This is a genomic window from Pantoea rwandensis, assembly GCF_002095475.1.
Taxonomy (GTDB): Bacteria; Pseudomonadota; Gammaproteobacteria; order Enterobacterales; family Enterobacteriaceae; genus Pantoea; species Pantoea rwandensis.
In genome coordinates, this window is record NZ_MLFR01000022.1 from 1 (window position 1) to 57,671 (window position 57,671).

The 57,671-nt window shown below is 53.7% G+C and carries 44 protein-coding genes and 2 pseudogenes (1 of these 46 running past the window's edge); 14 read left to right on the plus strand and 32 right to left on the minus strand.

The window, feature by feature from the left end; translation table 11 throughout:
- The first annotated feature begins 220 nt into the window (after window positions 1-220).
- Both abgT and HA51_RS18490 read left to right on the plus strand, forming a co-directional pair.
- Window positions 221-1,740 (plus strand): annotated as a pseudogene (abgT, locus tag HA51_RS18485) (p-aminobenzoyl-glutamate transporter).
- Between the two features lie 188 nt (window positions 1,741-1,928).
- Window positions 1,929-3,338 carry an MFS transporter gene (locus tag HA51_RS18490; RefSeq protein ID WP_084936061.1) on the plus strand — a complete coding sequence of 470 codons (1,410 nt, stop codon included), beginning with the start codon at window positions 1,929-1,931 and terminating at the stop codon, window positions 3,336-3,338.
- Window positions 3,339-3,376: 38 nt separating this feature from the next.
- Here the strand turns inward: HA51_RS18490 and HA51_RS18495 are convergent, their stop codons facing one another.
- The 5 genes from HA51_RS18495 to HA51_RS18515 form a co-directional block, all read right to left on the minus strand.
- Window positions 3,377-3,862: a PIN domain-containing protein gene (locus HA51_RS18495; protein WP_084936062.1), complete on the minus strand. Its 486-nt coding sequence runs from the start codon at window positions 3,860-3,862 to the stop codon at window positions 3,377-3,379.
- On the minus strand, window positions 3,843-4,910 hold the full coding sequence (locus HA51_RS18500) for a helix-turn-helix domain-containing protein (protein ID WP_084936063.1): 1,068 nt from the start codon (window positions 4,908-4,910) through the stop codon (window positions 3,843-3,845). The genes HA51_RS18495 and HA51_RS18500 overlap by 20 nt, the downstream gene beginning before the upstream one ends.
- Before the next feature lie 396 nt (window positions 4,911-5,306).
- Window positions 5,307-6,626: a c-type cytochrome gene (locus HA51_RS18505; protein ID WP_084936064.1), complete on the minus strand. Its 1,320-nt coding sequence runs from the start codon at window positions 6,624-6,626 to the stop codon at window positions 5,307-5,309.
- 11 nt (window positions 6,627-6,637) lie between these two features.
- On the minus strand, window positions 6,638-8,422 hold the full coding sequence (locus HA51_RS18510) for a GMC family oxidoreductase (RefSeq protein WP_084936065.1): 1,785 nt from the start codon (window positions 8,420-8,422) through the stop codon (window positions 6,638-6,640).
- Window positions 8,423-8,424: 2 nt separating this feature from the next.
- Window positions 8,425-9,159 carry a gluconate 2-dehydrogenase subunit 3 family protein gene (locus HA51_RS18515; RefSeq protein WP_084936066.1) on the minus strand — a complete coding sequence of 245 codons (735 nt, stop codon included), beginning with the start codon at window positions 9,157-9,159 and terminating at the stop codon, window positions 8,425-8,427.
- A gap of 296 nt (window positions 9,160-9,455) precedes the next feature.
- On the opposite strand from HA51_RS18515, the gene sbmA reads away from it, so the two are divergent.
- Window positions 9,456-10,691 (plus strand): peptide antibiotic transporter SbmA, encoded by a 1,236-nt coding sequence (gene sbmA / locus HA51_RS18520; protein WP_084936067.1) that lies wholly within the window; start codon window positions 9,456-9,458, stop codon window positions 10,689-10,691.
- 168 nt (window positions 10,692-10,859) lie between these two features.
- Here sbmA and HA51_RS18525 read toward each other — a convergent pair whose 3' ends face one another.
- From HA51_RS18525 to HA51_RS18540, 4 genes are all read right to left on the minus strand, one after another.
- Complete coding sequence (locus HA51_RS18525) at window positions 10,860-12,500, minus strand: dihydroxyacetone kinase subunit DhaK (RefSeq protein WP_084936068.1); 1,641 nt, start codon at window positions 12,498-12,500, stop codon at window positions 10,860-10,862.
- A 123-nt stretch (window positions 12,501-12,623) separates the two neighbouring features.
- Window positions 12,624-13,673: a 7-bladed beta-propeller protein YncE gene (gene yncE / locus HA51_RS18530; protein WP_084936069.1), complete on the minus strand. Its 1,050-nt coding sequence runs from the start codon at window positions 13,671-13,673 to the stop codon at window positions 12,624-12,626.
- A gap of 215 nt (window positions 13,674-13,888) precedes the next feature.
- Window positions 13,889-14,098, minus strand: coding sequence for a DUF1471 domain-containing protein (locus HA51_RS18535; RefSeq protein WP_084936070.1), 210 nt, complete (start codon window positions 14,096-14,098; stop codon window positions 13,889-13,891).
- 293 nt (window positions 14,099-14,391) lie between these two features.
- Window positions 14,392-15,579, minus strand: coding sequence for an MFS transporter (locus HA51_RS18540; RefSeq protein ID WP_084936071.1), 1,188 nt, complete (start codon window positions 15,577-15,579; stop codon window positions 14,392-14,394).
- A gap of 103 nt (window positions 15,580-15,682) precedes the next feature.
- Here HA51_RS18540 and HA51_RS18545 point away from each other — a divergent pair, with 103 nt between their 5' ends.
- The gene (locus HA51_RS18545; protein WP_084936072.1) at window positions 15,683-16,633 is read left to right on the plus strand and encodes an AraC family transcriptional regulator; all 951 of its coding nucleotides are present in this window, start codon (window positions 15,683-15,685) and stop codon (window positions 16,631-16,633) included.
- Here the strand turns inward: HA51_RS18545 and HA51_RS18550 are convergent.
- The 7 genes from HA51_RS18550 to gltP all read right to left on the minus strand — a co-directional run bounded on the left by HA51_RS18550 (window position 16,630) and on the right by gltP (window position 29,869).
- Window positions 16,630-18,174, minus strand: a complete 1,545-nt coding sequence (locus HA51_RS18550; RefSeq protein ID WP_084936073.1) for a methyl-accepting chemotaxis protein — start codon at window positions 18,172-18,174, stop codon at window positions 16,630-16,632. The genes HA51_RS18545 and HA51_RS18550 overlap by 4 nt on opposite strands.
- A 347-nt stretch (window positions 18,175-18,521) precedes the next feature.
- Window positions 18,522-24,599 (minus strand): autotransporter outer membrane beta-barrel domain-containing protein, encoded by a 6,078-nt coding sequence (locus HA51_RS18555; RefSeq protein WP_084936074.1) that lies wholly within the window; start codon window positions 24,597-24,599, stop codon window positions 18,522-18,524.
- Between the two features lie 565 nt (window positions 24,600-25,164).
- On the minus strand, window positions 25,165-26,604 hold the full coding sequence (gene murP, locus HA51_RS18560) for a PTS N-acetylmuramic acid transporter subunit IIBC (RefSeq protein WP_084936075.1): 1,440 nt from the start codon (window positions 26,602-26,604) through the stop codon (window positions 25,165-25,167).
- Window positions 26,604-27,515, minus strand: coding sequence for an N-acetylmuramic acid 6-phosphate etherase (gene murQ / locus HA51_RS18565; protein ID WP_084936076.1), 912 nt, complete (start codon window positions 27,513-27,515; stop codon window positions 26,604-26,606). The genes murP and murQ overlap by 1 nt, the downstream gene beginning before the upstream one ends.
- Window positions 27,516-27,665: 150 nt before the next feature.
- Window positions 27,666-28,070: a type II toxin-antitoxin system HicB family antitoxin gene (locus HA51_RS18570; RefSeq protein ID WP_169718793.1), complete on the minus strand. Its 405-nt coding sequence runs from the start codon at window positions 28,068-28,070 to the stop codon at window positions 27,666-27,668.
- Between the two features lie 107 nt (window positions 28,071-28,177).
- Complete coding sequence (locus HA51_RS18575) at window positions 28,178-28,354, minus strand: type II toxin-antitoxin system HicA family toxin (protein ID WP_072050587.1); 177 nt, start codon at window positions 28,352-28,354, stop codon at window positions 28,178-28,180.
- A 213-nt stretch (window positions 28,355-28,567) separates the two neighbouring features.
- Window positions 28,568-29,869, minus strand: coding sequence for a glutamate/aspartate:proton symporter GltP (gene gltP / locus HA51_RS18580; RefSeq protein WP_084936077.1), 1,302 nt, complete (start codon window positions 29,867-29,869; stop codon window positions 28,568-28,570).
- Between the two features lie 581 nt (window positions 29,870-30,450).
- Here gltP and acs point away from each other — a divergent pair.
- The 3 genes and pseudogenes from acs (at window position 30,451) to HA51_RS18595 (ending at window position 34,683) form a co-directional block, all read left to right on the plus strand.
- A pseudogene (acs, locus tag HA51_RS18585) lies at window positions 30,451-32,407 on the plus strand (acetate--CoA ligase).
- A 297-nt stretch (window positions 32,408-32,704) separates the two neighbouring features.
- Window positions 32,705-33,034, plus strand: a complete 330-nt coding sequence (locus HA51_RS18590) for a DUF485 domain-containing protein (RefSeq protein ID WP_084936078.1) — start codon at window positions 32,705-32,707, stop codon at window positions 33,032-33,034.
- Complete coding sequence (locus tag HA51_RS18595; protein WP_084936079.1) at window positions 33,031-34,683, plus strand: cation acetate symporter; 1,653 nt, start codon at window positions 33,031-33,033, stop codon at window positions 34,681-34,683. Before HA51_RS18590 ends, HA51_RS18595 begins: the two co-directional genes overlap by 4 nt.
- 82 nt (window positions 34,684-34,765) lie before the next feature.
- On the opposite strand, the gene HA51_RS18600 is transcribed toward HA51_RS18595, so the two are convergent.
- From HA51_RS18600 to HA51_RS18610, 3 genes are all read right to left on the minus strand, one after another.
- The gene (locus HA51_RS18600) at window positions 34,766-35,311 is read right to left on the minus strand and encodes a YfaZ family outer membrane protein (RefSeq protein ID WP_084936080.1); all 546 of its coding nucleotides are present in this window, start codon (window positions 35,309-35,311) and stop codon (window positions 34,766-34,768) included.
- A gap of 121 nt (window positions 35,312-35,432) precedes the next feature.
- Window positions 35,433-36,128 carry an LrgB family protein gene (locus tag HA51_RS18605; RefSeq protein WP_084936081.1) on the minus strand — a complete coding sequence of 232 codons (696 nt, stop codon included), beginning with the start codon at window positions 36,126-36,128 and terminating at the stop codon, window positions 35,433-35,435.
- Window positions 36,121-36,546, minus strand: a complete 426-nt coding sequence (locus HA51_RS18610; protein WP_084936082.1) for a CidA/LrgA family protein — start codon at window positions 36,544-36,546, stop codon at window positions 36,121-36,123. The genes HA51_RS18605 and HA51_RS18610 overlap by 8 nt, the downstream gene beginning before the upstream one ends.
- 105 nt (window positions 36,547-36,651) lie before the next feature.
- Between HA51_RS18610 and HA51_RS18615 the strand changes: the two genes are divergently transcribed.
- Window positions 36,652-37,554 (plus strand): LysR family transcriptional regulator, encoded by a 903-nt coding sequence (locus HA51_RS18615; protein WP_084936083.1) that lies wholly within the window; start codon window positions 36,652-36,654, stop codon window positions 37,552-37,554.
- Between the two features lie 397 nt (window positions 37,555-37,951).
- On the opposite strand, the gene HA51_RS18620 is transcribed toward HA51_RS18615, so the two are convergent.
- The 5 genes from HA51_RS18620 to soxR all read right to left on the minus strand — a co-directional run bounded on the left by HA51_RS18620 (window position 37,952) and on the right by soxR (window position 42,864).
- Window positions 37,952-39,601 carry a Na+/H+ antiporter gene (locus HA51_RS18620; protein ID WP_084936084.1) on the minus strand — a complete coding sequence of 550 codons (1,650 nt, stop codon included), beginning with the start codon at window positions 39,599-39,601 and terminating at the stop codon, window positions 37,952-37,954.
- Window positions 39,602-39,740: 139 nt separating this feature from the next.
- Window positions 39,741-41,090, minus strand: a complete 1,350-nt coding sequence (locus tag HA51_RS18625) for an NCS2 family permease (protein WP_084936085.1) — start codon at window positions 41,088-41,090, stop codon at window positions 39,741-39,743.
- Window positions 41,091-41,243: 153 nt separating this feature from the next.
- Window positions 41,244-41,654 (minus strand): hypothetical protein, encoded by a 411-nt coding sequence (locus tag HA51_RS27130; RefSeq protein ID WP_158087380.1) that lies wholly within the window; start codon window positions 41,652-41,654, stop codon window positions 41,244-41,246.
- Window positions 41,655-41,680: 26 nt separating this feature from the next.
- On the minus strand, window positions 41,681-42,343 hold the full coding sequence (locus tag HA51_RS18635; protein WP_084936087.1) for a glutathione S-transferase family protein: 663 nt from the start codon (window positions 42,341-42,343) through the stop codon (window positions 41,681-41,683).
- Window positions 42,344-42,387: 44 nt separating this feature from the next.
- Complete coding sequence (gene soxR / locus HA51_RS18640; protein ID WP_084936088.1) at window positions 42,388-42,864, minus strand: redox-sensitive transcriptional activator SoxR; 477 nt, start codon at window positions 42,862-42,864, stop codon at window positions 42,388-42,390.
- Between the two features lie 99 nt (window positions 42,865-42,963).
- Between soxR and soxS the strand changes: the two genes are divergently transcribed.
- Both soxS and HA51_RS18650 read left to right on the plus strand, forming a co-directional pair.
- Complete coding sequence (gene soxS / locus HA51_RS18645) at window positions 42,964-43,392, plus strand: superoxide response transcriptional regulator SoxS (RefSeq protein ID WP_084936089.1); 429 nt, start codon at window positions 42,964-42,966, stop codon at window positions 43,390-43,392.
- A 259-nt stretch (window positions 43,393-43,651) separates the two neighbouring features.
- Window positions 43,652-43,933 carry a YjcB family protein gene (locus tag HA51_RS18650; RefSeq protein WP_084936090.1) on the plus strand — a complete coding sequence of 94 codons (282 nt, stop codon included), beginning with the start codon at window positions 43,652-43,654 and terminating at the stop codon, window positions 43,931-43,933.
- A gap of 55 nt (window positions 43,934-43,988) precedes the next feature.
- Here HA51_RS18650 and HA51_RS18655 read toward each other — a convergent pair whose 3' ends face one another.
- Both HA51_RS18655 and HA51_RS18660 read right to left on the minus strand, forming a co-directional pair.
- Entirely contained in the window at window positions 43,989-44,939 is a 951-nt protein-coding gene (locus tag HA51_RS18655) for an ATP-grasp fold amidoligase family protein (RefSeq protein ID WP_084936091.1), read from the minus strand.
- Window positions 44,940-44,947: 8 nt separating this feature from the next.
- Window positions 44,948-46,204 (minus strand): MATE family efflux transporter, encoded by a 1,257-nt coding sequence (locus HA51_RS18660; RefSeq protein ID WP_084936092.1) that lies wholly within the window; start codon window positions 46,202-46,204, stop codon window positions 44,948-44,950.
- A gap of 527 nt (window positions 46,205-46,731) precedes the next feature.
- On the opposite strand from HA51_RS18660, the gene HA51_RS18665 reads away from it, so the two are divergent.
- The gene (locus HA51_RS18665) at window positions 46,732-47,127 is read left to right on the plus strand and encodes a transposase (RefSeq protein ID WP_084936093.1); all 396 of its coding nucleotides are present in this window, start codon (window positions 46,732-46,734) and stop codon (window positions 47,125-47,127) included.
- 899 nt (window positions 47,128-48,026) lie between these two features.
- On the opposite strand, the gene HA51_RS18670 is transcribed toward HA51_RS18665, so the two are convergent.
- Both HA51_RS18670 and HA51_RS18675 read right to left on the minus strand, forming a co-directional pair.
- A complete protein-coding gene (locus tag HA51_RS18670) occupies window positions 48,027-48,980 on the minus strand; it encodes a DMT family transporter (RefSeq protein WP_084936094.1) in 954 nt (317 codons plus the stop codon).
- Between the two features lie 72 nt (window positions 48,981-49,052).
- Window positions 49,053-49,883 (minus strand): AraC family transcriptional regulator, encoded by an 831-nt coding sequence (locus HA51_RS18675; RefSeq protein ID WP_084936095.1) that lies wholly within the window; start codon window positions 49,881-49,883, stop codon window positions 49,053-49,055.
- A 124-nt stretch (window positions 49,884-50,007) separates the two neighbouring features.
- Between HA51_RS18675 and HA51_RS18680 the strand changes: the two genes are divergently transcribed.
- Window positions 50,008-50,535, plus strand: a complete 528-nt coding sequence (locus tag HA51_RS18680) for an isochorismatase family protein (RefSeq protein ID WP_084936096.1) — start codon at window positions 50,008-50,010, stop codon at window positions 50,533-50,535.
- Window positions 50,536-50,718: 183 nt separating this feature from the next.
- Here HA51_RS18680 and ssb1 read toward each other — a convergent pair whose 3' ends face one another.
- On the minus strand, window positions 50,719-51,270 hold the full coding sequence (ssb1, locus tag HA51_RS18685) for a single-stranded DNA-binding protein SSB1 (protein ID WP_084936097.1): 552 nt from the start codon (window positions 51,268-51,270) through the stop codon (window positions 50,719-50,721).
- Between the two features lie 222 nt (window positions 51,271-51,492).
- On the opposite strand from ssb1, the gene uvrA reads away from it, so the two are divergent.
- Together uvrA and HA51_RS18695 are read left to right on the plus strand one after the other, a co-directional pair.
- Window positions 51,493-54,324: an excinuclease ABC subunit UvrA gene (gene uvrA / locus HA51_RS18690; RefSeq protein WP_084936098.1), complete on the plus strand. Its 2,832-nt coding sequence runs from the start codon at window positions 51,493-51,495 to the stop codon at window positions 54,322-54,324.
- Window positions 54,325-54,615: 291 nt separating this feature from the next.
- Window positions 54,616-55,680, plus strand: a complete 1,065-nt coding sequence (locus HA51_RS18695; protein ID WP_084936099.1) for an NAD(P)-dependent alcohol dehydrogenase — start codon at window positions 54,616-54,618, stop codon at window positions 55,678-55,680.
- On the opposite strand, the gene HA51_RS18700 is transcribed toward HA51_RS18695, so the two are convergent.
- The 3 genes from HA51_RS18700 to HA51_RS18710 form a co-directional block, all read right to left on the minus strand.
- A complete protein-coding gene (locus HA51_RS18700; protein ID WP_084936100.1) occupies window positions 55,681-56,037 on the minus strand; it encodes an MmcQ/YjbR family DNA-binding protein in 357 nt (118 codons plus the stop codon). It lies immediately after the preceding gene.
- A gap of 182 nt (window positions 56,038-56,219) precedes the next feature.
- Window positions 56,220-57,413, minus strand: a complete 1,194-nt coding sequence (locus HA51_RS18705) for an amino acid aminotransferase (protein WP_139810702.1) — start codon at window positions 57,411-57,413, stop codon at window positions 56,220-56,222.
- Window positions 57,414-57,461: 48 nt separating this feature from the next.
- On the minus strand, window positions 57,462-57,671 hold the end of the coding sequence (locus tag HA51_RS18710; protein ID WP_084936102.1) for a YitT family protein. 405 nt of this gene lie beyond the right edge of the window; the window shows 210 of its 615 coding nt (coding positions 406-615); the start codon falls outside the window, past its right edge; its stop codon occupies window positions 57,462-57,464.

A 57,671-nucleotide genomic window follows, 5' to 3' on the forward strand; every position in this document is an offset into this window, starting at 1 on the left:
CCGCAGATGCAGGGTTTACCGCAGATGCAGGGGTTACCGCAGATGCAGGGGTTTACCGCAGATGTAGGGGTTTACCGCAGATGCAGGGGTTTACCGCAGATGCAGGGTTTACCGCAGTTGTAGTGGGCGCATTTATGCGCCCAGAAATTTCTAAAACACTATAAAAATTACAGCCCCAACGCGGGCATGCAAATACAACAGACATGACGAGGATATACCGATGGAAGTAACCACGGAGAACCGCAGCCCAGGGAAGCTGTTTAGCTGGATTGAGCGTGTCGGCAATAAAGTACCCAACCCGTTCTTACTGTTTGTTTATTTGATCGTGGTGTTGATGGTGGCCACCGCCATTATCAGCGCCTTCGACCTGGCGGTAAAAAATCCCACCAACGGCGAGCTGGTGCGGGTCAACAACCTGCTGAGCGTGGCGGGGATTCAATGGATTCTGCCGAACATCATCAAAAACTTCAGCGGCTTCACGCCACTGGGTTCGATTCTGGCGCTGGTGATTGGTGCAGGCCTGGCGGAAAAAGTCGGTTTGCTGCAATCGCTGATGGTGAAGATGGCCTCTCGCGTCAGTCGTCGCTACGCCAGCTATATGGTGCTGTTTATCGCCTTCTTCAGCCATATCTCATCCGATGCCGCACTGGTGGTGATGCCGCCGCTGGGTGCGCTGATCTTCCTCGCCGTGGGTCGTCATCCGGTGGCGGGTTTGCTTGCTGCTATCGCTGGGGTGGCGTCGGGCTTTACCGCCAATCTACTGATCGTCACCACTGATGTGCTGCTTTCGGGCATCAGTACGGAAGCGGCGAAAGCAGTGAGCGATACCGTGCACGTCAGCGTGATCGATAACTGGTTCTTTATGGCCAGCTCGGTGATTGTGCTGACTATTGTCGGTGCACTGCTCACCGATAAGTTTGTCGAGCCGCGTCTTCCTGCGTGGAATGGGGGTAACAACGATCGCCTGCCGCCGCTGACTGCATTGGAAAACCGCGGCCTGAAAGCGGCCGGAATTGCCGCGCTGATCTTTATCGCGCTAATGGCGTTGTTAGTGGTGCCAGAACATGCGCCACTGCGTAACCCGAAAACCGGCGGCATCATTCCCTCGCCGTTTATTCAAGGGATAGTGCCGATCATCATCCTGTTCTTCTTTGTGGTGGCGATTGCCTATGGTGCGGTGACCAAACAGATTCGCCGCCCGGATGACATCCCACAACTGCTGGTCGATCCGATGAAGAGCATGGCGGGCTTTATTGTGATGGTGTTCCCGCTGTCGCAGTTTGTCGCGTTCTTCAACTGGAGCAACATGGGCAAGTTCATGGCGATCGGTCTGACCGATATGCTGGAGAGTGCCGGCATCAGCGGTGCGCCCGCGTTCCTGGGATTGATGTTCCTGTCGGCATTTTTGTGCATGTTTATCGCCAGCGGCTCGGCCATCTGGTCGATTCTGGCACCGGTATTCGTGCCGATGTTTATGCTGCTAGGCTTCCACCCGGCGTTTGCCAGATGATTTTCCGCATCGCGGATTCCGCCGTATTGCCACTGGCGCCGATGTCACCGTTCCTGCCACTGTTCCTCGGCTTCTTACAGCGATACCAAAAAGATGCGCAACTTGGCACCTATTATGTGCTGATCTTCCCATATCCGGTGGTGTTCTTTATCAGTTGGATCATCCTGCTGCTCGCGTGGTACGCACTCGGCCTGCCGATTGGCCCAGGCGTTTATCCCAGCCTGCACTAAACGCATCGCCATGGACGGCGATCACACTTCTGTGAACTGCAACGTAGATTGCGAAAATGTCACCGTTGCACCTCTCGGCAACCCACTGGGAATTGATTATTCTGCTATTCCTTCGCTTGCTAACGGTTAATTATTTTTAAAACCAATAAAACCGTGCGAGTTCTGCAAACACCGAGGTTTATCCAATAATGACAACAATCTCTTCGACAGGGATGGCGAACACTGGCATCCCAGCCGATCGCCGCACCTTAGCCTGGCGCATTGATGCACTCCCCTCTTCCACAGGCTTGTGGCGTTTTATTACGTTGCTGGCATTAGGTGGTTTCTTTGAGCTATACGATCTGTTTGAAACTGGTTATATCAGCTCGGGCCTATTGGCTGCTGGCGTGTTTCATACTGGCTCTGCGGGCGTATTCGGTTTCGCCGACCAAGCCGCTTTTGCTTCTGCCACTTTCTTAGGTCTGTTCTTCGGTGCCAGCTTACTTGCACCTTACGCCGACCGCTTTGGCCGTCGCCTGACCTTTATGTGTGCGCTGGCATGGTATGGCGTGTTTTCACTGCTGATGGCCTTTCAGCAGAGTGCGGAGATGATTATTCTGTTCCGCTTACTGGTCGGCATTGGTCTCGGCGTTGAGCTGGTAACCATCGACACCTATTTGTCCGAGTGGGTGCCTGCCCACTTGCGCAGCCGCGCCTTTGCGTTTTCGTTCTTTATCCAGTTCCTGTCGGTTCCCGCCGTGGCTTTAATGTCATGGTGGTTGGTGCCACAAACCATCTTGAGCCTTGAAGGCTGGCGCTGGGTGGTGATCGCCGGTGCAGTCTGTTCGCTGGTGATCTGGCTGATTCGTAAAAACCTGCCGGAATCGGCACGCTGGCTGGCGCAGCAGGGCCGTCATCAGGAAGCGCACAAGGTACTGAGTGAGATGGAGAAACGCTGCGGTATTGCACCGGGCGAAGATTTCTCGGAGCGTGATGCCGCCGCACAGCTGCCGAAAAAAGGGCGTTTCAGTGAGATCTGGGCCCCGGCTTACCGCAAGCGCACCCTGATGCTGGTGGTGATGAACTTCTTCCAGGCGATTGGCTTCTTTGGCTTCGGTAACTGGCTGCCTGCATTGTTATCGGGCAAAGGCGCCACCGTGACCCACAGTCTGTTGTATGCGTTCTTTATCACGCTGGCCTATCCGCTGGGCTCGCTGATTTGTAGCCGCTACGCCGACAAGATCGAAAACAAATGGCAGATCGTTCTGTCGTCACTGATGACGGTGGTGTTCGGCACGCTGTTCGCGCTGGTGACCAATCCCGTGCTGATGATCATCTGCGGTTTCCTGATTACCTACAGCAATGCATGGCTGACCTTCAGCTATCACGCCTATCAGACCGAGATTTTCCCGACCCACATTCGCGCGCGCGCAGTCGGTTTCTGCTACTCCTTCAGCCGCCTGTCGACGGTGTTCAGCAGTATTTTAATTGGCATTATTTTGCAGTACGCCGGCAGCGAAGGCGTGATCGCCTTTATCGTGCTGAGCATGCTGATGGTGATGCTGTCAGTGGGAATTTACGGTCCGAGGACGCGGGGACTGGATTTGGAAAATATTTGATCAATCAATTGCCCGTGGGCGGAAAATGTAGCCGCCCACTATTTCGCGAACTTGTCTAACTGCGTGAAGGCAATATCCCATGGCAAGCGCCTGCCACCGTCTCGCATCTGACAATAAGCTCGGCGCGCGCCATCCACCGTAATGATCTGGTGCCCAATCATTTCCTCGACCACCCAAAGCGTTCCACGAACATCTAAACCTTCTTCTTTCGCGACTCGATTAAGCGCTCTGTCACCGGTTAATAGCGGACAAGTCTCTTGCTTAGCCAGCGCTAACGCAAAACAATCATTTCGGCTTGGCCCACGCACGCGTTCAATGAGTTTTAGGGCGTACGTCATAGTGGTTGAGTTCAATTCTCCAATAACCAATCCTTTATCAAGCAAATCGGCATGGTGCGTTTCAAGCTCATCAAAATAGAGTAAATCTGGCACGGTAAATTGGTAAGGTAGTTCGAAGAGCGCATCTAACAAATCGCCCTCTTCCATATCAATTAAAATATTGGCATCACTGATGAGAATGATCATCCGACCACCCCAACTGTCGCTCACGATGGAAACTCACCAGTGAAACGCCCATTAACTCAGCCGCTTTACTTTCACTGATTATCCCTTCGCCTAATGCGCGATAAATTAACTGAGGAAAAAGCGTGGTGCTTTCACGCGCAATCTGTTCGCCAGGTTCCTGTTTACGCCATTTACGTACAGAGAACAGCATGATGATGTCTTTGCGTTTGCCCTCGGTTATCACTGCCAGATCGGCAGCGCGATACACGCAGGCCAGCATGCTCAGGCCATAATCCATTTTTTGCAGGTAAAGCTCTTGCACCTCAAGACGAGCACGCCGGTGACCAAAGTGCTGAAACACGGCACTCGCAGGGAAAAGCAAAGCCCCCGCAAAGCGATTACAGGCTTTTTCCTCATCAAGATGAGATGCAAGACGACCCTGTAAAATCAAATGCCCCAGTTCATGCGCCAGGGTAAAACGTTGGCGATCGCCAGGCCATTTTTCGGAAATAACGATGACAGGTATCGCGTCAATCATCGCCTGGCAACCATCAAACTTATCTGAGTGATCAACATCCGTGACGATCACCAGAATCCCATGGCTTTCCAGCACATCGATCAAGTGCGTGATGGGCTGCTGACCCAGTCCCCAATGTAGCCGAACGTGATCGGTAATCGTTTCAATCTGCTCATAGTTATCAACCTGCCCAGTGGGCAGATGAGGTTGAGCAAAAATGGGGACGGGAAAGTTAGGCCACAGATTGGCAAGTTCAAGCCACCGTTCAGCTTGATCGATCACATCAGCATGAATTCGAGCCAGCATTTTGGCGGGTAGCGTATGGCGTTTGCGGTACTCGATACTCTTGAGCTCTACCGTAGTAGGACGGAAAAAATATTCGTTACGCACGCCTAGCGCACGCGACATTTTCACCAGCACGGCAGACCCCGGCATACTTTCGTTATGCTCATATTTCTTGATCATGTTGGCGCTGACGCCCGCTTTCTCAGCCAACTGTTTCATGGAAAAGCCCGCAGCGGAGCGCGCGCGCAATAAGCGTTCTCCAAACATACTGACCTCCTCTTGGTTTATATAATCAATAAATTTTTCAATTTTATAAACCGGGATTATGTGCGCTTAGCAACGGACTTGCAACGAGAGCGATGAAAAACGAGACAGAGCTTGTAAGGGTTTAATTTTGATAAGGTGCGGAACACTATTATTGCAACGGTTCGTATGAATGCTGCACTTTTTCAGTGAGGTCGGTGAAACGATGCGCATGAATGCGCACTGCGGGAATTGGGTACAAGTTTGGATTTCGAGAATATTTGATGACTGCTCATTGTAGTTTCCCCTAATTGTTGGAATGGTATCCAACTTTCGGGGTTCACTTCATAAATTGCGCCGCTACTGGATCAGTGCGATCTGTAGCGGCGCGATTCATCGCGCTTTAAATGAAGTGTTGGCTTACTGCCCTTCCAGCACCTTAATATCTGCGCTGCCCTGCTTCGACTCGACCGCTTCATCCTTACGCAATTTCGCCACATCCTTCGCCGAAACAGTCGACTTCACGCCATTACCCCAGCTGCCACGGATAAAGTTCACGACATCCGCCACCTGGTTGTCGTTCAGGCGCCAGCCGAAGGCCGGCATGGTGATGGCTGACGGTGCGCCCTGCACGCCTGGCAGGGTGCCGCCTACCAGCACGATGTGGATCAGCGAGGTTGGATCGTCCGCCATGACGACAGGATTACCGCGCAGTGCCGGGTAGAAACGCTGATAGCCGCTGCCGTCAGTTTTATGACAGGCCGCACAGCTGTCGACATACACCGAGGCACCGGTCTGGCTGTCATCGCCCTTCCACAATGCTTTGGCAACGGCATCATCCTGGGTAAAGACCGTCTGGCTGGCATCCTTCGCACCCAGCGACTTCAGATACTTCGCAATGGCGCTGATATCTTCGTCGTTCAGGTACTGCAGGCTGTGCTGGACCACGTCGGTCATGCCACCAAACACGGCGGTGTGATCGTTGCGGCCATAGCGCAGGAACTGTTTCAGGTCATCTTCGCTCCAGCGGCCTAACCCATCGCGGTTATCGCCACGCAGATTGCTGGCAGTCCAGCCATCAATCGGTGCGCTGCTGCCCGAGAGATAGTCATTGCCTTCGCCGTTGGTCAGCGCTTTTTCCTGCATGGTGATACTACGTGGCGTATGGCAGGCACCACAGTGCCCCAGACCTTCCACCAGATAGCGACCGCGCGCCAGCGCCGGATCTTCCTTTGCTGCTGGCTGGAAGGCTTTCACGTCTGGTGCAAAGATGCCGCGCCAGATGGAGAGCGGCCAGCGCATCGACAGCGGCCAGGGAATATCGCTGTCTTTGTTAGCCTGCGAAACCGGCTGTACGCCATGCATAAAGTAGGCGTACAACGCCTGCATGTCCTCGTCGCTGACCACGGCATAAGACGGATAAGGCATCGCGGGATAGAGCGTATCGCCATTTTTCGCCACGCCATGACGCACCGCTTTCTGGAAATCGTCGTAGCTGTAATCACCTATACCGGTGGCTTTATCCGGGGTGATGTTAGTGGAGTAAATGGTGCCGATGGGTGTCGCCATCGGTAAACCACCGGCAAAGGGTTTGCCACCTGCGGTGCTGTGGCAGGCCACGCAGTCACCGGCGCGCGCCAGATACTCACCGCGCTTCACCAGTGCGTCAGAACCTGCTTCGTCCGCCACTGCGGCGAACGTCATCGTGCCCAGAAACAGGGCCAAAATGCTTTTGATCATCGCCGTGTTCCTTATGCCTGAACCAGAGGGCCGGGGCTCTTCAGATACTGTTCACGAATGGCTTTAGCTGACCAGTAGGTCAACGCTGCCACCATACCGGTTGGGTTATAGCCAAGGCCTTGCGGGAATGCCGATGCACCTGGCACAAACACATTGGACACATCCCAGCTCTGCAGGTAACGGTTCACTGCACTGGTTTTCGGGTCTTCACCCATGATCGCGCCACCGCTCATATGCGTGGTTTGATACACGGTAGTGTCAAAATGCGTGCCCTGTGCTTTCGCACCGCCGATGATCATTTTTGGGTTCATGGCTTCAGTAATCTTGCGCATCTTGCCGACCATAAACTGCGCCATCTTGATGTCGTTATCCTGCCAGTCAAAGGTCATACGCAGCAGCGGCTGGCCATAGACATCTTTGTAGTTCGGATCGAGATCGAGATAGTTGGCACGATAGGACTGGTGCGCGCCGTGTGCATCCATCGAAATATGATGGTTATAGGTATCCGCCACGGCCGATTTCCACTGACTGCCCCAGTTCGGCGTGCCCTTCGGCGTCGGCAGACCGGAGATCGGTTTGGTGCCCGCCTGGTTCACCCAGAACGGTGAGCCGCCGACGAAGCCATATGGCCCATGGTCGAAGTTATCGGCATTGAAGTCATCCACTGCCACGCCTGCACCGCCCGCCCCAATAAACGGATTGGTGGTGGTGTTCTTGTCGAACAGCGCTTTCAGGGTTGAGATGTTCTGATAGGCAAAGTTACGACCCACCACACCTTCGTTGCTGATCGGGTTATACGGCTTACCGATGCCTGACAGCAGCATCAGATGCACGTTGTGGAACTGGAACGCCGCGAGGATCACCAGATCCGCCGGCTGTACCACTTCACGACCCTGGCCATCCTGATAGGTCACGCCGGTGGCGCGTTTCTTGTCATCGGTGAGGTTGACGCGCAGTACGTAGGAATTGTTACGCAGTTCGAACTTCGGCTCCTGACGCAGTGCAGGCAGGATATTCACGTTCGGCGACGCTTTGGAGTACATGTAGCAGGCATAACCGCTGCAGTATCCGCAGAAGTTACACGGCCCCATCTGCGCGCCGTACGTGTTGGTGTACGGACCCGATGTGTTGGCAGAGGGCATATCGTAGGGATGATAACCCACTGACTCAGCGGCCTGCGCGAACAGCTGTGCCGAGTAGGTACGCTTCTGCGCGGGCAGTGGGAAATCAGTCGAACGATCCGGCGCGTAAGGGTTACCGCCTTTCTCTTTGCCCTGTAGCTGACCTTTAACCGACCAGGCGCTACCGGAAGTACCAAACACTTTCTCGGCCTGATCAAAGAACGGCTCCAGCTCAGCATAGTTGACGCCGAAATCCTGAATTGTCATGCCTTCCGGGATGAAGTTTTTACCGTAGCGCTGCTCGTAATGGCTGCGCAGGTTCAGCTCCACCGGATCGACGCGGAAATGCACGCCTGACCAGTGCAGGCCAGCACCGCCGGTGCCGGTGCCCGGCAGAAACGCGGCCAGCTGGCGATACGGCACCGCAGTTTGCGAGGCATCGTGACGAATGGTGACGGTGCTTTTCGACAGATCCTGGAACAGCTTTTTACGGATGTTATAGGTCAGTTCATCAATCGACTGCGGGTAAGATCCATCGGGATAGGTATCACGATGCGGGCCGCGCTCCAACGCCACCACATTCAGACCGGCTTCGGTCAGCTCTTTCGCCATAATCGCCCCGGCCCAGCCGAAACCGACGATCACCGCGTCTACTTTTTTCAATTCATTTGCCACGGTTACGCCCTCTCCCCGCGAATATCCACTGACGGGAACGGATAACGTTCACCGCGCTCTACCCAATCCATAAAGTCGGCACGTGCGCCTGGGAAGCCAATCAGCTTCCAGCCCACCATGCCCTGGTTACCACCGTGGATCGGATCGCTGAAGTAACCCTCGCGGGTGTTCTGCAGCAGGAAGGAGAAGAAGGTTTTGGCCGCCAGCTGTGGGAATTGCGCCTGGCCGCTTTCAAAAGCGGTCAGTAACGCATCCTGCTGCTCGCCGGTTAATTCAGCGAACACTTTGCCGTGCTGTTTTTTGCTCCAGCCATCGGCATCGGCAAGGCCCAGACGATAGATCTGCTGCGGCACCAGCGGAGACTGATAACCCAGCTCTTTAGGCAGATCCGGGTTGAACGGCCCCTGCATGTACCAGTTGCTGCCGGTGGCGTACGGCGTGTTCATTTGACGATCGATAAACTCCGGCACACCGGCTTCCAGCGCGCCAGGACCGCGTTCATCATTGGGGATCAGGCGCGCCACTGCCGCAGTGATAAAGGCGAACTCTTCCGCCGTGAACCAGGTGGGCTGGTAATCACGAGCCTGATGAGGTGCTACGGGTTGCTCTGCTGCTCCAGCGGCCATTGGCACCACCAGTGCGCCCATCGCCGAACCGCCAACGGCCATTGCTGGCGCCAGGGTGATGGTTCTCAGCAGAAAATCCCTGCGACTGTGACCATTTTTTTGTTCTGACATGACATTGCCTCAGTACCGCATGTAATGCGGTATGAAAGTTAATGGGTTGCTTTGTATTGTTTTTTTATTCGTGGCTTAAGGGATACAGCGTCACTGTTACCGGTAACAGTAGGCGTAGTGTAACACCTTCACTGTTAATAATTTAGTTTCTGGATACAAATGCGCACAAAATACTTAACAACTGAATGTGTCGATTTACATAACTGCGCCGATGCTGTCATTGTCAGATACAACCTACAAAAGACAGAGTGATGCCTGACGCGGTATAAAAGAGTACACACAACAGTGGAGCACCTATGTTTAAGTCCTATTTTCCGCGGCCAGCACTATTTTTCAGCTCGGCAGCGATTTGGAGTTTGATTGCGATTTTCGCCTGGTTCGGCTTTTTCAATGATTTTCCTGCCAGGTTCCTAGCATTACAGGCTGCGATGCAGCAACCGTTGCCTACCAATGCCATGCGCTTTATCCATGCGAGCCAACTGTGGTTCTACGCCTATTACTGGATCGTGGCGGGTCTGTTCGCGCTGGCATGGCGCGTGATCGATAATCACCCTTGGCAACGTTGGTCAGTATGGGGAGCGGCACTGATCATCTTTATCACCTGGTTTGGTGTGCAGGTCAGCGTGGCGATCAATGCCTGGTATAACCCGTTTGGTGACATGATTCAGAAAGCGCTCAGCAAACCCAACGCTGTCACTATTGATGAGTTTTACCGTCAAATCACCGCGTTTTTAGGTATCGCATTGATTGCCGTCGTCGTGGGTGTGATGAGCGCATTTTTCATCAGTCATTGGGTATTCCGCTGGCGTACCGCAATGAATAACTACTACATGCACAACTGGCAGCGCCTGCGTCATGTTGAAGGTGCAGCACAGCGTGTGCAGGAAGACACCATGCGTTTTGCCAGTACGCTGGAAGACTGGGGCGTGAGTTTCATTCAGGCGATCATGACGTTGGTGGCGTTTCTGCCCGTGCTGGTGGCGCTTTCGCCGCATGTTAAAGAGGTGCCTATTTTAGGCAGTATTCCTTATGCACTGGTGATTGCCGCGTTGGTCTGGTCGATTTTTGGTACCGGCCTGTTAGCGCTGGTGGGGATCAAACTGCCGGGATTGGAATTCCGTAATCAGAAGGTGGAAGCTGCCTACCGTAAAGAGTTGGTCTATGGTGAAGATCACAACGATCGCGCCACCCCTCCTACCGTTGCCGAACTGTTTAGCCGTGTGCGCTATAACTACTTCCGTCTCTATTTCCATTACCTGTATTTCAACATCACTCGTATTCTCTACCTGCAAGTAGACAATGTCGTTGGGCTGTTCTTACTGCTTCCTTCGATTGTCGCCGCGTCGATTACGCTGGGTTTAATGAACCAGATTACTAACGTGTTTGACCAGGTTCGTTCGTCATTCCAATACCTGATCACTTCATGGTCTACGCTGGTTGAATTGATGTCGATTTACAAACGTCTACGCAGCTTTGAGCAGATTCTGGCGGATATTCCGCATGATGAGATGATGCGCGAGTCGGCTGAGTAAGCCTGTGTTTTAGCGGCGAAATTTAATGCGCATCTGTCAGCGGTAACATCGCTTCAGGTGCGCGCGATAAATCGCGCCGCTATCATCATGCGTAGGGGGAGCCTTGGCGCGGCCTGTAGGCCGCACCTGACAACTGCATGAAGTTGCATGCTGTTAGAACAGCAACAATCAACCTGCCAGCACCGCAAATACCTTCTCAATCGCATACGCGCCCGGATCTTTGACACCGTTCAGACTCTGCTGATTCAGATACGCTGAGCGACCCGCTTTGGCGCTCTGCATTTGCGCCGTGGCATCCGCACCCTGCTGCGCCGCTTTGGCTGCGGCGGCCAATGACTCACCTGCTACCAAGGCTTCCAGCGCCGGTTGCAGCGCATCGACTAATGTACGATGTCCCGGCTGTGCGCCGCCGTAATGCTTCATACGTTCCAGGCCGTGCATCAACGCCTGTGGCAGTTCACTGCCCTCTTCCAGCTGTTGACCCGCACTGGTGAACAGAATCGACATCAATACGCCACTCGATCCGCCCATCACCGTGGCCAGCTGCTCACCAATCAGCGCCATTAACGTCGGCAACTCATCCAGCGGTAATTGCTTGTCGCGCAAGCCGCGCTGGATCTTCTTCGCGCCCGCCGCAAAGGTTGATCCGGTATCGCCATCACCCACCTTGGCATCCAGCGCATTCAGCTCGCTCTCCAGATCGATCAGCGTCTGCGTCACGCGCTCCACCGTCTCCGCCACTTCAGCGTTATCGGAAGGATCGAAATCCAGCACGCTGCCCACTTTCTCGGCGCTCTGCAAACTGATCGGCGCGAAGTCATACACCGGCACCCAGCCCAATACCTGCACCGGCGCATTGAGCGCTTCAAGAAATGGCGCTTCCAGTGCCAGCAGCGACAGCGAGAAGCCCTTCATATCCAGCGCACTGACCAGCGTGGCTGGGCCAATCAGATGGGTGATGCGCGCCGCCAGCGGTGATTGCAAGACTTCACGCGCCAATACCGCCAGCTCCAGCTGTGAAAATCCGCCGAGGTTGTTGATCAGAAGCAGGGCCTGCTTGCCGTCGGGCAGCGCCTGCGCCAGTTTATCCGTCATGATGCTGGTGATTTTACGGCTGTTTTGCGTATCCAGCGTGATGACACCCGGTTCACCGTGGATGCCCATGCCCAGTTCGCTATGGCCCGCTTCGACGCGTTCATCGCGCTTTTCGCCAGGAATATGGCAGGTCGCAAACGCCAGCCCAATCGACGAGGTGGCATCAATGGCGCGCTGCGCCAGTGCTTTAACCTCATCCAGTGTTTGCCCCTGCTCAGCAGCAAAACCGGCAATTTTGTGCACCAGCACGGTCCCAGCAATGCCGCGCGGCTGCGGATTTTCTGGCAGCGCGATGTCATCCTGCACCATCACCAATTCGACGTTATAGCCGAGGTTTTTCGCCTTCTCGGCCGCCAACCCGAAATTAAGACGGTCGCCGGTGTAGTTCTTCACAATCAACAAACAGCCGGCATCACCGGTGACATTGATGATGGCATTGAGTACCGCATCCACGCTCGGCGAGGCAAAGATATCGCCACATACCGCCGCCGTTAACATGCCTTTGCCAACAAAGCCCGCGTGGGCTGGCTCATGGCCCGACCCGCCGCCAGAAATCAGTGCGACTTTGCTTTTATCCCAATCTGAACGCACCACCACGCGGATCTCATCACCAAGATCGAGGCGGCGCAGATTGTGCCACGGCGTGCTCAGCAAAACCCCTTCGATGGCTTCGTTCACCAGATCGTTTTTCTCATGCATAAAAAACTGGCTCATTGCTTCCTCTCCATTGGTGTTGTCGAGGTAAAAGGTAGCGTATATCGCGGTGCAAGCGGGGAAGGAAAGTGCGGAAATGCAAAGGGCGACACATGTCGCCCTTGAGTTTCAGATAACTGCTGCTTACAGCGCGATGCGCAGTACGCTATCTGGATTTTTTGGTGGTTCTTTACGTGAACCCGGCTGCTTCACACTAACAAACAGCGTTTTACCGTCTGCTGACAGCGCCAGGCTGTTTGGCAGGCCAGGTGCTTTTACAGTGCGTTTCACTTTATAGGTGCTGGCGTCAATGATGCTGATTTCGCCCGCTTTGCGATGGGTCACGTAAAGCTCGTTGCGATCCGCATTGAAAAGCACTGCCAGAGATTCTGGCACATCAATCTTGTGAATCACCTGCTGAGTGCGGGAATCCAGCACCAGTACCTGAGGCTGTTTAGAGTCGCTCAGGAAGATGCGATGGCCTTGGGTATCCAGCGCGATATTCAGGAAGAAGTGATCTTTGTCGCCATCAATTTTCTGACGTTTTTCAATCGCGTTGAGACGCGTATTGATGGTCACCAATTCGCCATCGGCGTTAGTCACATACAATTTCTGCGCCGCAGAATCGATAGCCAAACCGGTGCCCATTTTACCCGTGTTCGGTACGGTGCTGACCAGCTTCAGGGTTTTGCCATCCACCACCCACACCACGCTCTGCTCACCGAGACCGGTGACATACACGCGGTCGGTTGCCGCATCGGCTGCCACTTCACGCGGCTGCAGTGGGCGGACAGTTTCGCTGCGTTGACGCGCATCCAGCACCAGCGTGTTCAGTACTTTACCGCTGCTGGCATCGACCGAGGTCAGCGCCGCATCACGGGTATTACCAAAGAACAGCGTGTTGGTTTTCTGGTTAATCGCGGCGCCAAAGGTCGGCAGATCGGTATTGATGGTCTGCTTCACCGACAGATCCTGCGGATCGAGACGATAAACGGTGCCGCCTTTGCTGCTGGCGTTTTGCGCCGTGGCGAGGAACAGCGCGTTATCGCTGTTGCTAAACGCCAGTTCGTAAGCCCCTTTGGAAATCACCTGATTTAATGGCTGGGATTCAGCCGCCAGCACCGCAGAGGAAGATAACAGCGCCGTTGCCAGCAGCAGTGGGCGCAGCGCCCATGTTGTTTTAATCGCTTTCATAACTTCTCCATAGCAAATCCACCGCCTCATGGCAGTGAAGTGAAAGCTCGACAGTGCAACCAATTTTATAAAGACAGCCCGAGGCGAGCTGACGAAGGATGATTTTTTTTGAGAATAGTAATCATTTAGAGGGGAAAGTGACAGGTTTTTATCAAGTTACCAACGCCGCCAGGGCGCCCTAAGGCACCCTGTCAGCACAGAACGTTAACGCAGACTTATTTGGTCAACTCGGCAGTCATGTGCACGCCGTTGTTGAAGTTGGCTTCAGTCACTTTATAGGAAGTACCAGCTTTGTGCGCCTGAGCAGCGATTTGCGCTTCTGCGCCATCGATGGTGGTATCAGTAGCGGTGATGCTTTGCGCGAAGCTAGCGAATGGCAGAGCGGTAAGAGCAATTACAGCAGCAAAAGTTTTGATAGATTTCATGGTCAATTCCTCAGTCAATGTTTTATCAGGTAAGGCTTAATCGCCTTGTTGAGATAAATAATAGGCTGATAATCGATCAGTAAAAAGCGGAGAGATTTGCTTATGTCATTCGATTAATTTGAACAATAAAAGCACATTTAGATTAACATCTGCGCAAAGGGTTAAAAAACCAAGTTTTGATTGAAAGGCAGGATTTATGGCTGTGATAGAGAGAATGAAAAAGGTCACCCTAAAAGGGTGACCTCTGGTGCTCAGTGCATTCTTGTAAGGGCGGTATTCATGCCGCCCAAGCTTTAACCGTGATGCCTGACGCGCGTGAAAATGGTGATAGCCGCTAACAACATCAGCACACCGCTGGCGAGGAACACGCCGCCCGCGCCTTGCAGGTCAAACATCCAGCCACCTGCGGCTGCACCGGCAGTGATCGCCAACTGAATCGTCGCTACCAGCAAACCGCCCCCCGACTCTGCATCATCAGGCACCGCACGGGAAATCCACGTTGACCAGCCGGTTGGCATCGAACCAAACGCCAAGCCCCACATCGCCACGCCCACGGCCACCAGCCATGACACATTTCCAAAACTCACCAGCAACACCGCCGTCACGCTCATCACCAACGCCATACCGGTTAACGTCAGCGATACGCTGCGCGTCACCAGATAGCCCGCCAGCGACGTGCCGAAGAAGTTCGCCACGCCAAACGCCAGCAGCACCAGCGACAGTTGATTCACATTGAGCTGCGCGCTGCCCTCAAGGAACGGACGCAGATAGGTAAAGAAGGCGAAATGTCCGGTGAACATCATGATCACCGCTAACATGCCCCAACGCATCAATCCGTTACGCAACAGATCCAACACGCCACCGCTGCGCGCTTTGTTTTCTGGCGGCATCGCTGGCAAGGTGAAGAACTGCCATAACAGCGCCAACACGCCCAGCGCTGAGGTCAGCATGAAAATGTTACGCCAGCCAATCATGCCGCCCAGATAGCTGCCTAACGGCGCGGCGATGATGGTTGCCAATGAAATACCGCTAAACACAATCGACAGCGCTTTTGGCACCTGATCGCTCGGTACCAAACGCATGGTAATCGCGGTTGAGAGCGTCCAGAAGCCGCCAATCGCTACGCCGAGCAGCACGCGCGCTAGCAAAATCATCGGCAGGTTTTCCGCAAACGCCACCAGCAGCGCCGAAGCGATCAGCAGTAGCGTAAAGCCCAGCATCACATTGCGACGATCCAGCTGACGCGTGACATTGCCGATCACCAGGCTGGTGAGCAACGCCACTAGCGCGGTCACCGTGACGGTTTGTCCGGCTTGCCCTTCACTGATGCGCAGTGAGTCGGCAATCGGCGTCAACAAACTCACCGGCAGGAATTCGGCGGTAATCAAGCCAAACACGCCAAATGCCATGGCAAACACCGCACCCCATGCGGGTTTATCCACCGCTACACTTGTTTCGACCACTTCAGTATCCAGACTCATTTGCGATCCCCATCACAAAAATTCAAGTTGTAAGCATAGAGAGACTTGCCAAGACGATCTATGATACAAAAACTTTGTTATTTGATTATTCGTCTGGATTCGTATGAGCCGCTATGAAGATCTGACCAGTGAGTTGCTGATGGGCATGCGCCTTTACGGCGTGAAATACCAGCGCATTGCGCTGCATGCGCCTTTTGGTTTGCAGTACGAACATGCGCCAGGCCGCGCGCAGCTGCATTTTGTTGGGCACGGATCGCTACTGGTACGCTCGGCATCTGGGACGATCTATAAGCTGCAAGCTGGCGATGCACTGCTGATTCCGCACGGCAAAACCCATGCGCTGATCTCTTCTGAAGACGCCATCTGCGAACCGATTACCACCTTCAACAGCAAACCGATCTGCGGCAGCGTGTGCGCCATCGATGACAGCAACGAAATCTGTACCGATAACGCAGATGTAATTTTATTCAGCGCCTGTATGGCATTTGAACTTGGCGGCATGCAGCCGCTGGTGCACACCATGCCAGACGTGATGCTGGTCAGTACCTTGTTGGCGCAATACCCGGAAATTAAACCGATTCTCGATGCGATGGAACGCGAAACGCGTCAGCGTAAAGCCGGTTTCGCGGGGATTTTGTCGCGTTTAGCGGATGTGGTGGCCGCACAAATTGTGCGCGGCTGGGTGGAAAACGGCTGCGGTAAAGGCAGTGGATTGGTGCAGGCGCTGCGCGATCCCCGTCTTAGTCAGGCAATGGCAGCGATGCACCGCGCGCCCGGGGAGAACTGGACGGTAGAACGGTTGGCGCGCGAATCTGGCAGTTCGCGTTCAGTGTTTGCCGCCCGCTTCCAGAGCGCCACCGGTATGACGCCGCTGCGCTATCTCACGGAGTTACGGATGAGGCTGGCAGTGGAACGCATTGTTAATGAGGGCGAAGCGGTGGAAAGCGTCGCCTTCCACCTCGGTTACGGTTCGCTGGCGGCTTTTAGCCGTGCCTTTAAGCGGATTGTCGGGACACCACCCGGCGCGTTACGTGCCGCACGCGAAACGCTTTAACGGAACACGCTGATCGCTTCGACCAAGCGGTTGGCCTGTCGCGCCATACGGCCCGAAGCCTCGGCGCTCTCCGCTACGCGAGCCGCATTTTGATGCGTGATGTCGTCGAGATCTTCTACCGCCGTGCTGACTTCGCTCAGTGCAATGGATTGCTCCGCGGTAGCAGAACTGATTTGCGCAATCAGCGCCGTCACATTCTGCACCTGCCCGACAATTTCTTGCATGGTGCGTCCAGCCGCATCGGCATGATCGCTGCCTGACTGCACGCGGCTGGCGCTGGTTTCTACCAGCGTTTTGATTTCGCTGGCGGCTTTGGCACTGCGCTGTGCCAGGCTACGTACCTCACCCGCCACCACGGCAAAACCTTTGCCTTGCTCCCCCGCACGCGCGGCTTCTACCGCCGCATTCAGTGCCAGAATATTGGTCTGGAACGCAATACTGTCGATCACGCTGGTGATGTTGGCGATACGCTTCGAACTGTCGGCGATCTCCGCCATCATCCCGACCATCTCTTGCACCACCTCGCCCCCTTTAATCGCCGCGTGGCTGGTGTTTTCTGACAGGTCATTCACTTCGCTGGCGGTATCGGTGTTGCTTTTCACCGTGGCGGTCATTTCATTCATGGTGGCAGCGGTTTGCTGCACGTTGGCGGCGGCCTGCTCGGTGCGACGGCTCAACTCATCGTTGCTGCGGGCAATTGCATCACTGGCGCTCAGTACGTTGATCGCCTGGCCGCTGACATCATCCACCAGCCAGCGGAACATCAGCCCCAACTGACCGATAGCACGCAGCGTGATCCCGATTTCATCGACGCGATCCAATTGATCCACTTTATGGCTGGCACCCGTCGCGACACTTAACGCCTGACGGCAGATTCGCTCCATCGGGCGCGAAATTTGCTGCTCCAGCCACAAACTCGCTAACAGCAACAACACGGCCATGCCACCGGCAAAGCAACCGAGTTGCATCGTGTTCAAGCCCAGTAGCCACACACCTGCGACCGACAAAGGCAGTAACGCTATTAAGGGTGAGCGAATACGCCAACGCAGCGGCATGGTTTTCAGCAGTGAACCCAAACGACGCCAGCCGGTGCCAATCAGCAGGCCTTTATGGAAACGACGCCCTTTAGCACGTCCTTCGCGGAAATCACGGTACAGCGCTTCGGTCTGACGAATCTCTTCGGCTGAGGGTTTGGTACGTACCGACATAAAGCCCTGAACGTTGCCATCACGTACCACCGGAATGGCATTGGCTCGGACCCAATAGTGATCGCCGTTCTTACGACGGTTTTTCACCAGGGCGGTCCAAGGTTCACCTTGTTTCAGCGTTGACCACATATCGGCGAAAGCTTCCGGCGGCATATCCGGGTGACGCACCATATTATGCGGTTGACCATTCACCTCCTCCGGGCTAAACCCACTGACCTCAATGAAAGCATCGTTGGCGTAGGTGATATAGCTGTTGAGATCGGTGGTCGACATCAGCGTGGCATCATCTTCAAAAATGAATTCGCGCTGAGTGATAGGCTGGTTGTTCCGCATGTGTGTGGTCCTTGCAAGATGCAGGCTAAAGGAAAAATCAATTACACTTTTTTACCTTTTCGGCAGCAGAGCTGGCTGGCTTTAGCTCGAAGAATTAATTTTTATCCTGAATTAAAGCCATGATGAACAATACCCCTGTTATTTGTGGAGGAAATCGATCGATAAAATTTTATTTAGGGTATATGAAATCAAGGTTTTGCTGAACGTAGCGATGAGCAAAGTGCGCATAAATGCGCACACTACATAGATCCCCGCCATTTCACCGTAGGGGCGCCATTGATGGCGACCAGGCCGAATGCCGTAGCCTTTGACGACGACATTTAAGACGACTCTCGAAATGCCCTCACTTAGAACTGCCACCTCACCCCCACGTTATAGCGCCAGCCTTTGGCACCGTTGCCGCTGATCTCTTTGCGATAATCGGCTTCTGCGTACAGCGAGAGATCTTTCTGCAGCGTCGCAGTCCCGCCCGCGCCCACTTCCCACATCTGCCCAAAGTGCCCGCTGGTGAAGGTGGCACTGAGCGCAGGATTTTCTACCGACGAGATAGTCGTGTCCGCCGTGCCGCCCCAGCCTTTGTAGTAGTTGGCGCGCAGATACGGGGTGTATTGGCGGCTACTGCTATCCGTCCAGGTGCGATTAAGCCGTGCGCCCAAACGACCAATGGTTTGGTTGTAATCGCCGTAATTCACCTTGTTGCCATCTTCATCGGTGAAATCATTCATGTTCAGCTTCATGTACATTAACTGCGCCTGCGGCTCCAGCTTGTAACCATCGCCGAGATCAAACGGATAGCCGCTCTCCAACGATGCCGTCCAACCGTGACCTTTCAGCTTAGCCTCCTGCTTCTGACGCGCAATATCGGTTTCACCGCGATGCCAGTCAAACGACAGCACGCCATCCAGATAGAACCCATTTTGACGCTGCCAGGTGCCGTATAAGGCTAGGCTGTCGCTGTCGAAAGTGGTGCTGCTGTAGCCATCAGCGGCGTCCGGACGGATGCGCGTATTGCCTCGTGTATAGGCTAAGCCGCCGCGCAGGCTGTCTTTTTCACCGTCAAGACGCAGTACGTTGCCGCCCACCTGCACCGCGCTGTAATCCAGATCGAAGTCATAGCCGTAATCGCGGAAGCTCTGGTCGCTTTTGTATTTCTGGTTAGAGCCGATGTAGCGCAGGAACATCTCACCGCCATCGCCTTCTGGCCGCGTCTGTTCGTGGCGCAACTCGCCAAGGCGCTTATGCAAATCGTCGATAATGGCGGAGGTGTAATAAGCCAGGCCAACCGGCGCAGAGATATAAGACGGCACCTGCGGCACCACCGCTGCACGCGCGTCGTAACTTTGCCCACTGCCGAACGCATCGGTGATAAAGGTCGATGGACAGCTGGCGCCCTCTTCACAGACATAATAATTTGCCAGGCGGTAATCCCAATAATTGTTGCCACTGCCGCTGACTAAACGCTGACTGGGATCGGTGCTGCCTGGCGCAAAGGTGTAAAGCCGGTATTGCCACGGTCCTGCGCCGAGATAGCCGTCTTTGAGGGCAAAGCTATCAGGGCCAGCGCTACCCGCCACTTGTGCCAGTGAAATCCCCTCATTGCCTTCAATGCCGCCGTTGCGATTCAGATCCGTTAATGCGCCGGTGCTGCTGTCGGTGAGTTTGACGTTTACCTGCGTGGTGCCGGTGGCATTACCGGTGACGTTAAGGTGGTCGGTGAACTGATTACTCAGCGCGCCGCCCTCGTTAAGGTCGGTAATCAGATTCAACTGGCCGCCGCTGGAGGCCAGCGACCCATTGATATTTAAGGTGTTGCCCGGCGAGCCCACGCCGTTAGTCAGATCGAGAATACCGGCGTTGTTCACCGTCAGTGAATCCGCCGTACCGCCTGCTAATGTCGAATGCACGTTGTTGCCGGCATACAGCGTTGAATCCGCATCGATATTAATGGTGCTGTGCGCCAGCTTGAGGTTATCGGTCAGCGTCCACTGCGTGTTGGTAAAATTGATGGTGCTCCAGCCGCTGCCGAGGTTAACGCCTTTATTGAGGTCATCCGCGTTAAGGCTACCGCCGCGAGAATCAATCTGGTTGAACGTCAGCGTGTTACCCGTTCCGCTGCCGCTGGTGAGGTGATAGGTGGTGCCGAGATCCACATTGCTGACCTCCGCGCTGTTGTTAGCGTCATTGCCCATGGTCAGGCTGCCGTTAAGCGAGCCGCCCGTCCAGCGGAACACATCGGAGCCGCCGCCAGGATTGATATCGCCGCGCACCTCACCTTCCGTCAGCAAGATTTCATCATTGGCATTGCTGCCCGCCACCGCCACCGTTTGCGGATTGGCGGTGATGATGGTGCCAAAGTTTTCGAAGAGGGTTTTGCCTCCGCGCAAATCCACCACCGGTGCCGTCAGGCTGTTTGAAGTAAACGTCCCGGTATTGACGATGGTGCCCGCCGTGCTGGAGATCAGGGCCGATCCACCCGCCGGGTTATCGATCGTGACGTCAGCGGCGGTAGTGACGTTGCCGCTGGTGTTGGCGCGAATACCGCTGCCGCCCGCGCCGGTGACGTTAAATTGATAGCCGGATCCCAGCGTTAAATCGCCGCTGGTGGTCGATCCATCCGCATTAACGATATTCAGGCCGGTGCCGCTGCCTGTGACATTCGTGGTGACCGTTGAGGCCGGATCAAACGGCACCGCCGTGCGAATGCCGTTGCCGTTGGCAACATTGAGCGTGAGATTGTTCAGGCTGACATTGCTGAGTTCAGCGCGGTTCTCAATACCGTTACCGCTGCCCAGCACGTTCACTGTCGCATCGCTGGCGCTAAGTGCCGTGGCGCCGTTATCGACTAAGATGCCGTGCGCAGTGCCCTGTGTGGTGATCACCGTGTCGCTACCGGTCAGTGCCAGCTGTGCGCCGTTGCTGATACGCACGCCCGCCACGCCATTATCCACATTGATCACGCCACCTTTGGCCAGCGTGCTGCCGCTGCCAGACACATCCAGCCCGGTGCCGTTGGCCACATTCACCGTACCGTTGTTGGTCAGCGTGCTGCCTGCGCGCGAGCGGATACCGATATTGTTACTGCCGGTAAGGTCCACCGCACCGTTGTTCACCAGAGTTGCGCCGTTAGTGACATCAAAGCCGATAGCGTTACTGCCTGCGCCACTGAGATTGCCATTGCTGGTGACGGTCGCCGCCGCTGAGGTGCCATCCAATGCGTTGCTGAGGTCGGTGCGCAGATTGTTCACCAGCACACCGACTGCGCTGTTGCCGCTAACATTAATGCTGCTGCCGCTATCAAGCGTGGTAGCCGCTCCACCTTCGGTACGGATCGCCGTGCTGCCCTGACCGCTGGCGGTAAAGCGGCTATTCGCTGTGTTCAACGTGCTGCCACTGCCCGAGACGATCACACCCGTGCTGTTTGCGCCGCTGGTGCTCAATGAGATGGGGTTACTGAAGCTCAGCGCGGCGCCATCATCGATGCGGTACCCGGTGGAATTGAGCGTATTCACATCCAGCGCGTTGGCGGCCGAAATGATCCGTGAGCCGTTACCCGCCGCGCGATAGGCAATCTGATCGCTGCCATTAAAGATTGGCGTGGAACCCGCGGCGATATTCACCCGCGCGCCGTTGGTTGCTTCAGCCCCTATCGCGCCGGTGCCGTTGAGGTTCAGGCTGCCGCCGTTGAGATTCGCCACCGCCCGGCTACCGCTGGCGCTCACCCCCCGGCTGCGGTGGGTGGTGCTGCCACCATTAACGTTGATGTTTCCGCTGTTGTTAGCCGTGGTATTGGCCGTGCTGCCGCTGCTGTTCACCGTAATGCCTGTGCCGCCAGCGTTGATGCTGATGTTGCCGCTGTTGGTGCCGGTCGCGCCGCTCTCCACGCGAATGCCGGTGGCGTTGGCACCGCTAAAGGCGATGTCGCCGGTGTTGTTAAGCTGCGCGCGGTTGCGCGCCAAATAACCGATCAATCCGCTTTGCGAGGAGTTGAGGGCTGCCGCCGAACTCAGGGTGGTGCTGGTCACCGGCGCGCCGCTGTTGCTGCCCGCCAGCGTATGTTTCTGTCCATCGACAATCGCGCCAATCGCATTGTTGCCGGTGAGATTGATGGCGGTGTCATTGTCGATGGTGCCTGTTGCCCCGCCTTCAATATTCACGCCCGTCGCGCCTGCGCCACTGACGTTGAGCGTGGCGTTGCGCGTGTTCACTTCGGTACCGCCGGTGCCGCTGCCGTTCACCGCCACAGAACCTGCGCCTGATGCGGTGAGTGACAGATCGGTGCCATCAAAATCCGCGCCCTGCTCAACCCGGAACAGCGTCGAGTTGGTGGTGGTGACATTGAAGGGATTGTTGCCCGCTACGTTGATTAAGGCGTTGGGTCCATAGGCGAAGAAAGCGATTTGATTGCTGCCATTGCTGAAGGTGGGTATCGCATTGGCGGCAACCTCCACCGTGGCATTGCCGCGCGCGTGCACACCAATCGCGCCCGTGCCGCTCAGATTCACCGGACCGTTGACGTCCGCGCTGGCCTGACCGGTGCCCTGGCCCTCTACCCACACGCCAAAATTGCGCGTGCCGCTGGCGGGATCGGCCCCGCCCGCCACGTTGATGGTGCCAGTCGAGCTTGCGGAGGCGCTGTTACCGTTGGTGGCGACCACCTTCACGCCGGTGCCGTTGACGCCGTTAAGATTGATGGTGCCGCTGTTGTCGATGTTGCCACGGCTATTGGTGACCGACATACCCACGTTCTCTCGCGGCACGGTTGCTGCGGCACCATTCACATCAATGGTACCGTTATTGATCATCGTGACATTGTTAGCCCCGGAGGCCGACATGCCCGCCGCGTTCTGCACCTTTGTGCCAATCACGATATTGCCATTGTTAGTGGCAGAGCCGTTGGCCACCAGCGCAATCCCGCTGGTAAGGCCGCTCTGATTCATCGCCGTATCGGCCACCGCATCGGTCAGGCTGTTCTGTGGACCACGGCCGATATAGATCTGCCCATTGGCGTTGTTGGTGAAAGTGGCGGTGGGCGCAGTGAGCAGCACACCAGAGGCAGTACCGCGCGCGCTGGAACCGTTCACGCCCACATTGATATTGCCGCTGTTGCTGGACGTCGCGTCATCCTCCAGCCGAATACCCGCCACGCCGTACTGCGAATTACTGCCGATGGTGGCGAGGTTAACGATGCCGTTGTTGTTGAACTCGCTGCCGCTTTGCACCAGCACGCCGTTAGCACCATAGCCCGTGGAGCCGATGCCCGTCCCATCCTGGCGATTCAGGAACCCGCCGTTGATCACGCCGGTGATACTGGTGCTGCCGCTGCTGTTATCGGACAGCACCAGCGCGGTGCCGTTATTCGCGACAGAGCCTCGGCTGGCAAGCTTGCCATCAATCACCGCTTGTGCGCCGTTCGAGGCTTTAATCGCGCCCCCGGTTGAACCCACCACTTCCAGGGTTTTGCCCGCCGCCAGATTGACGCGAGCGTTAGGGCCATCGGCATTCACCACAATGCGGTTACCAATCGGCTGCGTGACTTCATCCGGTGGCGTGGCGCTAACGTCATACACAATATTGCCGTTAGTGACGGTGACCGCTTTATTGAACTCGGTCAGATAGTTGGCTTTATCCAGATCGCCCGCTTGCAGTTGGCTGATTAGCCAGTTGTTGTAGGTCTGCAACTCGCTGGCGCTGGTCACGGAGAAGGTGTTGGTGGCGCCATCCAACGTCTGCACACTGAAAGTGCCGTTGTAGCTGGCGAGATTTTGCACCTGGAAAGTTTGCGTGGCGCCTGCACCATCCGGTGTGGCGGCAGTACCGAAGAAGCTGATGCGATTGTTGGAATTCCAGTTCAGCGTGCTGTCGCTGCCCACCTGAAACAGCGTGGTCTGCTTAGCCGCCATGCTCCAGCTGTTGGTACTGGCGCTGCTGGCGGCGTTTGCCTGCCCAATATTGACGTCCAGCGTGCCGCCGTTAAAGACATCCGCAACACGTGTGTTGATGTACTGATCACCGTTGACGTTCACCACGTCTGGCACTAGGGTGTCAGACGTCACCGGGGGTTGGGCCACCAGGCTAGCGGAGTTGTAGACCTGGAACGTCGTGTTACCACCAGTGGTAGGATCGGGCACAGTGATGGCGAAGTTCTGCGGTCCGGGATCGAGACGCGTTTGATTCAAAAGCTCGGCACCTGAAGCGATATTGACTTGGCCAAGCGTCGAATTTACCGAACCCTCTGTGCCGGGGGCGAAATCAGGATTACCTGTCAATGTTTCGCTGCTGCCGTTAACACTCAAGCTGCCGATGAGATTGTCATTAACCTGCGGTGAGTAGCTCCCCAATGTTGCCGCCTGCGCATCTATCGTCGGATAAAACAGCGCCTGTGCCGCTAATATTCCGATAGCAATCGGATTTAATTTGAATCTCATACTTTCCCCCGAAGGCGTGCAGCGTCCACGCTGTTATTGCAACAGCGTTAAATTCATCGCGAGGGATAAAACGGCAGAGAAAACACCAACCCTGACGAGCAATTAATGAATGAGAACCACTGTGTGAAGAAAGTAAGGTGCAGCTTAAAAAGATATACCGCTGTTGTTATAGATTAATTGGCTTTAGGTATAGACTTTTCTGTCGCGAGAAGCAAAAGGCAATCACAGGTAAGTCATTGTCATATTGGCGAAATAATTGTGAGGCGGGAGATATTATTGGTAATAATTGAGTCCAGAGGTTTCCAATAATTAGCTTGCTATCTTATTAATATTTTCTTTATTTTTTCTTAGCAGTTTACTTACGCATGGCACGACTTAATGGGGAGAATCAGCGCCGGACTAAGCGATACGGCGAAGTGCAAAAACGTGAAACGAATCACATTTATAGTCACTCAATAAGCAAGGTGACGCCAGTTAATCCACGCATCGGCGGACGATATCAAACTTCCTTCAAGCCCACCGTAGCAACACAATGACTGAGTCACTACGGTGAATAATGACGGTATTAGCTTAAGTCGACGCCTTTGGTTCCACCCCACCAGGTGAAGGCAAACCCACCGACCCACGCCACGATCAATCCGGCAAGATAGACTGCCATACCGGCAAAGATCCCCTGAGACGAGGTCATCAGCGGTAGCGTCACTAAGCCAGACGGGCCAAACACGGTATTCATCCCGACAGGCAGACCCAGCCAGGCCACCAAACCAATGAAGAATCCACCCAGTGCACCGCCACAACAGGCAGTGATAAACGGTTTTAAGCGCGGCAGCGTCACGCCATAAATCAAGGGTTCGCCCACACCCAACAGCCCTGGCACAATCGCGCCTTTAATTTGTGTACGCAGCAGCGAGTGCTTATCGGCTTTACACCACAGCGCGAGGGAAGCGCCCACCTGGCCCGCACCCGCCATTGCCAGAATCGGGAATAACGAGTTAAAGCCCTGGGTTTCCATTAACGCGAAATAGACTGGAATAAAGCCCTGATGAATACCAAACATCACCGCAATTAAAAACAGGCCCGCAAGAACTGCGCAACCAAATGGATTGTTATTCAGATGGATAAACAGCCACGACATGCCCTTAAATAACTCACCACCGATCGGCATAATCACCATAAAGGTCACCGCCCCGGTGATTAATAATGTAAGTAATGACGTCAGGATCATATCGAGATTATCGGGGATGATTTTGCGTAGTTGTTTTTCGAACCACGCACCGAATATGGCCGCCAATAATACGCCGATAATATTGCCGCGCGGGTCAATCGCCATGCCAAAGAAATCGGACATGCCGCTGTAATAGCCCACCGTGGCTTTCGGCACATAACCGAGCACAAACAGTGAGGCGATAATCGCGCCATTCACGCCCGATCCACCAAAAGCTTTCTGCGCGTTATAGCCAATCAGGATACTGAGGAAGGTGAACAGCCCCTTGCCGAACACTTTCATGTAGGCCACGGTGTCCAGCAGCCACTGCGCATGTTCACCAGGCTGGTTAAGATGGAAAATCTGCTCAATCAGCGTGGCAAATCCCAACAGCAAACCCGCACCAATGAAACCGGGGATCAGCGGAGTAAAGATGGTGGCGAAGCAGGAAAGAAAGCGATGTAGCGCACTGGTTTGCTTGGCTTTCATCTGCTGCTTTTGCGCGGCGGCAATCGTACTGAGATCCTGCGGCTTTTCCGTTTCATCACTATCCAGTAATCCCTGCATTTTCTCTGCGGCGGTTTGCGCTTTGCCGGGGCCAAGAACAATTTGCAGTTGCGCATCGCTGTCGATCACGCCCAATACGCCGGGCAGCTTTTTGAGACGGGTATGATCGACTAATGTGGCATCCGCTAGCGTGAGGCGCAGGCGCGTCATGCAGTTGCCGCACTGCACGATGTTATGCGCGCCTCCCACTGCTTGCAGGATATCGCGCAGCAATTCTTCGGTGATGGCGGCCATTATTGCGCTCCCGCATCACGTAGCGCGTTACGGATAAAGCCGCTGTTTTGCTTCAGCAGCGCTTTGGCCTCGCTGGCATCCAACCCTGCCAACACCATCACAATGGCTGTTTTGCAGTGTCCCTGGCATGCGCTCAGTGCCTGCTGTGCGGTGGCCTCGTCACAGTCCGTGGCTTGTTTCACGATATTGATTTGGCGCTGCACCAGCTTTTGGTTAGTGGCTTCCACATCCACCATCAGGTTGCCGTACACTTTGCCGCTACGGATCATTGCGCCGGTGGTCAGCATATTGAGTACTAACTTCTGTGCCGTGCCCGCTTTCATACGTGAGGAACCCGTGACGACTTCTGGCCCTACTACCGGGGTGAGCGCCACATCTGCCGCTTGCGACATGGGGCCGTTTGGGTTGCAGGTCAGCGCCGCGCTGAATGCGCCTTGCTGTTGAGCATACGCCAGTGCGCCCAACACATACGGCGTACGGCCGCTGGCAGCAATCCCCACCAGCACGTCATTGGCATTGAATTCAATGTCCTTTAAATCCTGTGCGCCCTGCTCGACGTTGTCTTCCGCATTCTCCACCGCCTGCAAAATGGCGGTGTGGCCACCGGCAATTAATCCTACGACCTGTGAGCGCGGTGTGCCGAAGGTCGGTGGGCACTCGCTGGCATCAAGAATACCGAGACGACCCGAGGTGCCCGCACCACAGTAGATAAGGCGCCCGCCTTTACTAAAGGCTGCAGTAATGGCATCCACCACCTGCGCGATCTGCGGCACAATCGCCTCTACCGCCAGCGCCACTTTTTTATCTTCATCATTAATGACGCGCAGCATCGCTTCGGTGGAGAGTTCGTCAATGTTCTGGCTCGCTGGGTTACGCCCTTCGGTGATCATCTGGCTGAGGTCGATCTGCATTACGCACTCCTGATAAGAATAATTTATTCAAAAAACTATATACCATTTTGAATTGTTAATTCCTGCTCGGCCATCATGTTTTTGTACTTTTTTACTGCGGCAGACGAAAAAAAACCCGCCGGATGGCGGGTAGATATGTAGATGTGTTCGTTACGCGTTAGCTAATTCTCTGCGCGCTAACTCAGCCAGAAAACCGCTGCGCGAACCATATTCGCGGTGAGATTCAACATAGCTGTCAATTTTGCTGAGTAGATTTTGTGGCAAAGTGATATTGAGCTTTACCGCTTTACCTTCATAACGACTCAGATCTATCTCTACAAATGCCCAGTAACCTCCCTGACACGCTTCATCATAAATATGCGTCTCAATATCTGCCGCTTTAGGGATGGTTTTACCTGCATCTGCTAAAGATTCAACATGTGAATCAATTGCGTTAAATGCATCGCGCAGCGCATCGTCCACGCTTTTGCCTGCAAAAAAACATCCCTCCACATCCGGCACAAAACCTGACCAGCTATTGTCCTCTGTCTTATGCAGATAAACGGGGAATCTCATGTTCAGTCCTCACTAAAAATGAATATTCAGTTAGGAATTCATTGCAATGCCTGCTGCAACTGACATTGCTAATTTTTCCAAATCGGGGGCTAAGCCCCCGTATACTTTCAGTCCATTAACTTCATTAATTTACGTAATGTTCCAGTTGCCAGGTCTTTTTCAGGATGAGGAAGTGAAATGTGATAAGCCTTATCTGCTCTCACAAACACATGGTGGCTGCCTTTAACGCGATCTAATACCCAACCGCGGTCCAGCAACATCCTGATCAGCTCCCTGCTGCTCAATCAAACCTCCTGACATAATAGCGCTAATTATATACCCACCATAACTACAAAAACAAAATCATCAGTGGTTATGGTGGGTATTGAGTAGAGCACGGTTCTGGCAGAGAAACATCCGAGACACGTCTTGAATTGATATAAAAAAACCCGCCGGATGGCGGGTTTCGTTAAATACGTATTGATGTGCATGACACCATTAAGGGAAGGCCCATGGCATTAACTGGCTTTCTGAGTGCGCAGTTGCAGCTCGTAGGCTTCGGCTTGTTTGACGTCGAACTGGTTTTCCCAGCGCGCAATCACCAACACCGCCAATGCATTACCGATCACGTTCAGTGCAGTTCGCGCCATATCCATGATGCGGTCCACACCGGCGATAAACGCCAGGCCTTCTAGCGGAATACCGACACTGCCCAATGTCGCCAGCAGCACCACGAAGGAGACGCCCGGTACGCCAGCGATCCCTTTCGAGGTCACCATCAGCGTCAGCACCAGAATGATTTCATCGGTCAGCGACAGGTCGATGCCGTACAGCTGCGCGATAAAGATCGCCGCGATGCTCTGATACAACGTCGAACCGTCAAGGTTAAACGAATACCCGGTTGGCACCACGAAGCTGGTGATGGCTTTCGGCGCACCGTAGGCTTCCATCTTCTGCATGATACGTGGCAATACCGTCTCTGAACTTGAAGTCGAATACGCCAGGATCAGCTCATCTTTCAGAATCAGCATCAGGGTGGTAATGCGCAATTTACAGAAGCGCGCCACGGCACCCAGCACCACAAAAGCAAAGAACAGAATCGCCACGTACACCAGCAATACCAATTTGGCGAGCGGATAAAGCGAGGCAAAACCAAAGTTCGCAATGGTCACTGCAATCAGCGCGAATACACCAACCGGCGCATAACGCATGATCATGTGCGTCACTTTAAACATGGTTTCGGAAATCGAACGGAACACGGTGACCAGCGGATCGCGATGCTCCGAAGGCAGTGCAGACAAGCCCATACCAAACAGTACCGAGAAGAAGATAATCGGCAACATGTCGCCCTTCACCAACGAGGCGAAGATGTTCTGAGGAATCAGCGACAGAATGGTGGTGACCAGGCCATGAGGCGCACCTTGCACCGCCTGGGTTGTGGCTTCGTATTTAGAGATGTCCACCGTTACCAGCGTAGACATATCAATGCCGCTACCTGGCTGGAATACGTTGGCCAGCGTAATGCCGACCACAATGGCAATGGTGGTGATCACTTCAAAATAGACGATGGTTTTGACACCAATACGTCCGAGCTTTTTCGCATCGCCGACGCCAGCAATGCCGACAATCAGAGATGAAATCACAATCGGCACCACAATCATCTTAATCAGATGAATAAAGATGTCGCCTGCGGGGGTGAGAAGGTTAGTGATTAACCATTCACGATCGTCTGGCTGATTATGCAGCACGGTTCCGACAACGATGCCGAGAATCAGGGCAATCAAAATTTGCCAGGCAAGGGTGAGTTTAAAACCTTTCATAACGCGTTACTTTCCTCAGTAAAAACCCCTTTGCTCCTCTGCGAAGATGCAGAAGACATGACGCACAGGGAAGTGAGCAAAAGCCCGATAAAATAGAGGGTTATAGTGGACCGCATCCTTTACTACTGCACAGGCATTTTGCGCCTGCGCGATGATGCAGCCTGAGTAGATACCTGCTGAACAGGGCCGAGATAAGTACCATTTTCACTACGGTAAATGCAACCCCTGGGGGCTTAGCTTAATTCCTGTGCAGCTTAGTAGCATAAAATGCTGAGATTTAAATTCAGTCATAACTCGCTGTTATGAAAAGTGTTAATACGATAATTTTTAGCATAGGTATTCAATATCCGACAAAAATCCCCCTGGCTCGTTTGCTGGTTATTTGACCAACAACTTCACCCATTCTCGGTCAATGCAAGAGATTGGCTCCTATTTCTTTCGGAGATAAACAGTAGGAATTCAGGCGCATTTCAGGCATACAAAAGGTCGTGATCCAGACTACAAAACAGAAACAAAGCCCTGTCGCGCTCTTCAATTAACCATTGATTGACATATGATTAACATCTTCAAGGAGGTCAGCCATGAGCCAAATACACAAGCATCCTGTACCCGCTGCCGTCGCAGCGAATGCCCTAATTAATGCCGACCAGTATGCGGCGCTGTATCAACAATCGGTTGACGATCCCGATACCTTTTGGGGTGAACAAGGCAAAATCCTCGACTGGATCAAGCCCTATAGCAAAGTGAAAAACACCTCCTTTGCCCCCGGCAATATTTCGATTCGCTGGTATGAAGACGGTACACTGAATCTCGCCGCCAACTGCCTCGACCGCCATTTACAGACGCGTGGTGATCACCCAGCAATTATCTGGGAAGGCGATGACGCCAGCGAAAGCAAAACCATTACTTTCCGTGAACTGCACGGCGACGTGTGTCGCTTTGCCAACGTGCTGCTGAGCCTCGGCGTTAAGAAAGGCGATGTGGTCGCTATCTATATGCCCATGGTGCCCGAAGCGGCCGTGGCGATGCTGGCCTGCGCGCGTATCGGCGCAGTGCACTCTGTTATTTTCGGCGGCTTCTCACCGGAAGCAGTGGCCGGTCGCGTGGTGGATTCCAATGCCAAACTGGTTATTACTGCTGATGAAGGGGTGCGCGCCGGACGCAGCATCCCGCTGAAGAAAAAACGTCGATGATGCACTGAATAACCCGAGCGTCACCAGCGTGAAAAACGTGGTGGTGTTTAAACGCACCGGTAAAGACACCGGCTGGCGCGAAGGCCGCGATCTCTGGTGGCATGAGCTGGTGGCGAAAGCCAGCGATCAGCACGAACCGGTCGCCGTTGATGCCGAGCATCCGCTGTTTATCCTTTATACCTCCGGTTCCACCGGCAAACCGAAAGGCGTGCTGCATACCACCGGCGGCTATCTGGTGTACGCCGCCAGCACCTTCAAATATGTGTTTGATTACCATCCAGATGATGTCTACTGGTGCACCGCCGATGTCGGCTGGATCACCGGTCACAGCTACCTGATTTACGGCCCACTCGCCTGTGGTGCAACCACCCTGATGTTTGAAGGCGTGCCAAACTGGCCGAAACCGAGCCGCATGGCTGAAGTGGTCGATAAGCATAAGGTCACCCTGCTGTACACCGCGCCGACCGCGATTCGTGCCTTAATGGCCGAAGGCGATAAGGCGATTGAAGGTACGCATCGCAGCAGCCTGCGCATCATGGGATCTGTCGGTGAGCCGATTAACCCAGAAGCGTGGGAGTGGTATTACAAAAAGATTGGCGACAGCCGTTGCCCGATTGTTGATACCTGGTGGCAGACCGAAACCGGTGGCTTCATGATTACTCCTCTACCGGGCGCGATTGAGCTGAAAGCCGGATCGGCCACTAAGCCATTCTTTGGCGTGCAGCCGGCACTGGTCGATAACGAAGGCAATGCGCTGGAAGGCGCGACCGAAGGCAATCTGGTGATCAACGATTCATGGCCAGGCCAGGCGCGTACGCTATTCGGCGATCATGACCGCTTTGAACAAACCTACTTCTCCACCTTCAAAAACCGCTACTTCAGCGGCGACGGCGCGCGCCGTGACGAAGATGGTTATTACTGGATTACCGGCCGCGTCGATGACGTGCTCAACGTCTCTGGCCACCGTCTCGGCACTGCAGAGATCGAATCGGCGCTGGTGTCACATCCGAAGATTGCCGAAGCCGCGGTTGTGGGCATTCCTCACAGCATTAAAGGCCAGGCGATCTATGCTTATATCACGCTGAACCACGGCGAAGAGCCATCGCCAGAGTTGTATACCGAAGTGCGTAACTGGGTACGTAAAGAGATCGGCCCGATTGCCACGCCGGATGTACTGCACTGGACCGACTCACTGCCGAAAACCCGTTCCGGCAAGATAATGCGCCGTATCCTGCGCAAAATCGCGGCGGGCGATACCAGTAATCTCGGCGATACCTCAACCCTGGCCGATCCGGGCGTGGTTGAGAAATTGCTGGAGGAGAAGCAGTCCATCACCATGCCGTAACCGGCATCGACGCGACGGAGAGTGTCAGCCTGTCCTCGGCAGGCTACTCTCCGTCATCCCTACCTTACGCCGTACGCTTTTCACCATCGCATAACCTATACCCAAAATAATTCGAGCTGCAGGAAGGCGGCAAGAATGAGAATTCCAGGAGCTTACTGAAGTCAATGACTGGGATGAACATACGCAGCCAACGCACCTGCTGCTCGAAAGATGAAGGGTATATATAACTAGAATATTCAGCAGCTTAAATCATTTAATCGTGAGATATCTGCCTGCCTTTCCTCTGGAGAAACTGTGATGAACGAAGCCCTAAATCAACAGGAAGCAGTCTGGCAACAAATCGAGAGTAACCCGCGTTTTCAGGAACTGGTGCACAAGCGCCAGGCCTTTGCGCTGTTGCTCAGTATCATCATGCTGGTGTTGTACGTCGGCTTTATTTTGCTGATTGCCTTCGCTCCTGCCTGGCTCGGCACGCCGCTGCATGAAGGCACTAATGTCACGCGCGGGATTCCCATCGGCGTTGGCTTAATTGTGGTGTCATTCCTGCTCACTGGCATTTATGTCTGGCGCGCTAACGGAGAATTTGATCGCCTGACCAAACAGATCCTGAGCGAGGTGAAATCATGAAGCGCCTATTCTCAGCCTTGTTGGCGATTGTACCCGCCAGCGTGTTTGCCGCCGATGCCATTACCGGCGCGGTACAAAAGCAGGCCACCAATTACGAAGCCATCATCATGTTCGTGGTGTTTGTGGCGGCCACGCTCGGCATCACCTATTGGGCCTCCAAACGCACCCGTTCACGTAGTGATTACTACACGGCGGGCGGCAACATTACTGGCTTCCAGAACGGTCTGGCGATGGCCGGTGACTTTATGTCTGCTGCTTCCTTCCTCGGTATTTCCGCGCTGGTTTACACCTCGGGCTACGACGGGCTGATCTACTCGCTCGGCTTCCTTGTTGGCTGGCCGATGATTCTGTTCTTGATTGCCGAACGCTTACGTAATCTCGGGCGTTACACCTTCGCCGATGTTGCATCGTACCGCCTGCAGCAGAAACCGATTCGAACCCTGTCGGCCTGCGGCTCACTGGTGGTGGTGGCGCTGTATCTGATTGCGCAGATGGTGGGTGCAGGCAAGTTAATTCAACTGCTGTTTGGCCTGGACTACCATATTGCGGTCGTGCTGGTAGGCATTTTGATGGTGATGTATGTGCTGTTCGGCGGCATGTTGGCCACCACTTGGGTGCAGATCATCAAAGCGGTGCTGCTGCTGTTCGGTGCCAGCTTTATGGCGATTATGGTGATGAAAACCACCGGCTTCAGCTTCAATACCCTGTTTACCGAAGCGATGGCGGTCCACCCGAAAGGCGCGGCAATTATGCAACCGGGCGGGCTGGTAAAAGATCCGATATCGGCGCTGTCGCTCGGCTTAGGACTGATGTTCGGTACTGCGGGCTTACCGCATATTCTGATGCGTTTCTTTACCGTAGCGGATGCACGTGAAGCACGTAAGAGCGTGTTCTGGGCCACTGGTTTTATGGGCTACTTCTACTTCCTGACCTTTATCATCGGCTTTGGCGCTATTTTGCTGGTCGGCGCAAATCCGGCCTTCAAAGATGCCTCAGGCGTGCTGATTGGCGGCACCAACATGGCAGCGGTGCATCTGGCGAATGCGGTCGGTGGTAGCCTGTTCCTCGGCTTTATCTCAGCGGTCGCTTTCGCCACCATTCTCGCGGTGGTTGCCGGATTGACGCTGGCCGGGGCTTCTGCGGTTTCTCATGACTTGTATGCCAGCGTGATCCGCAAAGGTCAGGCAACCGAACGTGATGAGCTGCGCGTCTCGAAGATTACCGTGCTGATTCTTGGCGTGGTGGCGATTGTGTTGGGCATCGCGTTTGAGAAACAGAACATCGCCTTTATGGTCGGTCTGGCGTTCTCGATTGCCGCCAGCTGCAACTTCCCGATTATTTTGCTCTCAATGTATTGGTCAAAACTGACTACGCGCGGCGCGATGATTGGTGGCTGGCTGGGGCTGATTACCGCGGTGGTGCTGATGATCCTCGGGCCGACGATTTGGGTGCAGGTTTTGGGGCACGCCAAACCGGTCTATCCGTATGAGTATCCGGCGCTGTTCTCAATGGCGGCGGCGTTTATCGGGACATGGCTGTTCTCAATCACCGATCATTCACGCCAGGGTGCTGAGGAGCGGGCTAAATTCCGTGGTCAGTTTATTCGCTCACAAACGGGCGTAGGGATTTCGCAGGGCAAATCGCACTAAACAAAAATGCCGCCATTAATGGCGGCATTCAGATCGTACGCAGATTAAGCGGGTGCACCTTGAAGTGCGCCTGCTTCAATCATTAGAAACGCAGTGACGCGCCCACGTACGGGCCATCGACCAGTACGTTGTCTTTGCGGTCGCCTTTGTTGTTCAGCTCGATGTACTGATAACCCACACGCAGGTTCAGCAGCGAAATCGGCGTGAAGCTTAAGCCACCTGACGCTTCTTTGTAGCTGTCCAGGCGATCGGAGAAGGCTTCTGGCGCATAGTAGTATTCGCCGTACAGGCCCCACATGCTGTTGAAGTTGTACTGTGCACCCGCACCGACGGCCACGGTGAAGCCATCACGACCATCTTCTGGATGGGTGAACAGGGCTTTCGCGGTTGGCGCCAGACGGAAATCGCCCAGGTCGATGTTGTAACCCGCGCCCAGACCGTAGGTGCTGCCATCGTGATCGCTGCGCAGCCAGTTACCTTTCAGGAACAGGCCAGGAGAAGTCGTGCCGAGGCCAAGGTTCAGGTTGGTGCTATGCTCACCCACGTCAACACTGCCCTCAATCGCCTGCGCGCCGCTGCTCAGCAGTGCCAGACCCAATACGCTTCCAGTAACAAGTTGCTTAAACATATGATTCCACTCCATGAAGGACAAATAAGTCGGCGCAAAGGGTAACAGCCTGGCAGCAGGAGACAACTTTATTTGGAAAGCTTTACGTAAAAATCGATGACAGCGCGCAAAAAGTGGCCAATCAGGCTGCCCAGAGTAGATGGCTCAGCAACGGTGCCAGAATGACCGTGACCACGCCCGACAGCATCATCACCAAGCTCGATACCACACCCTCTTGCTGTCCCAGTTGATAAGCACGTGCGGTGCCAGCCCCGTGCGATGCAGCGCCAAAACCGGCCCCTTTCGCCACGCCCTGCTTGATGGCAATGCGCAGAAACAGCACATCGCCCACCGCCATACCAAACACCCCGGTGATCACCACAAACAGCGCCACCAGATCGGGTTGTCCGCCAATCGGCAGCGCGGCTGCGAGGGCAAACGGCGTGGTAATCGAACGCACCGCGAGGCTGCGCTGGATGGTTTCCGGCAGCATCAGCAGTCGTGCCAACCATACCGAACTGCACACCGCCACCAGCGTGGCGGTTAACACACCGACACTCAACGATAGCCAGTGACGCTTAATAATCTCCAGGTTCTCATACACGGGTACGGCAAACGCTAACGTTGCCGGGCCCAGCAGCCAGATCAACCAGTGGCTCTCAGCGATGTAATCCTTCCAACTGACGTGCGTCAGCAATAGCAGCACGACCAGCACCACCGGCGTCATCACCAGCGGCATCAGCAACAGTGTTTGTTTGCGGCGATAGAGACGTTTATTGACGTAATAGACCAGCAGTGTCAGTGCCAGACAAAGCAGGCTAATGATGAAATCAGCCATGATGTGCCTGCTTACGCGCCGCACGCGCCAGCTCGAAGCGGTACAGGCGATCGACCACCAGCGAGGTAGCGGCCAACACTAAAAGCGTACTCACCGCAATCACCACGCAGATGCGCCAGCCTTCGCTGCGCAGCAAATCACTATAATTAACCACCGCCACGACGGCAGGGATAAAGAACAGCAGCATTTCGGCCAGCAGCCAGTTAGCACCGGCTTTCACCCAGCGCAGTGGCACCACGCGCGTCATGATCAACAGTAGCAACAGCACCATCCCAACCACGTTGGCGGGCAGCGGCAGATGCAGCCAGCTCACCAGTTTGTCACTGACCATAAACAGACCGATATACAGCACCAGCTGCAAAGGCACGAATACACGTTGCAGGATGTCCGTTCTGCGCGGACTCAATGCAAGCGCCATGATTCTCTCTCCCCGCGATTAAATGTTAGGCCTAGTATAAATCCGCACCAAACTGTGAAAGAAATGAATTAAAATTATTCAAACTATGCCAAAAAGGAATGCTTGATGGACGTCCGCGCTTTACGCTATTTCACCGAGGTGGTGCGTCAGCAGAGCTTCACCCGCGCCGCTGAGAAGCTGTATGTCACGCAACCGACCATCAGCAAGATGCTGCGCCAGCTGGAGGAAGAACTCGGTTGTACGCTGCTGCTGCGTGAAGGACGCAAGCTGCATCTGACCGATAGCGGCCAGGCGGTGTATCAGCGCGGGTTGGCGATTTTGCAGGAGTTTCACCAGCTTGAAGCGCAGATCGGTGATATCAATGAGTTGAAAACCGGTGAACTGCGGCTGGGCATCCCGCCGATGGTTGGGATGCAGATCGCCGGTTCCATCTCCGCGTTTCGCCGTCGCTATCCGGGCGTGCAGTTGAAGATTGTCGAGTCGGGTGGTTTAACCGTGCAGCAAGCGGTGTTGAGTGGCGGGCTGGATATCGCCCTCACTGCCCTGCCCGTCGATGCCGATCTGCCGCTTAATACGCTGGAACTGATGCGCCATCCTTTGTGCGTGTTGCTGCCACGCAACGCGCAGTGGCTCAATCGCAGCAGCCTGGGGTTAAAGGAGCTGGCAGCCCATCCGTTATTGATTCTGAATGAAGAGTTCTCGCTGAATCGCCAGCTGATGAAGGCGTTTCAACGCCTGGGATTAACGCCGGAGATTGCCGTACGCAGTGCTCAGTGGGATTTTCTGGCGGCAATGGTGCAGGCCGAAATGGGGCTGGCGATTTTGCCAGAGCCGATTTGCCAGCGGCTGGATAAGCAGTCGCTGCTTTGGTTGCCGCTGGAATCGGAGTTGCAGTGGAGCCTGGGATTGATTTGGCGCGAAGGTAGTTATTTGTCACGCAGTGCGCAGGCATGGATAGATTGCTGCCGCGAGCACTGGCCGGATGCGCCGCCCAAGTTGTCGGTGTAGCAATGTGTCCATTTGCCAGGAGCGCATAAATGCGCCCCCTACAAATTTCCGGTAAAGCCTGAGTTTATGGCAGCACAACGTTCATACAGAGCCGCCATTTAAAACAAAACAACGTTCCCATAGAGCCGCCATTTAAAACAAAACAACATTCCCATAGAGCCGCCATTTATGGCGATACACAATTTCCCGTAGGGTCTTCGTTTATAGAGTCATGCTTGTCACTTAAGTGCGCTTCGGTCGCCATTAATGGCGCCCCTACAAAGTTTGGTGCGATTTTCGTAGGGTGCGCATTTATGCGTACCGGGCTAAATACGCACTCACTGGCTTCAGTGAGCGGCATTACTCCATTTATGGAGACCTGGCGAAAGACAGCCCGTTGTCCAGCAGACCGCCGGATTTACTCCTCTTTCTCGATCAGCAACGCTTCCAGCAAATCGAGATCGCGCAGTAGTTTCTGCATCGTCTCGTTGGAGATCTCCTGCGTCGCGCGCAGGTGGTAAACCTCGGCACGCTCAGCACGCAGCGCGGTGAGGCGGAAGCGACGCTCGAGGTTTTCAGCAAACAATGCCTGATCAACCTCGTCTTTACCCACCACGCGACGGCGCAGATTGCCGATCACGCGTAGGCTCACCTCTTTTAGCAGCTCAGGATCGATATTCTCTTCGGTATCGTTTTCCAGCCGCTGCTCCATTTTATGCAGGCTTTCGATGGCAACGTTAGCCATCGCCGCGCGCGCATGCTGGGTTTCACGACGGTGGCCAGACTTATCTGTGCTTTCCATACCACGTAACAGAATCGGCAACAGGATAACGCCAACAAACAGTGAGAACAGAATCACCCCTGTCGCGATGAATACCAGTTCATAGCGTGCCGGGAACGGATCACCATTGCTCAGGAATAGCGGAATGGAAAGCACACCCGCCAGAGTAATCGCCCCACGTACCCCGGCAAACGAGGCAATCAACAACTCACGAAACGAGTAGTTGGAGAACTCCAGCGGCTTCTTCTTCAGGAAACGCAGACTGGCGCGTTGCATGATCCACAACCAGCCGAAACGCACGATCATCAATGCGCCATACACCAGCGCAACATCGGTGAACAGCACCCACAGCTCTACGTTAGGATCGGCATTTGCCTGTGCAACGGAGGTTTCGAGAATGTCAGGCAGTTGCAGGCCCAGCATCAGGAACACCATGCCGTTAAACACGAACTCCAGCATCTGCCACACGCTGTTGGCACGTAAACGCATCGCCAGCGGTGCCTGGCGGATAATGCCGGAACGGGTAATGGTCATCCCTGCCGCCACCGCCGCGAGGATGCCCGATACACCGAGGTGTTCGGCAATCAGATAAGAGGCGAACGGCAGCAATAACAGCAGCACGGTTTGCGTTGCCGGATCGTCACCGCTCCAGCGGCTTAACAGGCGCAGCGAGCGGCCATACAGCCAGCACACCGCCACACCGGCGACCAGACCGCCGACCGCCACTTTGAGAAACTCCACACTGGCGCCGCCCCAGGTAAACACCATGGTGCCCATCGCCACCGCGACGGCAAATTTCAGCGATACCAAGCCGGATGCGTCGTTCATCAAGGCTTCGCCCTGCACAATCGACATGATTTTTTTCGGGATGCGACCTTCGCCGACAATGCCGGAGAGCGCCACGGCATCGGTAGGAGACAGTACCGCGGCCAGCGCGAATGCAGGGATCAGCGGAATACCCGGCACCAGCCAGTAAATCAGATAACCGATCCCGACCACCGTAATCAGCACCAGCACCAGCGCCAGACCCATGATCTCGCGTCCGTGGTGCAGGAATTCGTTAATCGGTGTTTTCCAGCCATCGGCAAACAGCAGTGGCGGAATGAACAGCACGAGGAACAGTTCGGGATCAAAATCCACATGCAGGCCAAAGCTCGGCAGGGCCAACAATGCACCGGCAGCGATTTGTACCAGCGGCAGCGGGATCTGGAACGGCAGTATGCGGGCTGCCACACCAGAGAGTGACACCACTAGCGTCATAATGAGAATGGTAAAGAAGATTTCCATGCTTTCCTTAGGCGAATCGTATTTGTTCAAGCGATGTATTGCAGGGGGAAAGTGTAAAACAAAACGCCGCCCGTAGGGGCAACCCTGCGTGCGGCGTGGACCAGAAAGAGACTTATCTGGAAATAAGACTGTTACAGAGTCAGATGGCCCAGCCACCGGCGTAGAATGCCACCAGCGCAATCGCAATCACTACGGTGCCGACATTCAACTTACGCCATTCACCGGCAAACACGCGACCAATCACCAGTGAGCCAAAGCCCAGCATAATGCCGGTTACGATATTGCACGTCAGCACGATGAACACCGCAGTGACCAAACCTGACATGGCATCGACGAAGTCATTGAAGTCGATTTTTGCCACATTGCTCAACATCAGCAGGCCTACATACATCAATGCCGGTGCGGTAGCGTAAGCAGGTACTAAGTAGGCTAACGGTGACATGAACAGAATCAGCAGGAACAGTAAGCCCACCACAATCGCTGTCAGGCCGGTTTTACCGCCCGCTGCCGTGCCAGCGGCAGATTCGATATACACGGCAGCAGGCGACGCGCCGACTAAACCAGCAAACAGACTGCTGACAGAATCGGTGGTGAGCGCACGGCCGCCATTGATGATCTGCCCGTCTTTATCCAGCAAATTGGCTTGCCCTGCCACGGCGCGGATCGTGCCGGTGGCATCAAATACCGCGGTCATCACCAACGCTAACACGCTCGGTAGTACCACTGGCTGCAGCGCGCCCATGATATCAAGGCTAAACATCACCGACTGACCGTTAGCATCTTTCAGGCTCGGCATGGCAAACAGCCCTTGATAGGTCACGGCGGGATCGAAAATCAGGCCCACCACCGAAATCGCGACGATGGTCAGCAAAATGCCGCCAGGCACACGACGTTTTTCCAGCCCGAAAATCGCTGCCAGACCAATCAATGCCATGATCACCGGGAACGAGGTGAAGTGCCCGAGTGCCACCGGCAAACCCGGCGCCGGGTTTTTCACCACCAGGCCAATGCCGTCCGCCGCAATGAGCAGCAGGAACAGGCCAATACCCACGCCGGTGCCATGCGCTACGCCCATCGGCAAGTTACGCAGAATCCATGCACGAATGCCGGTGACCGAAATCAACGTGAACAACAGGCCCATCAGGAATACCGCGCCAAGGGCAACCGGCACGCTGATGTGCTGGCCGAGCACCAAGCTAAACGCGGTGAAGGCAGTGAGCGAAATCGCACAACCAATCGCCATGGGCAGGTTGGCCCACAATCCCATAATGATCGAGCCAAAGCTGGCGACGAGGCAGGTGGCAACAAACACGGCAGTCGGTGAGAAGCCGGCTTTACCGAGCATGCCTGGAACCACAATCACGGAGTAAACCATGGCTAAAAAGGTGGTCAGCCCCGCTAAAATTTCCTGACGCACGCTGCTGCCGCGTGCCGAGATGTTAAACCAAGCGTCCAGTTTTCCACTGGCCGGGCGTGATTCGCCAGACATAGTCAATCCTCTGCGTTTTTTAAGATGTCATGAGCCGCACGGCCCGCGTTTGCGCATCATCCTGGTGAGGGTTTCTCAATGAGAAAAGAGGCAAACGTTTACGTGGCCGCGTATTCCAAGTCGTAAAAGGGGGACACGGAAAAAGGCAAACGATTATCTGGCGTTTGCTATGGGGTTTTCAACTACTAATCGATCATCAGGCAGGATAAAGCGCAGACTGGCGCGGGTTAACAATGTGGTTACACTGCTTTTGGCGAAATTTAAGAGAGCGGAAATGGCTGGAAAATATCGATATTTTCCATTTATCGCATAATTTTCTTTATCCAGCTGCACATGAGGTAAGAAGTGGCCGCTCTTTGCAGCGATGACCAACTTGAGGTCCAGCAGAGGCCCGCTCGAAGAGCAAAGCGTCCGCGTCATGGACAAAAACGCCGGGAGCGTTTTTGAACAATGCGAAGCATTGGCCCGTTTACGGGTGAGCCCCACGGATGGGGCGAATATCCGCGCGGCCGATCTGCATGGATGCGTGATTCCTTTGCGATCGGGCGGGCCTTTGTTGGGCATGGCACCTACCCGCAGCGAATAACCAATTAACTAAACGTGATAGCCCCGCCCTGCTCAATTGCACGTTGCCAGGCGGCGCGTTGCTGCATCGTTTCGAGCCAGCGCGCGGTGGCCGGCATCTCTTGCAACGATCCCCGCATCTGCAACGCCAGCAACGGGAAACTCATCTGCACATCGGCGATGCTAAACCGCGACCCGGCGAAATAACGATGCTGGCTAAGATGCTGCTCAATCACACTGCCGTGCAGCTTGAGCTGTTTGTTCAGCCACGCCCGCTGAATCCCTTTACTCAATGCCGCGCCTGCTGGACGCAATAACCACGGCACCGGCTTCTTACCTAACTGGCCAAAGACCAGCTTCATCACCAGCAATGGCATCAATGAACCTTCGGCATAATGCAGCCAGTATCGTGCCTGAATCTGCTCATCCTCGTCGGTAATGGCGAACAGATGTTCACTGTCATATTTTTGCTGCAGATACTCGAGAATCGCGCCTGATTCGGCGATCACGCGATTGCCATCGGTAATCACCGGCGACTTACCCAGCGGATGGATCTTCTTTAATGAATCCGGCGCCAGCAGCGTATCTTCGCGCTGATAACGTTTGATTTGATACGGCACCGACAGCTCTTCTAGCAGCCATAACACACGGTGCGAACGGGAGTTTTCCAGATGGTGGACAGTAATCATGCGCTTTTCCTTGCCGAAGAGAGTCTTCGGGCAAGTATAGCGGATTAGCTTTTATGCTCATCTTGCTCGGGATCGAGTAACACTGCACCGGAGCCTTGTTGAGCCAGGCGGTCGCCGGGGTTGCGCAGCGGGCAATCACGCATCGACAAACATCCACACCCAATACAGCCATCAAGATCGTTGCGCAGGCGCGTCAGGGTTTCGATGCGCTTATCCAACTCTTCGCGCCAATGCTGCGTCAACGCATCCCACTCTTGGGTGGACATACGCTTGTTCGCGGGTACATGCATCAAACTGTCGCTCACTGTCGCCAGCGGAATGCCAATGCGCTGAGCAATCTTAATGATCGCCACACGACGCAGTACATCACGGCTATAACGACGCTGATTACCACCATTGCGTGAGCTGAAAATTAACCCTTTAGTTTCATAGAAATGCAGCGCTGAAACCGCCACGCCGCTACGTTTGGCCACTTCACCGGGGGTCAGCACCGGTTTTGGATAATTGCGTTCTTTTTTCATTTAGGGCCTTTACCTCAAGTTAACTTGAGGAATTATACTCGCACCCCAACAAAACTTCGAATTTCAAAACCAGGTAAAAACCTTCAGAAGGATGAGGCTATGATGCAACAGGAAATCATTCATTCACTGACTCACTGGATCGATGAGAATCTGGATAAGGCGCTGTCGATCGATGAAGTGGCGGCAAAATCAGGCTACTCAAAATGGCATCTGCAACGTATGTTCCGTACCGTGACGAAACAAACGTTGGGTGGTTATATCCGTGAACGTCGCCTGACGCTGGCTGCTGAAGCCCTGCGCCAGACGCAACGCCCCGTGTTCGACATTGCCATGCAATACGGGTACGACTCGCAGCAAACGTTCTCACGCGTATTCCGTCGTCAGTTTTCGCAAACGCCAACGGCATATCGTCATAACATGCGTCGTCAGGCCATGATTCAGCGCCCGCGCCTGCTGAGTTTTGGCTGTACTGAAAATATGAACAGCTTTGCCCAGCGTACCACCGGCGAGTGTTGCCCGGTTCGCTAATCTCTCTACGCGCCCTTCGCGGGCGCACCTTCACCCATGTCCTTGTTTTTTCTATTTCCCCCGCTTCGATAAAAATTTTTCTACCATACCAGGTATAAATTTTATTCAAACTTTCAAATCGAGTGATATAATGTGAGCCAAGTCACAGTTTTCATGCGTAGTTAGACGGCCAGAAGGGCCTCCCTGACCTTCCTTCTTTGCCGCCAGTGATGTCCAAACAATGTCAGGGATATCACTGATTTCAAGAGGTTTGTTGCAGATGGCTACTTTAACCACCAGCTTGATCGTCATGCGCTGGGAACTCCTTAGCGCCGTAATGATGTTCTTCGCCAGCACGATGAAAATTAAATTGCGTCAGAACAGTCATCACGTGATGGCATTAATGTTTGGTGGCATTGGCGTGGGGATGTCATGCTGGTTTGTGACCGGCCTGCTCGGGATTACCTTGAGCATGGAAAACCTGCACAATTTCATGGAAATTTCCAAGAATGCTTTTGTTGAGGTCATGAGTCAGACGCCAGCTGATTGGCCAATGCCTTAATCGCGACCCATAAAAAACCCCGCTGCGCGGGGTTTTTTATGTTGCCGTGTGATTATCAAATTTTCTTCAAAACGGCAGGAAGCGAAACTTCCGTTACCGTAACACCCGGTATCTGCGTACCGCGGCGATCCTGAATCCACATATCACCCATCATTTTATTCAATCCACGATCAAGCCCAGTGACCAATCCCGCCCCCGGCGTGAACGTCAACTCACCGAAGTAAATCTGCTCACCGTCGATGTACCAATCCACTCGGACATAATCAAAATCACTCGCCAGCGTTTTACTCAGTGCCAGTGCGTGTTGCAACTGTGCCATCATCGGCGATACATCCAAACCGGTATCGCGAATCTTGTGATACGCCTCGTTGAGATTGTTGACATAAAAGTTCATCGACAATAACGGGTTACATCGGTTGTAGATCACCTGCAGCACATACTCAAAGTTGCCGTCGCGCTTATTGAACATGTGAAACTTGTAATCAATCGGTGCCGTTTTGCCATCACCAATGTATTTTTCAACCAGGATACGCGGCTTGATATAACGGTAATGGATTTCACGTGCCTCATTAGCGAAATCGGTTTTCAGCCAGCGGTGGCAGTCACTGATGATTTGCTGCTTCTTCAACGCGTCCGGTTCTTGCAGCAGAATCTCCACCATATTTGAACCGTGATTCGGCTTGATGACCGTATTTTTCCAGCTCGGCAGGGTGTGCAGCGAGTGGGGATCACTGGTCTCGTACACCAGCGGGATCAGATATTCACTGCCTACTTTCTCGGCGATGTACTCGCGTACCGAATATTTATCCGACAGGCGACCATAGATTTGATAGTCGCCAAAAACGAATTTACGGTACAACACTTTCTCATTGAACACTTTCGGCTGACGCAGGTTGGGCAGCTTACGGAATTTGTGAAAATAGTAGATGCGGTCCTGGTAGGCCCAAGGCATCTTCTTAATGAAATACTGCACACTTCTTCTGAGTTCATCTTTCAACTTGAGCATATCGGACCTCATTTGTAGGTTTTGTAGTTGAGTGAGGAAACTTGAATCTTCTGAATGACGCCGTTATTGAAGAAGTAATTCATTACGGTGAGGGACAGTAGTTCAGAGATAAAGACGCTCCAGGCGGCACCCATGATGCCGTAGCCTTGGATCAGCCACCATGACAGCGGCAGACTGATCACCATCAGGCAAATAATCTTCTTCAGCAGATAGTTAAATCCGCCCTCTTTAACCATGTAGCGATACGCTACGGTCCCCATTGCCGAAAAGCAGGTTGCTAACGACAGTAACGTAATGAGACTCCCTGACTGTGTGTACTCGTGACCATACAAAGCGATGACGATTTTTTCGCCATACAGCGCAATCACCGCTAATAACAACAATGAAACACCCATAACATAGCCGTTCAGCCGCGCAGTGAGCTTGATGGCGGCTGCTCCACGCTCCCGAAAGATCTCCGAGAAGCAGGAAGTGATGATGGCTACCGGGATGAAAATCCACGAAGCCGAGATAGTATTGGCAGCGGCAAACAGGCCAAGATCGCGAGCTGATGCAATATTGGCGAGAAACATCTGCGCCGCCTTCACTTGTACGGAGATGAAAATACTAGAGATGGCCAGGGGCAATCCGGCGTAGAGCAGATAACGCAGATAGCTATTGCGCTTCTCCTGTGGCGGAGCAATGTCCTGGTTTTCGCGATAGAAATTGAATCGCTTTATAACATAGGGCACCAGCGTCACGGCTACGATAGACAAGGTCAACCACAGCGGATTGAGATGGAGCCAGGCAATCGTGAAACTCATGCCAAAGCCCAACAGCAGACCGACCGAGTTAGCCACAGTATTCAGGCGGGATGCCAGACGAGCGTTGTTGTATACGCTGAATGTATCCTGAGTGACAAATACCGAAGAAATAAACGAGGCCAAGGCAAACGCGAGGAAGTTTTCCTGCATGTTGTACCAAACCCAAATCAAGACAGGGATTGAGGTAAGCAACAGCAGAACCATGCGCATATTGCGCGCTACGGTCATCAACCGCAGGCCTTTCGGTGCACTTTTACTGATACGTTTAAAAAGGATGGTTTCCGTGCCAAAAATCGCCACGGTCTGCACCATCGAAAACAACGAGGTAGAAAACGCCATTTGGCCGAAGATGGTTGGGCCAAAGGATTTTGCCACGTAGGAGGTCACAAATATGACGCCGAAAACCGAGACGATCTTCTCAGACATCATCCAGGCGGCATTAGACATTACGCTCAATTTCATTGACTGATCCTTAGTATTACTTACAGCAACTGCCTTTCGGTACAACGTCCTTGAAATGAATTAACAAGCGCTCAGTGGGCCTAGCGTGAATTAATAACTTCAAACCAAACTGGTCCGAAAAATGAGACTCGTGTCAGGATTCTTTTAATGAATTCAGGAAAATTCCGATTAAACCTGGCGCGAAACTCTGCGGATGTAAACGATTTCAACGTTAATCTGAAGAAAAAGTTTGCTGGCACAGCCTGTGGTTTTTACAAACAGGTTATGCCGGATTTCCAATGATTGTAGTATTTTTCTGCATTTGGGATGGAATGAATCTATATCAAAAACCTAAAGCCAGGAAGGCGTTCGGCGGCATTCATAATAAAATAAGATTTATCCCATGATGATATTTATTCTAAATAACTTAATTTAACCCTCGCAATTCTAATCGCGCACTTTAATACTGCATTAATACTCTTTTTGCAGTACCAGATATTAATACAGTAATTCTCATCCACTAATTGATAAGAAAGGTAAGAGCATTTATGAGAAAGTCACGATATAGCGAAGAGCAAATCACAAATGCCATTAAAGCTTCTGAAACAGGAGTGAAAGTCAGGGAGATTTGTGAGGAGCTGGGCATCTCCGAGGCCACCTTCTATAGCTGGAAGAAAAAGTTTTCTGGGCTTTCTTCCGAAGAAGGTAGAAAAATCAAAGAACTGGAGGATCAGTTGCAAAATCTTTCCCGCGAACTGCAGTCACTGAGTTCCGATAAGGAGATGCTGCAAAGCGTGCTGAAAAACTTCTTCACCACAAATGAAAAGCGTCAGGCCGTTAACTTCCTGCAAACCACCTTCGACATCGGAACACGTCGTAGCTGCCGCTTGCTGGATATTAGTCGCAGCGTTTACCACTATCCTTCAGGTTCCGATAATCGCTAACTCCATTAAGACCGTTGTTATTTGACTTAATGCTGAGATTTGTTCTTACCAGAAGAGATGAAGATCATTTAATTCGGCGTTCGCAACATAACAATTCGCACCATTTTTTCCTGATGATTATCATCGCGGAATTGCTTCCTTTTTTGCGGTAAAATTGATTCACATCAGCAAAAGTCTCTCTATTCAAGCCATTTAGACGCAGCCCAATCTCATTACGGTGAGATTGGTGCTGCGTTTATTACTTTACCAATATTAATACTCAGACCTAAATGCAGATAATTCTGTTAAGCATTCATGAACAACGGCATGTAACCGCTCACACAATGACTCTTTTTTTCATTGGACCTGTCACTTTCCGAAACTATCAGACTGTACATTTTGCGTAGACGCCCTCCTACATAACATCACCAGGATTGATCCGGAACGAAAAGATTATTACGTCTAAACAATAACGACAAAAAACGTAACGAAAAACGAATACACCCACTCAATTCATCGCTGTCTTTAATCATTTTTTTCTACGAGATGTGCGAATGTTTCTTAATGCGAGAGTAAGATCTTGAGCAAAACATGGCTTTTAGCAGCAAAATTCAGTGCCAAATCGCAGTAAAAGTGCAGATAAAACACCTATTCAGGCCGCTTTTCGCTCATTCTTTCACCCGCTATAAACCGTTTCACGGGCATGTTGTCAGTCCCTTGGCGCCTCAACAGGAGCGAGCTGAAGCATCCGTTATGCCAAAGTGAGGCAAAATTGCAGGAGGAAAACAGGGGAATCGTTATATTGGGGGAGCTAGACCGGCAAGAAATGACGCGACAGGCGGTAAAAAGGATTGGTCAAATTCTTAAAAACCATGAAGAAAGCGCTGCTGGCCACCTCGCCAGCAGCAATGAAAGAAGCGCTAAATAGCGCTGACCTGCGGCTGGGGTTTGATGCGCATAGCATAAATAACCCCAACGATCAGGCAGCCAATGCCGATGCCGGTCAACAGCGGCGGCCAGCTTTGTCGCCATAGAAAGGTCCACAGCAATCCAGCCAATGTTTCGAACACTATTAAAGGTCCCATGATCACCGTTGGCACACGTTGGCTGGCCGCATTCCAACACAGCGTACCGAGCCAGGAGCAAATCAGCCCAATCCCCATCATTAAAAGCAGATAACGGGTTGGCTGCGGCCCGAACGGCAACGCAAAGTCAGGCTGTTGCCAATGAAGCTGACCACAAACCAACAAATAGAACACCAGCGCCAAAGGTAACGTCACCAATCCTTGCGCGGTCGCCCAGCTGGCAGGTTTGTGCTGGGCATGAGATCGAAGCCAAATACCGTTGCGCAGTGGGTACCATGTCCAGCAAGCCACCGCCAGTACGGCTAGCACTAAACCCGAAAGATAACGCGCCCAGTCTACATTCGGCCCCTGCATGTGTAATTCAGCGATATTCACACATGCCAGACCGGCGACGATAATAAGCAATGCAGGGAACAGCTTGCGCCAGGAAAGACGCCCTTCAAGATGGCCATAGCAGAGATTCGCCGTCACCGTGATCACCACCGGTAGCGTGCCAATGATCATGGTCGAAATGGGCGCGCCGGTACGCTGAATCGCGCTGGCAAGAAAAGCGTAATAAAGAAGATTTCCTACAAGGGACAGTTTCAGTGCTTCCAGCCAATCATTGCGCGCCAGCTGACGTAAACGACGACGATCAAACCACGCCAATGGCAGGACGACCAGACCAAAAGCCACATAGCGACCAGCCGATTGCAACGTGCCCGGATAGTCCGGTATCAACAACGGCCCAATGAAAATCAGTCCCCACATCAGCCCTGCGGCAAGGGCAAACAAGATTCCAGCAAACATTCTCTTTTCCTTTATAACCTTTCCGGCGCAGTGTGGCGTAACCAGATAATAAAGGCTTGTAGCAGATTGCGGTTAACGTGAGGGAAATACTTGTTTTTGATAACGTCCTGGCGTGATGCCATAGCGATGGGCAAAAGCGCGCGTGAGATGTGCCTGGTCAGTCAATCCAACGGCTGCTGCAACCGAAGCTGCGCTTTCTCCCATCCCTAGACGTTGCTTAGCGTCGAACAGGCGAAAAGCCATCAACATTTGATGCGGCGTGACATGGAAGTGCTGTTTGAAACTGCGGAGAAAATGCCACGGCGACAGCGACGCCAGTGCGGCCAGCTCCTCAAGCCGAACCGGCTCCGCCAGGTTTTCGCGCAGATAGGCTTTAACACCATCAAAGCGGTGGGCGCCCTCTTCGGGTCGGGATTTTCCCTGATGTGCCAGCGGACGCAATAGCTCAAGCAGTTCCAGCAACAGACTCTCGCGTTCCAGTGCACTGGTGGCATAGCACATCTGCGCCAGTCGTTGGGAGAACGGCTGTGCCAGGCGGACATACGTGCGTAGCGCTTCACTAAACCACCAGTGACGATCGCCCGTAAGTCGCTCCATCTCCTGTGGATCAATATAGATCATGCGATAACGCCAGCCCTCATCACAGGCCGATTCCCCGGTATGCAGCTCATCAGGGTTCATCATTACCAGCGAATGCCGGGGTGCCGTGTAATGTGTGCCGCGGTAGCGAAAGCGCTGTGCACCCGATTCAATGGTGCCGATACCAAAGGCTTCGTGCGTATGCGGCTCAAAGGCGTAACGCGAGATGTGCGCCTGATACAGCTCGATGCCGGGCAATTCAGCAAAATGCTGGAATTGCGCTTGATCGCACTTATCAGGAAAGATTTCCGGAACCACCTTCATGTCACACCTCTTAACAACAGGTAAATTAGCATGCGCGGCAGCGAGCTGAAATGCAAAGCGGATTTGCTTTACCTGCGGGCGCAACAATCGCGATACTGTGTTCTTGTATATAAAGGAGGCGGTGATGGCTAATCGGGTTTTAGTGGTAGTGGATATGCAAAACGGCGTGCTGGCTTCGCCACGTTTCGATCGTGACGGACGGTGTCAGCGTATCAATCAGCTCACAGCGGCTGCAGATCAGGTCATTTTTATCCAGCACGTTGGGCCAGACCTCGAAGTGAACAGCGAAGGCTGGCAGATCGTGCCGGAATTGGATCAGCCAGCCAACGCGCTCTACGTTAATAAGACCGCCTGTGACAGCTTCTGGCAGACCGACCTGGCGGCTCAGCTTGATCAACATGGCATTGAAAGCTTTGTGGTTTGCGGTTGCGCGACCGATTACTGTGTGGATACGACGATCAAGGTTGGTGCGAGCTTGGGTTATCACATCACCGTTGCCGCCGATGCGCACACCACAGCCGATCGTACTTATGTCTCCGCACAGCAGCAGATCAATCAGCACAACGAAATCTGGGCGGATTTAATTTTGCCGGGCAACCCGGTGTTAGTACGTGATACTGAGGAAGTCCTGCGCCAGTGGCGACCGCATTAAAGGCCGAGGTTACGCCGCCCTTGATGTCTCGACGAAAAACGTACCAACTCACTGGCGACTCGATCCTGCGGATGAATTTTTCAAGGTTATCTAACAAGCGTGATAACGCTGCCGACTGAATGAATCTTGCAAGACAAAAAAGCCCCGGAAACCGGGGCTTAAATTTGATAAGGGGACGCAAGCTTAGAATGGGATATCGTCGTCAAAGTCCATTGGCGGTTCATTGTTCGCCGGTGCGCTCTGCTGCTGCGGACGCTGCTGTGCGCCGCCGCTGAACTGGTTGCCGCCTTGCGGCGGCTGCTGAGGTTGCTGTGGCTGGCCCCAACCGTTGTTGTTACCGCCACCCTGGCCGCCCGCTGGTGCGCCACCTGCATTTGCGCCTTGCTGACGTCCGCCCAGCATTTGCATGGTGCCGCCAACGTTCACCACAACTTCAGTGGTGTATTTTTCCTGGCCGCCCTGATCTTGCCATTTACGGGTGCGCAGTTGGCCTTCAATGTAGACCTGAGAACCTTTACGCAGATACTCACCAGCGACTTCTGCCAGCTTGCCGAACAGCACCACACGATGCCATTCAGTGATCTCTTTGTTTTCACCGGTTTGCTTGTCGCGCCAGCTTTCCGACGTGGCCAGCGTAATGTTGGCTACCGCGCCACCATTAGGCATGTAGCGCACTTCCGGATCCTGACCCAGATTCCCGACTAGAATCACTTTGTTTACGCCACGACTGGCCATGTTGCTGTCTCCCGATGAGTTGATGCTAAAAGTCTAAGCCAAAAATTGTATCACGTCACAATGACGGTGCCCACTTCAGAGCAGGCTCGCAATTTTTATTCGGCACACAGAATAGCAAAAACACTGGATATTTATTCAGTTTATTTTTTGTGCCATACTAACGCGTTTCTGCTGGTCGTGCTGGCAAGGCATGGCGAGTGTTGTTCAATCCGGGAAAGGTGAATGGATAAGATCGAAGTCCGCGGTGCTCGCACCCATAATTTGAAGAATATCAACCTGATCATCCCTCGCGATAAGCTGATTGTGGTCACCGGTCTGTCGGGTTCCGGTAAGTCTTCTCTGGCGTTTGATACGTTGTATGCAGAAGGTCAGCGCCGCTATGTTGAATCGCTCTCGGCCTATGCGCGTCAGTTTCTTTCATTAATGGAGAAACCGGACGTCGACCATATTGAAGGTCTGTCGCCCGCCATCTCTATTGAGCAGAAATCAACTTCTCATAACCCGCGTTCTACGGTCGGGACCATAACCGAAATCCATGACTACCTGCGTTTGCTGTTTGCCCGTGTGGGTGAACCGCGCTGCCCGGATCACGATGTTCCGCTGGCAGCACAGACCGTGAGCCAGATGGTGGATCAGGTCATGGCGCAGGAAGAAGGCCGCCGTCTGATGTTACTGGCGCCAGTGGTGAAAGATCGTAAAGGCGAACACACCAAAACGCTGGAAAACCTCGCAGCTCAAGGCTACATCCGTGCTCGTATTGATGGCGAGGTTTGTGATCTGTCCGATCCGCCAAAGCTGGAACTGCAGAAGAAGCACACCATTGAAGTCGTCGTGGACCGCTTCCGTGTGCGTGATGACCTGGCAACGCGTTTGGCCGAATCCTTTGAAACCACGTTGGCACTGAGTGGTGGTACCGCCATCGTGGCGGATATGGACGACAATAAAGCCGAAGAGTTACTGTTCTCAGCTAACTTTGCCTGCCCAATCTGTGGCTACAGTATGAGTGAACTGGAACCGCGACTGTTTTCCTTCAACAACCCGGCCGGTGCCTGCCCAACCTGCGATGGTTTAGGCGTACAACAATATTTTGATCCCGATCGCGTGGTGCAAAATCCCGAGCTTTCGCTGGCTGGCGGTGCGATTCGTGGTTGGGATCGCCGCAATTTCTATTACTTCCAGATGCTGCGCTCGCTGGCAGAGCATCTGGATTTCGATGTCGAAGCGCCGTTTAACAGCCTGAGCGACAAAGCGCGCGAAGTGATTCTGTACGGTTCTGGCAAAGAGAATATCGAATTTAAATACATCAACGATCGCGGTGACACTTCGGTACGCCGCCATCCGTTTGAAGGCGTGCTGCACAACATGGAGCGCCGCTATAAAGAAACCGAATCCAATGCGGTTCGCGAAGAACTGGCGAAATTCATCAGCAATCGCTCTTGTACCAGTTGCGAAGGTACACGCCTACGACGTGAAGCGCGTCATGTGTTCGTTGAGAACACCAACCTGCCGACCATTTCTGAGATGAGCATCGGCCATGCCACCGACTTCTTCCGCAACCTGAAACTGAGCGGACAGCGTGCGCAAATTGCCGAAAAAATCCTGAAAGAGATCGGTGACCGCCTGAGCTTCCTGGTTAACGTTGGGCTTAATTACCTCTCAATGTCACGCTCGGCAGAGACCCTCTCCGGCGGTGAAGCACAGCGTATTCGTCTGGCAAGCCAGATTGGTGCGGGGCTGGTGGGCGTCATGTACGTGCTGGATGAACCCTCCATCGGCCTGCATCAGCGCGACAATGAACGTTTGCTCGGCACACTGATTCACTTACGCGATCTCGGTAATACGGTGATTGTGGTCGAGCACGATGAAGATGCCATTCGCGCAGCAGACCACGTCATTGATATCGGACCCGGCGCTGGCGTGCATGGCGGGCAAGTGGTTGCGGAAGGTGACGTGAATGCCATCATGGCGAACGAAGCTTCTCTGACTGGCCAATATTTGAGTGGCAAGCGCGAAATTGCTATCCCGCAGCAACGTGTGAAAGGCGATCCCGCAAAAGTGCTGAAACTCACCGGTGCGCGTGGTAACAACCTGAAGGATGTCACACTGACGATCCCGGTTGGCCTGTTTACCTGTATCACCGGCGTCTCCGGTTCCGGCAAATCCACGTTAATTAACGATACGCTGTTCCCGATCGCTCAGCGTCAGCTCAACGGCGCGACCACTACGGAAGTGGCACCTTATCGTGAAATCGCCGGTCTGGAACATTTCGATAAAGTGATCGATATCGACCAGAGCCCCATCGGTCGTACGCCGCGCTCGAACCCGGCCACTTACACCGGCATCTTCACTCCGGTACGTGAGCTGTTTGCCGGTGTACCTGAAGCACGTTCACGTGGTTACAATCCAGGACGCTTCAGCTTCAACGTGCGTGGTGGCCGCTGCGAAGCCTGTCAGGGCGATGGCGTGATCAAGGTTGAGATGCACTTTCTTCCTGATGTTTATGTCCCTTGCGATCAGTGCAAAGGTAAACGCTATAACCGTGAAACGCTGGAGATTAAATACAAAGGCAAAGGCATTCACGAAGTGCTGGATATGACCATCGAAGAGGCGCGTGAATTCTTTGATGCCGTGCCTGCGCTGGCGCGTAAACTGCAAACGCTGATCGATGTCGGCCTGTCCTATATTCGCCTCGGTCAGTCTGCAACCACATTGTCGGGCGGTGAAGCGCAGCGCGTTAAGCTGGCGCGTGAGCTGTCGAAACGCGGCACCGGGCAGACGCTCTATATCCTTGATGAGCCAACCACCGGCCTGCACTTTGCTGATATTCAGCAGTTGCTGGAAGTGCTGCATCAGTTGCGCGATCAGGGTAATACTATCGTGGTGATTGAGCACAACCTCGACGTCATTAAAACAGCTGACTGGATTGTCGATTTGGGTCCTGAGGGTGGCAGCGGCGGCGGTGAAATCCTGGTTGCGGGCACGCCAGAAACCGTGGCGGAGTGTGAGAAATCCCACACTGCCCGCTTCCTCAAGCCGATGTTGAAGAAGAAGTAAAATTGAAGGCCCGCAGTGCGGGCCTTCTCATTTCTTTCGATACACAGGCGCCGCTTCTGCCAGTTTAACAGCCTAATATTGCAGCTCTTCAAGCCTGATATCTGGCTGTCAGATTCCGCAGCAAAATGCAGAAACAGGCAAGAATAAGACAACTTCAGGCATATACGCCTTCTCCCTCGCTGACTATCCTTACACAGTTCCTTTTTGGCGTAGCTCAAAGCGCCTTTGTCCCTTCAGCTCACTGAACGGGATCCCGCAAAAAAACTCACGACACACCCGACTGGAGACACCATGAATATTACGCATGCCTATGCCGCACAGGACGCGAAATCAAAACTCGCCCCGTTCGACTATAAGCCGCGCGAGCTGCGCGCTCATGATGTGCAGATTGAAGTGTTGTACTGTGGCGTTTGCCACTCTGACCTGCACCAAGCGCGCAACGAATGGAAAAACACCATTTTCCCGGTAGTGCCTGGCCATGAGATCGTGGGCCGCGTAACAGCGGTTGGCGCTCACACCCACAAATACAAAGTGGGTGACCTGGTAGGTGTTGGTTGTTTAGTTGACTCCTGCCGCAGCTGCCCAAGCTGTCAGGAAGGATTAGAGCAATATTGCGAAAACGGCTTTGTGGGCACCTATAACGGTGAAGACCGTGAAACCGGCGCCATCACTTACGGCGGCTATTCCACTGCGATGGTAGTGGATGAGAACTATGTACTGCGAGTGCCGGAAAATCTCGATCTGGCAGGTGTGGCACCGCTGCTGTGTGCGGGAATCACCACCTATTCCCCGCTGCGCCACTGGAATGTCGGTCCGGGTAAAAAAGTGGGCATCGTAGGGCTTGGCGGCCTCGGTCACATGGGTGTGAAAATCGCGCATGCCATGGGCGCACATGTCGTGCTGTTCACCACTTCGCCGTCAAAAATTGAAGATGGCAAACGCTTAGGCGCTGATGAAGTTGTCATTTCGAAAGATGCTGATCAAATGGCGCAGCATGCCAACAGCTTTGATTTCATCTTGAATACCGTTGCGGCTCAACACGATCTCAATCCGTTCATCACCCTGTTGAAGCTGGATGGCAATATGACACTGGTGGGTGCACCGGAGCACGATCACCCAGCACCGCAAGTGTTCAACCTGATCTTTAAGCGTCGCAGCATCGCAGGTTCATTGATTGGTGGCATTGCGGAAACTCAGGAGATGCTGGATTTCTGCGGTGAGCACGGTATCACTTCCGATATCGAACTGATCGCCATGAACCAGATTAACGAAGCCTACGAACGTATGCTGAAAAGCGACGTGAAATACCGCTTCGTTATTGATATCAACTCGTTGCGTGAAGAGTCTGCGGCTTAATTAGCGCGAACCTTCATCATGGCTGATGCCCGCCGCGCGCGTGGCGTCAGCCTGTTGCAAAGACGCTTCCACCAGATAATAGATCTGCGAATCTTTCAACGATCCGTCTAACCATAGCGTGCTCCAGTGCGACTTATTGAGATGCTCGCTGGGAAACACATCGCTGTGCTCTTCACGCAATAAATCGGCCAGCGCAGGCGAGGTTTTTAACGACAGCGCCGGCCGCCCTTTCGCATCATGCACCATGGCAAATAGCACGCCATCGCTTTTAATCTGCGTAGCATCCCATTCATTCTTATAGCTTTGCTCCGCGCCTGGCTTGCTCATGCAAAAAGTCAGTAAATCCGAAGTGTTCATACTGTTATCCCCTTACTCATTGGGCAGATAGCTGCACGGCATTGCGCCAGCCAGAATCGTCAAGTCACTCCGTTTAAGTGTGCAGCATGTCGCCAAAAGGTAAAGGAAACCGCGTCAGATTACTGGCATAAAAAAACCGTCAGCCCTTACAGAATGACGGTTTTTATCTACTGCGCGGAGAATTACATTACGGCAGCAAAAGCTTCAGCAACCTGATTAACGTTACGGCTGTTCAGGCCCGCCACGCACATACGGCCGCTGGCGATCAGGTAGACACCAAACTCATCACGCAGGCGATCAACCTGCTGAGCGCTCAAACCGGTGTAACTGAACATGCCGCGCTGCTTCAGCAGATAATCGAAGTTTTTGCCCGGCAGCTTGGTGCTCAATACGTTGACCAGCGATTGACGCATTTCGATGATGCGCAGACGCATCGCTTCCACTTCGGCCAGCCAGTTGTTCAACAGCGCTTCATCGTTGAGTACGCATGAAACCACCTGCGCACCAAAGTTTGGTGGGCTGGAGTAATTGCGACGTACGGTCGCTTTCAACTGACCCAACACGCGTGATGACTCTTCTGCACTCTCACACACGATTGACAGGCCGCCAACGCGCTCGCCATACAGCGAGAAGATTTTAGAGAACGAGTTGCTGACCAGCGCCGGCAAGCCCGCAGCAGCAATCGCGCGAATCGCGTAAGCATCCTGTTCCATACCCGCGCCAAAGCCCTGATAAGCGATATCCAGGAACGGAATCAGTTCCTGCGCTTTCAGTACTTCGGTGGTTTCATCCCACTGTGCGTTTGTGAGATCCGCACCCGTCGGGTTGTGGCAGCATGGGTGCAGCAGCACGATGGATTGCTTCGGCAGCGTTTTCAGCTTGGCAATAAACGCATCAAACTTCACGCCGTTGGTCTCTTCGTCGTACCACGGATAAGTCTGCGCGTCGAAGCCTGCACCGTTGAAAATCGCGATGTGGTTTTCCCAGGTCGGATCGCTCACCCACACGTTGGAATGCGGGAAGTAACGCTTGAGGAAATCCGCACCCACTTTCAGTGCACCAGATCCACCCAGCGTCTGGATGGAAGCAATGCGACCGGCTTGCAGCATCGGATGTTCTTTGCCAAACAGCAGCGGTGCGATCGCGTTACGGTATGGGCCCAAGCCTTCCATCGGCAGATAAAGCGATGCCTGATGCGGCTGTGCCTGTAGGCGCTCTTCTGCTGCGGCAACCGCTTGCAACTGAGGAATGATGCCCGCCTCGTTGTAATAGAGGCCGATGCTCAGATTCACTTTGTTGTCACGTGGGTCCTGTTTGAAGGTTTCCATCAGCGACAGAATTGGATCGCCAGCATAAGCATCAACGTTTTGAAACACGGTGCAGATCTCCATGATTGGTCATTAATAGTCGGTAAAGAGGCGTCATTAAACCATGTAGCGGCCGGGACGATGATTCATTGCGATGATGAGATTGAGGATCACCGCGCCCGCAATAGAGGCCAAAAGTATCGGCAGCGACACCACGAACAGCGATGCGAGTACCACGCAGGTATCCACCGCCATTTGCAGTTTGCCGGCGCGCAGACCGATGCGGTCCTGCAGCCATAGCGCCAAAATGTTGATACCGCCGAGACT

Coding starts and splice junctions, on each gene's coding strand:
- HA51_RS18490 (WP_084936061.1), top strand. CDS start 1,929: ATGACAACAATCTCTTCGACAGGGATGGCGAACACTGGCATCCCAGCC.
- HA51_RS18495 (WP_084936062.1), bottom strand. CDS start 3,862: ATGATCATTCTCATCAGTGATGCCAATATTTTAATTGATATGGAAGAG.
- HA51_RS18500 (WP_084936063.1), bottom strand. CDS start 4,910: ATGTTTGGAGAACGCTTATTGCGCGCGCGCTCCGCTGCGGGCTTTTCC.
- HA51_RS18505 (WP_084936064.1), bottom strand. CDS start 6,626: ATGATCAAAAGCATTTTGGCCCTGTTTCTGGGCACGATGACGTTCGCC.
- HA51_RS18515 (WP_084936066.1), bottom strand. CDS start 9,159: ATGTCAGAACAAAAAAATGGTCACAGTCGCAGGGATTTTCTGCTGAGA.
- sbmA (WP_084936067.1), top strand. CDS start 9,456: ATGTTTAAGTCCTATTTTCCGCGGCCAGCACTATTTTTCAGCTCGGCA.
- HA51_RS18525 (WP_084936068.1), bottom strand. CDS start 12,500: ATGAGCCAGTTTTTTATGCATGAGAAAAACGATCTGGTGAACGAAGCC.
- yncE (WP_084936069.1), bottom strand. CDS start 13,673: ATGAAAGCGATTAAAACAACATGGGCGCTGCGCCCACTGCTGCTGGCA.
- HA51_RS18535 (WP_084936070.1), bottom strand. CDS start 14,098: ATGAAATCTATCAAAACTTTTGCTGCTGTAATTGCTCTTACCGCTCTG.
- HA51_RS18540 (WP_084936071.1), bottom strand. CDS start 15,579: ATGAGTCTGGATACTGAAGTGGTCGAAACAAGTGTAGCGGTGGATAAA.
- HA51_RS18545 (WP_084936072.1), top strand. CDS start 15,683: ATGAGCCGCTATGAAGATCTGACCAGTGAGTTGCTGATGGGCATGCGC.
- HA51_RS18550 (WP_084936073.1), bottom strand. CDS start 18,174: ATGCGGAACAACCAGCCTATCACTCAGCGCGAATTCATTTTTGAAGAT.
- HA51_RS18555 (WP_084936074.1), bottom strand. CDS start 24,599: ATGAGATTCAAATTAAATCCGATTGCTATCGGAATATTAGCGGCACAG.
- murP (WP_084936075.1), bottom strand. CDS start 26,604: ATGGCCGCCATCACCGAAGAATTGCTGCGCGATATCCTGCAAGCAGTG.
- murQ (WP_084936076.1), bottom strand. CDS start 27,515: ATGCAGATCGACCTCAGCCAGATGATCACCGAAGGGCGTAACCCAGCG.
- HA51_RS18570 (WP_169718793.1), bottom strand. CDS start 28,070: ATGAGATTCCCCGTTTATCTGCATAAGACAGAGGACAATAGCTGGTCA.
- gltP (WP_084936077.1), bottom strand. CDS start 29,869: ATGAAAGGTTTTAAACTCACCCTTGCCTGGCAAATTTTGATTGCCCTG.
- HA51_RS18590 (WP_084936078.1), top strand. CDS start 32,705: ATGAACGAAGCCCTAAATCAACAGGAAGCAGTCTGGCAACAAATCGAG.
- HA51_RS18595 (WP_084936079.1), top strand. CDS start 33,031: ATGAAGCGCCTATTCTCAGCCTTGTTGGCGATTGTACCCGCCAGCGTG.
- HA51_RS18600 (WP_084936080.1), bottom strand. CDS start 35,311: ATGTTTAAGCAACTTGTTACTGGAAGCGTATTGGGTCTGGCACTGCTG.
- HA51_RS18605 (WP_084936081.1), bottom strand. CDS start 36,128: ATGGCTGATTTCATCATTAGCCTGCTTTGTCTGGCACTGACACTGCTG.
- HA51_RS18610 (WP_084936082.1), bottom strand. CDS start 36,546: ATGGCGCTTGCATTGAGTCCGCGCAGAACGGACATCCTGCAACGTGTA.
- HA51_RS18615 (WP_084936083.1), top strand. CDS start 36,652: ATGGACGTCCGCGCTTTACGCTATTTCACCGAGGTGGTGCGTCAGCAG.
- HA51_RS18620 (WP_084936084.1), bottom strand. CDS start 39,601: ATGGAAATCTTCTTTACCATTCTCATTATGACGCTAGTGGTGTCACTC.
- HA51_RS18625 (WP_084936085.1), bottom strand. CDS start 41,090: ATGTCTGGCGAATCACGCCCGGCCAGTGGAAAACTGGACGCTTGGTTT.
- HA51_RS27130 (WP_158087380.1), bottom strand. CDS start 41,654: ATGCCCAACAAAGGCCCGCCCGATCGCAAAGGAATCACGCATCCATGC.
- HA51_RS18635 (WP_084936087.1), bottom strand. CDS start 42,343: ATGATTACTGTCCACCATCTGGAAAACTCCCGTTCGCACCGTGTGTTA.
- soxR (WP_084936088.1), bottom strand. CDS start 42,864: ATGAAAAAAGAACGCAATTATCCAAAACCGGTGCTGACCCCCGGTGAA.
- soxS (WP_084936089.1), top strand. CDS start 42,964: ATGATGCAACAGGAAATCATTCATTCACTGACTCACTGGATCGATGAG.
- HA51_RS18650 (WP_084936090.1), top strand. CDS start 43,652: ATGGCTACTTTAACCACCAGCTTGATCGTCATGCGCTGGGAACTCCTT.
- HA51_RS18655 (WP_084936091.1), bottom strand. CDS start 44,939: ATGCTCAAGTTGAAAGATGAACTCAGAAGAAGTGTGCAGTATTTCATT.
- HA51_RS18660 (WP_084936092.1), bottom strand. CDS start 46,204: ATGAAATTGAGCGTAATGTCTAATGCCGCCTGGATGATGTCTGAGAAG.
- HA51_RS18665 (WP_084936093.1), top strand. CDS start 46,732: ATGAGAAAGTCACGATATAGCGAAGAGCAAATCACAAATGCCATTAAA.
- HA51_RS18670 (WP_084936094.1), bottom strand. CDS start 48,980: ATGTTTGCTGGAATCTTGTTTGCCCTTGCCGCAGGGCTGATGTGGGGA.
- HA51_RS18675 (WP_084936095.1), bottom strand. CDS start 49,883: ATGAAGGTGGTTCCGGAAATCTTTCCTGATAAGTGCGATCAAGCGCAA.
- HA51_RS18680 (WP_084936096.1), top strand. CDS start 50,008: ATGGCTAATCGGGTTTTAGTGGTAGTGGATATGCAAAACGGCGTGCTG.
- ssb1 (WP_084936097.1), bottom strand. CDS start 51,270: ATGGCCAGTCGTGGCGTAAACAAAGTGATTCTAGTCGGGAATCTGGGT.
- uvrA (WP_084936098.1), top strand. CDS start 51,493: ATGGATAAGATCGAAGTCCGCGGTGCTCGCACCCATAATTTGAAGAAT.
- HA51_RS18695 (WP_084936099.1), top strand. CDS start 54,616: ATGAATATTACGCATGCCTATGCCGCACAGGACGCGAAATCAAAACTC.
- HA51_RS18700 (WP_084936100.1), bottom strand. CDS start 56,037: ATGAACACTTCGGATTTACTGACTTTTTGCATGAGCAAGCCAGGCGCG.